60 protein-coding genes and 1 tRNA gene (1 of these 61 running past the window's edge) are annotated in these 54,011 nt (G+C 62.5%); 23 read left to right on the top strand and 38 right to left on the bottom strand.

What is annotated here, in order from left to right:
* Positions 1-158: the final stretch of a nicotinate-nucleotide adenylyltransferase gene (locus tag EV663_RS03900; protein ID WP_132950686.1), read on the top strand. Its footprint begins 439 nt before the window's first position; only the last 158 of its 597 coding nucleotides appear in the window; its start codon lies off the left edge, out of view; the stop codon is at positions 156-158.
* Positions 159-222: 64 nt separating this feature from the next.
* On the top strand, positions 223-1,713 hold the full coding sequence (gene dacB / locus EV663_RS03895) for a D-alanyl-D-alanine carboxypeptidase/D-alanyl-D-alanine endopeptidase (RefSeq protein ID WP_341799028.1): 1,491 nt from the start codon (positions 223-225) through the stop codon (positions 1,711-1,713).
* Positions 1,714-1,715: 2 nt separating this feature from the next.
* On the opposite strand, the gene EV663_RS03890 is transcribed toward dacB, so the two are convergent.
* Positions 1,716-2,084, bottom strand: a complete 369-nt coding sequence (locus tag EV663_RS03890; protein ID WP_132950481.1) for an inorganic diphosphatase — start codon at positions 2,082-2,084, stop codon at positions 1,716-1,718.
* Positions 2,084-2,506 carry a tellurite resistance TerB family protein gene (locus EV663_RS03885; RefSeq protein ID WP_132950480.1) on the bottom strand — a complete coding sequence of 141 codons (423 nt, stop codon included), beginning with the start codon at positions 2,504-2,506 and terminating at the stop codon, positions 2,084-2,086. Before EV663_RS03885 ends, EV663_RS03890 begins: the two co-directional genes overlap by 1 nt.
* 110 nt (positions 2,507-2,616) lie before the next feature.
* Between EV663_RS03885 and EV663_RS03880 the strand changes: the two genes are divergently transcribed.
* Entirely contained in the window at positions 2,617-4,188 is a 1,572-nt protein-coding gene (locus EV663_RS03880; RefSeq protein ID WP_132950479.1) for a lysine--tRNA ligase, read from the top strand.
* Here EV663_RS03880 and EV663_RS03875 read toward each other — a convergent pair.
* Complete coding sequence (locus EV663_RS03875; protein WP_165910122.1) at positions 4,185-5,072, bottom strand: CHAD domain-containing protein; 888 nt, start codon at positions 5,070-5,072, stop codon at positions 4,185-4,187. The two genes, EV663_RS03880 and EV663_RS03875, sit on opposite strands and share 4 nt — an antisense overlap.
* 284 nt (positions 5,073-5,356) lie before the next feature.
* Here EV663_RS03875 and EV663_RS03870 point away from each other — a divergent pair, with 284 nt between their 5' ends.
* Positions 5,357-7,648, top strand: a complete 2,292-nt coding sequence (locus EV663_RS03870; protein WP_132950477.1) for a glycosyl hydrolase family 28-related protein — start codon at positions 5,357-5,359, stop codon at positions 7,646-7,648.
* Positions 7,649-7,709: 61 nt separating this feature from the next.
* Here EV663_RS03870 and EV663_RS03865 read toward each other — a convergent pair whose 3' ends face one another.
* Entirely contained in the window at positions 7,710-8,393 is a 684-nt protein-coding gene (locus EV663_RS03865) for a hypothetical protein (protein ID WP_132950476.1), read from the bottom strand.
* Between the two features lie 153 nt (positions 8,394-8,546).
* Here EV663_RS03865 and parA point away from each other — a divergent pair, with 153 nt between their 5' ends.
* The 3 genes from parA (at position 8,547) to EV663_RS03850 (ending at position 10,049) form a co-directional block, all read left to right on the top strand.
* On the top strand, positions 8,547-9,188 hold the full coding sequence (gene parA / locus EV663_RS03860) for a ParA family partition ATPase (protein WP_132950475.1): 642 nt from the start codon (positions 8,547-8,549) through the stop codon (positions 9,186-9,188).
* A 102-nt stretch (positions 9,189-9,290) separates the two neighbouring features.
* Positions 9,291-9,704, top strand: coding sequence for a universal stress protein (locus EV663_RS03855; protein WP_132950474.1), 414 nt, complete (start codon positions 9,291-9,293; stop codon positions 9,702-9,704).
* Positions 9,705-9,728: 24 nt separating this feature from the next.
* A complete protein-coding gene (locus EV663_RS03850; RefSeq protein ID WP_132950473.1) occupies positions 9,729-10,049 on the top strand; it encodes an antibiotic biosynthesis monooxygenase family protein in 321 nt (106 codons plus the stop codon).
* A 122-nt stretch (positions 10,050-10,171) separates the two neighbouring features.
* Here the strand turns inward: EV663_RS03850 and thyX are convergent, their stop codons facing one another.
* Complete coding sequence (gene thyX, locus EV663_RS03845) at positions 10,172-11,086, bottom strand: FAD-dependent thymidylate synthase (RefSeq protein ID WP_132950472.1); 915 nt, start codon at positions 11,084-11,086, stop codon at positions 10,172-10,174.
* A gap of 190 nt (positions 11,087-11,276) precedes the next feature.
* Here thyX and EV663_RS03840 point away from each other — a divergent pair, with 190 nt between their 5' ends.
* Positions 11,277-11,705: a VOC family protein gene (locus EV663_RS03840; RefSeq protein WP_132950471.1), complete on the top strand. Its 429-nt coding sequence runs from the start codon at positions 11,277-11,279 to the stop codon at positions 11,703-11,705.
* Between the two features lie 77 nt (positions 11,706-11,782).
* Here EV663_RS03840 and EV663_RS03835 read toward each other — a convergent pair whose 3' ends face one another.
* The 3 genes from EV663_RS03835 to EV663_RS03825 form a co-directional block, all read right to left on the bottom strand.
* Positions 11,783-12,280, bottom strand: coding sequence for a MarR family winged helix-turn-helix transcriptional regulator (locus tag EV663_RS03835; RefSeq protein ID WP_132950470.1), 498 nt, complete (start codon positions 12,278-12,280; stop codon positions 11,783-11,785).
* An 83-nt stretch (positions 12,281-12,363) separates the two neighbouring features.
* Positions 12,364-12,627 (bottom strand): FAD assembly factor SdhE, encoded by a 264-nt coding sequence (locus tag EV663_RS03830; protein WP_132950469.1) that lies wholly within the window; start codon positions 12,625-12,627, stop codon positions 12,364-12,366.
* A 2-nt stretch (positions 12,628-12,629) separates the two neighbouring features.
* On the bottom strand, positions 12,630-13,034 hold the full coding sequence (locus tag EV663_RS03825) for a helix-turn-helix domain-containing protein (protein WP_132950468.1): 405 nt from the start codon (positions 13,032-13,034) through the stop codon (positions 12,630-12,632).
* An 88-nt stretch (positions 13,035-13,122) separates the two neighbouring features.
* On the opposite strand from EV663_RS03825, the gene EV663_RS03820 reads away from it, so the two are divergent.
* Positions 13,123-14,325, top strand: coding sequence for a pyridoxal phosphate-dependent aminotransferase (locus EV663_RS03820; RefSeq protein WP_132950467.1), 1,203 nt, complete (start codon positions 13,123-13,125; stop codon positions 14,323-14,325).
* A gap of 14 nt (positions 14,326-14,339) precedes the next feature.
* Complete coding sequence (locus tag EV663_RS03815; protein WP_132950466.1) at positions 14,340-14,771, top strand: hypothetical protein; 432 nt, start codon at positions 14,340-14,342, stop codon at positions 14,769-14,771.
* Here the strand turns inward: EV663_RS03815 and EV663_RS03810 are convergent.
* The 3 genes from EV663_RS03810 to ppk2 all read right to left on the bottom strand — a co-directional run bounded on the left by EV663_RS03810 (position 14,768) and on the right by ppk2 (position 17,800).
* On the bottom strand, positions 14,768-15,337 hold the full coding sequence (locus EV663_RS03810; protein WP_132950465.1) for a hypothetical protein: 570 nt from the start codon (positions 15,335-15,337) through the stop codon (positions 14,768-14,770). The two genes, EV663_RS03815 and EV663_RS03810, sit on opposite strands and share 4 nt — an antisense overlap.
* 37 nt (positions 15,338-15,374) lie before the next feature.
* Complete coding sequence (locus EV663_RS03805) at positions 15,375-16,757, bottom strand: MATE family efflux transporter (protein ID WP_132950464.1); 1,383 nt, start codon at positions 16,755-16,757, stop codon at positions 15,375-15,377.
* Between the two features lie 98 nt (positions 16,758-16,855).
* The gene (gene ppk2, locus EV663_RS03800; RefSeq protein ID WP_132950463.1) at positions 16,856-17,800 is read right to left on the bottom strand and encodes a polyphosphate kinase 2; all 945 of its coding nucleotides are present in this window, start codon (positions 17,798-17,800) and stop codon (positions 16,856-16,858) included.
* A gap of 200 nt (positions 17,801-18,000) precedes the next feature.
* Between ppk2 and parE the strand changes: the two genes are divergently transcribed.
* From parE to EV663_RS03780, 4 genes are all read left to right on the top strand, one after another.
* Positions 18,001-19,965 carry a DNA topoisomerase IV subunit B gene (gene parE / locus EV663_RS03795; protein ID WP_132950462.1) on the top strand — a complete coding sequence of 655 codons (1,965 nt, stop codon included), beginning with the start codon at positions 18,001-18,003 and terminating at the stop codon, positions 19,963-19,965.
* 12 nt (positions 19,966-19,977) lie between these two features.
* Positions 19,978-20,535 carry a hypothetical protein gene (locus tag EV663_RS03790; RefSeq protein ID WP_132950461.1) on the top strand — a complete coding sequence of 186 codons (558 nt, stop codon included), beginning with the start codon at positions 19,978-19,980 and terminating at the stop codon, positions 20,533-20,535.
* A gap of 293 nt (positions 20,536-20,828) precedes the next feature.
* Positions 20,829-21,551: a DUF5765 domain-containing protein gene (locus EV663_RS03785; RefSeq protein ID WP_132950460.1), complete on the top strand. Its 723-nt coding sequence runs from the start codon at positions 20,829-20,831 to the stop codon at positions 21,549-21,551.
* A gap of 47 nt (positions 21,552-21,598) precedes the next feature.
* Positions 21,599-22,555: a phosphotransferase gene (locus EV663_RS03780; RefSeq protein WP_132950459.1), complete on the top strand. Its 957-nt coding sequence runs from the start codon at positions 21,599-21,601 to the stop codon at positions 22,553-22,555.
* A 33-nt stretch (positions 22,556-22,588) separates the two neighbouring features.
* Here the strand turns inward: EV663_RS03780 and EV663_RS03775 are convergent, their stop codons facing one another.
* From EV663_RS03775 to proS, 4 genes are all read right to left on the bottom strand, one after another.
* Positions 22,589-23,266 (bottom strand): ABC transporter ATP-binding protein, encoded by a 678-nt coding sequence (locus EV663_RS03775; RefSeq protein WP_132950458.1) that lies wholly within the window; start codon positions 23,264-23,266, stop codon positions 22,589-22,591.
* A complete protein-coding gene (locus EV663_RS03770; protein WP_165910121.1) occupies positions 23,259-24,551 on the bottom strand; it encodes a lipoprotein-releasing ABC transporter permease subunit in 1,293 nt (430 codons plus the stop codon). Before EV663_RS03770 ends, EV663_RS03775 begins: the two co-directional genes overlap by 8 nt.
* Positions 24,552-24,644: 93 nt before the next feature.
* Positions 24,645-25,040: a VOC family protein gene (locus tag EV663_RS03765; RefSeq protein WP_132950456.1), complete on the bottom strand. Its 396-nt coding sequence runs from the start codon at positions 25,038-25,040 to the stop codon at positions 24,645-24,647.
* Positions 25,041-25,103: 63 nt separating this feature from the next.
* On the bottom strand, positions 25,104-26,495 hold the full coding sequence (gene proS / locus EV663_RS03760; protein ID WP_132950684.1) for a proline--tRNA ligase: 1,392 nt from the start codon (positions 26,493-26,495) through the stop codon (positions 25,104-25,106).
* A gap of 130 nt (positions 26,496-26,625) precedes the next feature.
* On the opposite strand from proS, the gene EV663_RS03755 reads away from it, so the two are divergent.
* The 4 genes from EV663_RS03755 to EV663_RS03740 are packed head-to-tail and all read left to right on the top strand — an operon-like array spanning position 26,626 to position 32,221.
* Positions 26,626-27,726, top strand: coding sequence for an AI-2E family transporter (locus EV663_RS03755; protein ID WP_132950455.1), 1,101 nt, complete (start codon positions 26,626-26,628; stop codon positions 27,724-27,726).
* A 1-nt stretch (position 27,727) separates the two neighbouring features.
* On the top strand, positions 27,728-28,414 hold the full coding sequence (locus EV663_RS03750) for a P-loop NTPase family protein (protein ID WP_132950454.1): 687 nt from the start codon (positions 27,728-27,730) through the stop codon (positions 28,412-28,414).
* A gap of 38 nt (positions 28,415-28,452) precedes the next feature.
* Positions 28,453-30,621, top strand: a complete 2,169-nt coding sequence (locus EV663_RS03745; RefSeq protein WP_132950453.1) for an RNA degradosome polyphosphate kinase — start codon at positions 28,453-28,455, stop codon at positions 30,619-30,621.
* 52 nt (positions 30,622-30,673) lie between these two features.
* On the top strand, positions 30,674-32,221 hold the full coding sequence (locus tag EV663_RS03740) for a Ppx/GppA family phosphatase (protein WP_132950452.1): 1,548 nt from the start codon (positions 30,674-30,676) through the stop codon (positions 32,219-32,221).
* Positions 32,222-32,264: 43 nt separating this feature from the next.
* On the opposite strand, the gene EV663_RS03735 is transcribed toward EV663_RS03740, so the two are convergent.
* The 6 genes from EV663_RS03735 to efp form a co-directional block, all read right to left on the bottom strand.
* Positions 32,265-32,606 (bottom strand): hypothetical protein, encoded by a 342-nt coding sequence (locus EV663_RS03735; RefSeq protein ID WP_132950451.1) that lies wholly within the window; start codon positions 32,604-32,606, stop codon positions 32,265-32,267.
* 36 nt (positions 32,607-32,642) lie between these two features.
* Positions 32,643-33,674: an endonuclease/exonuclease/phosphatase family protein gene (locus EV663_RS03730; protein ID WP_132950450.1), complete on the bottom strand. Its 1,032-nt coding sequence runs from the start codon at positions 33,672-33,674 to the stop codon at positions 32,643-32,645.
* Positions 33,671-34,354: a molecular chaperone DjiA gene (locus tag EV663_RS03725; protein ID WP_132950449.1), complete on the bottom strand. Its 684-nt coding sequence runs from the start codon at positions 34,352-34,354 to the stop codon at positions 33,671-33,673. The genes EV663_RS03730 and EV663_RS03725 overlap by 4 nt, the downstream gene beginning before the upstream one ends.
* Positions 34,355-34,396: 42 nt before the next feature.
* On the bottom strand, positions 34,397-34,885 hold the full coding sequence (locus EV663_RS03720; RefSeq protein ID WP_132950448.1) for a GNAT family N-acetyltransferase: 489 nt from the start codon (positions 34,883-34,885) through the stop codon (positions 34,397-34,399).
* Positions 34,882-35,499 (bottom strand): VOC family protein, encoded by a 618-nt coding sequence (locus EV663_RS03715; RefSeq protein ID WP_132950447.1) that lies wholly within the window; start codon positions 35,497-35,499, stop codon positions 34,882-34,884. Before EV663_RS03715 ends, EV663_RS03720 begins: the two co-directional genes overlap by 4 nt.
* A 129-nt stretch (positions 35,500-35,628) precedes the next feature.
* Positions 35,629-36,192: an elongation factor P gene (gene efp / locus EV663_RS03710; protein ID WP_132950446.1), complete on the bottom strand. Its 564-nt coding sequence runs from the start codon at positions 36,190-36,192 to the stop codon at positions 35,629-35,631.
* 215 nt (positions 36,193-36,407) lie between these two features.
* Here efp and EV663_RS03705 point away from each other — a divergent pair, with 215 nt between their 5' ends.
* A complete protein-coding gene (locus tag EV663_RS03705; RefSeq protein WP_132950445.1) occupies positions 36,408-36,728 on the top strand; it encodes a DUF6280 family protein in 321 nt (106 codons plus the stop codon).
* A gap of 81 nt (positions 36,729-36,809) precedes the next feature.
* Here the strand turns inward: EV663_RS03705 and EV663_RS03700 are convergent, their stop codons facing one another.
* The 3 genes from EV663_RS03700 to EV663_RS03690 all read right to left on the bottom strand — a co-directional run bounded on the left by EV663_RS03700 (position 36,810) and on the right by EV663_RS03690 (position 39,721).
* Complete coding sequence (locus EV663_RS03700) at positions 36,810-37,556, bottom strand: hypothetical protein (RefSeq protein WP_132950444.1); 747 nt, start codon at positions 37,554-37,556, stop codon at positions 36,810-36,812.
* A gap of 69 nt (positions 37,557-37,625) precedes the next feature.
* Positions 37,626-39,008, bottom strand: coding sequence for a TolC family outer membrane protein (locus EV663_RS03695; RefSeq protein ID WP_132950443.1), 1,383 nt, complete (start codon positions 39,006-39,008; stop codon positions 37,626-37,628).
* 59 nt (positions 39,009-39,067) lie between these two features.
* Positions 39,068-39,721, bottom strand: a complete 654-nt coding sequence (locus EV663_RS03690) for a protein-L-isoaspartate O-methyltransferase family protein (RefSeq protein WP_132950442.1) — start codon at positions 39,719-39,721, stop codon at positions 39,068-39,070.
* A gap of 159 nt (positions 39,722-39,880) precedes the next feature.
* On the opposite strand from EV663_RS03690, the gene EV663_RS03685 reads away from it, so the two are divergent.
* Positions 39,881-39,954: transfer RNA gene (locus tag EV663_RS03685), tRNA-Cys, on the top strand.
* A gap of 81 nt (positions 39,955-40,035) precedes the next feature.
* Here the strand turns inward: EV663_RS03685 and EV663_RS03680 are convergent.
* The 9 genes from EV663_RS03680 to EV663_RS03640 form a co-directional block, all read right to left on the bottom strand.
* Positions 40,036-41,034, bottom strand: a complete 999-nt coding sequence (locus EV663_RS03680; protein WP_132950441.1) for a site-specific integrase — start codon at positions 41,032-41,034, stop codon at positions 40,036-40,038.
* Entirely contained in the window at positions 41,028-41,237 is a 210-nt protein-coding gene (locus EV663_RS03675; RefSeq protein WP_132950440.1) for a helix-turn-helix transcriptional regulator, read from the bottom strand. The genes EV663_RS03680 and EV663_RS03675 overlap by 7 nt, the downstream gene beginning before the upstream one ends.
* Positions 41,234-41,641 carry a hypothetical protein gene (locus EV663_RS03670; protein ID WP_132950439.1) on the bottom strand — a complete coding sequence of 136 codons (408 nt, stop codon included), beginning with the start codon at positions 41,639-41,641 and terminating at the stop codon, positions 41,234-41,236. The genes EV663_RS03675 and EV663_RS03670 overlap by 4 nt, the downstream gene beginning before the upstream one ends.
* Entirely contained in the window at positions 41,625-41,954 is a 330-nt protein-coding gene (locus EV663_RS03665) for a DUF2190 family protein (RefSeq protein ID WP_132950438.1), read from the bottom strand. The genes EV663_RS03670 and EV663_RS03665 overlap by 17 nt, the downstream gene beginning before the upstream one ends.
* A complete protein-coding gene (locus tag EV663_RS03660) occupies positions 41,954-42,169 on the bottom strand; it encodes a phage head-tail joining protein (protein WP_132950437.1) in 216 nt (71 codons plus the stop codon). The genes EV663_RS03665 and EV663_RS03660 overlap by 1 nt, the downstream gene beginning before the upstream one ends.
* Positions 42,169-43,917 (bottom strand): prohead protease/major capsid protein fusion protein, encoded by a 1,749-nt coding sequence (locus EV663_RS03655; RefSeq protein ID WP_132950436.1) that lies wholly within the window; start codon positions 43,915-43,917, stop codon positions 42,169-42,171. Before EV663_RS03655 ends, EV663_RS03660 begins: the two co-directional genes overlap by 1 nt.
* A complete protein-coding gene (locus tag EV663_RS03650; RefSeq protein WP_207904396.1) occupies positions 43,907-45,349 on the bottom strand; it encodes a phage portal protein in 1,443 nt (480 codons plus the stop codon). The genes EV663_RS03655 and EV663_RS03650 overlap by 11 nt, the downstream gene beginning before the upstream one ends.
* Positions 45,350-45,454: 105 nt before the next feature.
* The gene (locus EV663_RS03645; RefSeq protein WP_132950435.1) at positions 45,455-45,940 is read right to left on the bottom strand and encodes a MerR family transcriptional regulator; all 486 of its coding nucleotides are present in this window, start codon (positions 45,938-45,940) and stop codon (positions 45,455-45,457) included.
* Between the two features lie 54 nt (positions 45,941-45,994).
* Positions 45,995-46,399: a hypothetical protein gene (locus tag EV663_RS03640; RefSeq protein ID WP_132950434.1), complete on the bottom strand. Its 405-nt coding sequence runs from the start codon at positions 46,397-46,399 to the stop codon at positions 45,995-45,997.
* A 334-nt stretch (positions 46,400-46,733) separates the two neighbouring features.
* On the opposite strand from EV663_RS03640, the gene EV663_RS03630 reads away from it, so the two are divergent.
* The gene (locus tag EV663_RS03630; RefSeq protein ID WP_132950432.1) at positions 46,734-46,919 is read left to right on the top strand and encodes a hypothetical protein; all 186 of its coding nucleotides are present in this window, start codon (positions 46,734-46,736) and stop codon (positions 46,917-46,919) included.
* Here the strand turns inward: EV663_RS03630 and EV663_RS03625 are convergent.
* The 4 genes from EV663_RS03625 to EV663_RS03610 are packed head-to-tail and all read right to left on the bottom strand — an operon-like array spanning position 46,892 to position 50,195.
* Positions 46,892-48,670, bottom strand: coding sequence for a phage terminase large subunit family protein (locus tag EV663_RS03625; protein WP_132950431.1), 1,779 nt, complete (start codon positions 48,668-48,670; stop codon positions 46,892-46,894). The two genes, EV663_RS03630 and EV663_RS03625, sit on opposite strands and share 28 nt — an antisense overlap.
* Complete coding sequence (locus EV663_RS03620; protein WP_132950430.1) at positions 48,660-49,151, bottom strand: DNA packaging protein; 492 nt, start codon at positions 49,149-49,151, stop codon at positions 48,660-48,662. Before EV663_RS03620 ends, EV663_RS03625 begins: the two co-directional genes overlap by 11 nt.
* A 58-nt stretch (positions 49,152-49,209) precedes the next feature.
* Positions 49,210-49,458: a hypothetical protein gene (locus EV663_RS03615; RefSeq protein WP_132950429.1), complete on the bottom strand. Its 249-nt coding sequence runs from the start codon at positions 49,456-49,458 to the stop codon at positions 49,210-49,212.
* Positions 49,455-50,195: a helix-turn-helix domain-containing protein gene (locus tag EV663_RS03610; protein WP_132950428.1), complete on the bottom strand. Its 741-nt coding sequence runs from the start codon at positions 50,193-50,195 to the stop codon at positions 49,455-49,457. The genes EV663_RS03615 and EV663_RS03610 overlap by 4 nt, the downstream gene beginning before the upstream one ends.
* A 295-nt stretch (positions 50,196-50,490) precedes the next feature.
* On the opposite strand from EV663_RS03610, the gene EV663_RS03605 reads away from it, so the two are divergent.
* Both EV663_RS03605 and EV663_RS03600 read left to right on the top strand, forming a co-directional pair.
* Positions 50,491-51,957 (top strand): tyrosine-type recombinase/integrase, encoded by a 1,467-nt coding sequence (locus EV663_RS03605; RefSeq protein ID WP_132950427.1) that lies wholly within the window; start codon positions 50,491-50,493, stop codon positions 51,955-51,957.
* Between the two features lie 80 nt (positions 51,958-52,037).
* Positions 52,038-52,544 (top strand): hypothetical protein, encoded by a 507-nt coding sequence (locus tag EV663_RS03600; RefSeq protein ID WP_132950426.1) that lies wholly within the window; start codon positions 52,038-52,040, stop codon positions 52,542-52,544.
* A gap of 1 nt (position 52,545) precedes the next feature.
* Here the strand turns inward: EV663_RS03600 and EV663_RS03595 are convergent, their stop codons facing one another.
* On the bottom strand, positions 52,546-53,112 hold the full coding sequence (locus EV663_RS03595; RefSeq protein ID WP_132950425.1) for a tyrosine-type recombinase/integrase: 567 nt from the start codon (positions 53,110-53,112) through the stop codon (positions 52,546-52,548).
* Between the last annotated feature and the right edge of the window lie 899 nt (positions 53,113-54,011).

The raw sequence follows: 54,011 nt of genomic DNA, 5'->3' as shown, positions 1-54,011 counted from the left end.
CGCAGCGGTCAAGGGCGGCGATCGCCTATGCCCGCTATCGGCTGAGAGCGGCACAGGCGCGGTGTCTGCCCATGCGACATCCGCCAGCCTGGTGCTTTGTGAACATGCCGATGGTCGATCTTTCCTCGAGCGATATCCGGGCGCGCGGCGGTTGGTGACGGGCCGGCCGGCCGGGGCGTCGTGGGCCTTGCCCGGAAGCGGCGGATTTGGTTCACTCCGGGCATGATGCATCCTGTCTCTCCGTTCAGCCGACGCCTGTTCCTGGGGGCGGTGCTTTCGGTCGCGGCGGGGGGCGCACTGGCCACCCCCCTGGCACGCAGCCCGCGGCCAGCGCCGCGTCCCGCGGGGGCTGGGCGGGCCGCGTCATCAGAGCGGTTGATCGCGCGGGCCGGTCTGAGCGGCAAGCTGTGTTTCGCGGTGGCCGATGCGCGTACCGGGGAAATGCTGGAGGTTCACAATCCGCTGCTGGGGCTGCCGCCGGCCTCTGTCACCAAGGCAGTCACGACGCTTTACGCGCTGGAGACACTGGGCGCGCAGCACCGTTTCGAAACCCGCCTGATCGCCACCGGGCCGCTGAAGGGTCGCACCATCCAGGGCGACCTGGTACTTGTGGGCGGCGGCGATCCGACGCTGGATACCGATATGCTGGGCGATCTGGCGCTGCAAGTGGCGGCTGCCGGGGTCAGCGGTGTAACGGGGCGGTTCCTGTATCATTCCGGTCCCCTGCCCGAGCTTTCGGGTATCGATTCCGAGCAACCGGTGCATGCCGGCTATAACCCGGCGGTCTCGGGACTGAACCTGAATTTCAACCGGGTCCATTTCGAATGGCAGCGCGCGGGCACGGGCTATGCGGTCAGCATGGATGCCCGCGCCATGCGCTATCGCCCCGAGGTCGGGACAGCACGCATCGAGGTCGTCCAGCGCGCGGCACCGGTCTATACCTATCGCGCGAACGGCGGGGTGGATGAATGGACCGTCGCGCAGGGCGCACTGGGCAAGGGGGGACAGCGTTGGTTGCCGGTACGACGCCCCGGGCATTACTGCGCCGACGTGTTCCACACGCTTGCCCGGTTTCACGGCGTGAGCCTTCCCCGCCCTGTCGCGTCCGATCTGCCGGTCCCCGGCTTCGTGCTGGCCCGTCACCAGAGCGACCCGCTCTCCACGATCCTGCGGGACATGTTGAAATACTCGACCAACCTGACGGCCGAGACCGTGGGGTTGAGTGCAACCATGGCGCGGGGCGGCGATCCGGTCAGCCTTGCGGCCTCGGGGCGGTCGATGACCGAATGGCTGACCGAACGGATCGGAACGCACAAGGCACGGTTCGTCGACCATTCAGGTCTAGGCGCGGCCTCGCGCCTGTCACCGGCGGAAATGGTTCGCATCCTGGTCACCGCGGGTCCCGAGGGACCGGTTGCGTCGTTGATGAAAGAGATACCAATGCGCGACGATCAGGGGCGCGTCGTGGCGAACCACGCGGTCAAGGTCCGGGCCAAGACCGGGACGTTGAATTTCGTCTCGACGCTGGCGGGCTATGCGACCGGGCATTCGGGGCGCGAGCTTGTCTTCGCCATCTTCTCAGCAGACGAGGCCCGGCGCGCGGCATTGACCGGGGATGAGCGCGAGCGTCCGCCCGGCGGGCGCGCCTGGCTGGGACGTGCGCGGCGGCTGCAACGCGATCTCGTGGATCGCTGGGGCACGCTCTACGGCTAGGTTCAGACGCCTTCGGGCCGACGGATCAGCACCCCGGCCACCCATTCGGCCTGGTTGTGGAAGGCATCGATGCGGGCCAGTTCATCCGCTGTGCAATCCAGCAACAGCTTGAGTTCGCCATCGCGCTTGGTCAGGTCCAAAGAAGCCAGAACGCCGGTAACCTGCCCCGCGCCCAGACTGCCGCGCCAGACATCGACGCCGTCGCCATCAATCGCGCGAGTGCCCTCCAGATAGCCGTAATCCAGCGGGTAGGTGATCTGGGCAAAGCGTGGATGGGTGCTGCCGCGGGGACGGTCGATCACCAGCCGCGCCCCGGCAACAAAGGCATCGGCAAAGGGCCAGAAACGGTCCGGCAGCCCGGCAGCGATCATCACAGGACCATGTGCCGCGCCCGCGCCGCCCGCTCGATCGCGGCACCTGCCAAGCGGTCGATGTTCAACTCGTAGCGAATTTCCTCGAGCAAGCGCAGCTCTTGTTCACCCGTGCGCCCGTCGGCGGCGGCCACGTCGCAGGCCATGACATAAGCCGTCTCGAACAGCTTGTCGGGCAGCGCCTCGCGCACCAGCCCAAACAACGCGTCCAGCCCATCATATTCCTCGAACAGTTCCAGAACCGTCTGGGCGACCGGGGCGATCCGGTCCACGTCGTAATCTGCAAAGACCGGCAGGTGGTTCACCATGCGTTCGATAGTCACCAGTTCAGAGGTGCGGATCGTCTCGTCCGAGGCCGAGACGGCCACCATGATGGCGACCAGCGCGTCCTGTGCGGTAAGGGGAGCGGTTTCCTGGGTCAATTCGGCCTCCTTGGGGGCTTGTCGCGGTGCAGAATATTGACGTGGAGGCGCACGAGCAATAGGACACGGGCCTTGCCGGGCATGTCGCCCGGCCTCTCTGGAGTGCTGACATGTCCGATCTGCGCGACGCCGCGATGAGTTCCAAGGCCTGGCCCTTCGAGGAGGCTCGGAAACTGCTCAAACGCGTCGAGAAACAGCCGCCTGAAAAGGGCTACGTGCTGTTTGAGACGGGCTATGGGCCATCGGGCCTGCCGCATATCGGCACTTTCGGCGAGGTACTGCGCACCACCATGATCCGCCGGGCTTTCGAGACCATCAGTGACATCCCGACCCGGCTGATCTGTTTTTCCGACGACATGGACGGCATGCGCAAGGTGCCCTCCAACGTGCCCAACCAGGAGATGCTGCACGAGAACCTTCAGCGTCCGCTGACCAGCGTGCCCGACCCCTTCGGCACCCATGAAAGCTTCGGCCATCACAACAACGCCATGCTGCGCCGGTTCCTCGACACCTTCGGGTTCGAGTACGAGTTTCACTCGGCAACGGATTTCTACAAGGCGGGCAGGTTCGACACGGTGCTCTGTCGCGCAACCGAGCGCTATGACGACATCATGGCGGTGATGCTGAAATCGCTGCGCGAGGAACGCCAGCAGACCTATTCGATCTTCCTGCCGATCCACCCCGAAACGGGGCGCGTGCTGTATGTGCCGATGAAGCATGTAGACGCGGCCGCCCACACCGTCACTTTCGACGACGAGGACGGGCGCGAGTGGACGCTGCCGGTCACCGGCGGCAACGTCAAATTGCAGTGGAAACCCGATTTCGGCGCCCGCTGGGCCGCCCTTGATGTCGATTTCGAGATGTACGGCAAGGACCATTCCACCAACACGCCGATCTACGACCGGATTTGCGAAATCCTGGGCGGACGAAAGCCGGAACACTTCACCTACGAACTGTTCCTGGACGAGAACGGCGAAAAGATCTCGAAATCCAAGGGCAACGGGCTGACCATCGACGAATGGCTGACCTATGCCGCCACCGAAAGCCTGTCCTACTTCATGTTCCAGAAGCCCAAGACCGCCAAGCGGCTGTGGTGGGATGTGATTCCCAAGGCGGTGGACGAATACCACCAGCAATTGCGCGCCTTCCCCGACCAGACGCCGGAACAACAATTGGCCAACCCGGTATGGCACATTCATAACGGCACGCCCCCGCAAAGTCACATGGTCGTACCCTTTGCCATGCTGTTGAACCTGGCCTCGGTCGCCGGGGCCGAGGACAAGGCCGGGCTTTGGGGCTTTATCAAGCGCTATGCGCCCGAGGCCTCGCCCGAAACGCATCCCGACCTCGATCAGGCCGCGCAATTCGCGGTGCGGTATTTCCGGGATTTCGTGGCACCACATCGCGAATTCCGCGCCCCGGACGAAAAGGAACGCGCCGCGATGGAGGACCTGCTTGCCCGGCTGAAGGCCTGGACGGGCGGGCCGGACGCCGAAGAATTGCAGAGTCTTGTCTTTGCCGTAGGGCGCGAACATGGGTTCGATAACCTGCGCGACTGGTTCAAGGCGCTTTACGAGGTGATCCTGGGGGCCAGCCAAGGCCCGCGCTTTGGCGGGTTCATCGCGCTTTACGGTGTCGAGGAAACGACCAAGCTGATCGAGGGGGCGCTGGCGCGCGGCTAGGCCGCCCTCCAGCGTTTCCACCAGCGCGACCAGCGCTTGCCCAGCTCTTTCGTGGGGCTGGCAAACAGGCGCAGGCCAAGGCCCTGCGCCTCTTGGTCAAGCAGGCGCTGACGCGTGGCGATGTGATCGCGAAAAGCCGACCAGAGGGCCGGGTCACCCGGCAGGCCATCCGCCGTGGCGATGAAATCGTCCAGCACGGCAAGATCGTGGTGATCGCCCAGAATCTCTGACAGCTCTTTCGCCCGATCGGCGCGCCGATCCATCTTGTTCGGGGCCAACGGTGCCAGCAGGCGCGTGTGATACCAGTGATATTTTACCCGCTTGCGCCAATCGTGTATCGCGCGCTGGTCGGTGGCATCGGCGGCCAGTCGCCGCGCCTTGCGGGCACGGTCAAAGGTCTTTTCCATCCCGGCACGGATCGCACCAAACCCCTTTTCTGTCAGACGCCATCCCCGCGCCCGTGCCCGAAGGTCAAGCAGCGTTTCACGAAAGGCGGCAAGATCGTCCTCGACATGGGCCCTGGCGGCGGCCTCGTCGCGCAGCGCGACGAGGTAGGCACGCACGGGGTCGAACCCCTCGATATCGAGGGCCGCAACCAGCTTGTCATGGGTTTCAACCATGCCCTCGCGGTCACGCAAACCCGACAGGCGCCGGGCGGCATCGCGGATCGTGGCGTTCTCGGTCTCGAAATCGGGAAAGGCGGGACGCACGAGGCGCAACAGCCCGCGCAACCGCTTGGCACGCTTGCGCAACTGGTGGACCTTTTCATGCAGGTTCATCGCAGGATCGTCCATCTCGACGAGCGCGGCATCGATCTCTTCGATCGCGATACGGCGCAGCGCGGACTGCGTGTTCTTGTCGGAATGTTCAAGGCAATAGGCCATCGGGCGATCGTTCTCCACGCTGTCGACCGGAGTATTGTTTAGCGGATACCGGGACATTGTAATCGCCATGCGACAGGTTTTGGAACCGGGATGCACCGGCTGGCCAGGGGGCGCGGCATGTGCCGGGTTAATCCATCATTAGCCCTTTTCTGCTAGCAACTGTCGCGGTCCCCGGCGCGCTCGGCGCGGTGGGGTCTTCTCAGGGAAATGGCTGACAATCGAGCGCCGCACCGGCCCCGGGGCCGTGCGCGGCGATCTCGTGGCGCAGTCGGAAAGGGGTTTGGATGAACAAGGCGATTACCGACGGCCTGGCACTGATGCCACCGTCCTTTGCACAGGGGCTTGACGTCTGGTCACGCGAGGATGGCACGCCGGGCAGCCTGACCTATGCAGGCGCAGCCGATGCCGCACTGGTGCCCGCCGACCAGGATTTCGGCGATTGCCTGGAATTGCAAAAAACCGAGAGCGTGCAAAAACTGCGTCACATGGGTCAAACGCCGATCATTCCGGGCTGTTACCTGCGGGTTACGGCAAGGGTAAAGGCGGTTGCGGGCAACTTGCCTGCGTTGCGCATCGCCGCATGGGCAGGCAACGGCAACGAGGAACATGTCGGCGGGCTGGTCGAGGTCGGCCCCTCTGTCGCATTGTCGGCCTACGGACAGGTCGAAACCGTAACCGCGATCATCGGCACCGGCCGCCGCACGGGCGTGGACATGTCCTGGGGCTTGGTTCCGGTTTATGCCCACCTGGGCCTGGATCTGACCGGCGCCAATGGCGGGATTGTCCGGATCGACGATTTGCTGGTCGAGGATGTGACCGCGATCTTTCTGCGCGACATGATGAACTGGGTCGATGTGCGCGATTATGGCGCCTTGGGCGATGGTACAAGCGATGACAGCGCGGCCTTCGAGGCGGCGGATACCGCGGCGGCAGGGCGCGAGATTCTGATTCCGAAGGGCACATTTCACCTGGGCGAGCATGTCACCTTCGAAAACCCGGTCCGTTTCGAGGGGCAGGTTACGATGCCCGCAGACAAGCGCCTGTCTCTCACACGGAATTTCGATCTGCCCAGCTATATCGCGGCTTTCGGCAATGACCTGGAGGCGTTCAAGCGCGCCGTCGCGGTCCTGTTCAACTCGTCCGACCATGACAGCCTGGACATGGGCGGGCGCCGCGTCGAGGTCACCGCCCCGATCGACATGCAGGCAGCGGTTGCCAACAAGGACACCTTCCAGATCCGGCGCGTGATCCGGAACGGACAATTCTACGCAAAGCCGTCACCGGCTTGGGATGCGACACAGGTCAATTCGCAAGCGACTTATTCGCCCTCTGCGCCGCTGACCCTGTCAGGCGTATCCAACATCGCCAACATCCCCGTCGGCGCGCTGGTCGGGGGGCTGGGCGTGGGCCGCGAGATCTATGTGCGCGCCGTGAACGTGGGGGCGGGGTCCCTGACCCTCAGCCAGCCCCTGTTCGATGCCGCGGGCACGCAGAGCTATACCTTTACCCGGTTCAGATACGTTCTTGATTTCAGTGGATTCGCCGCACTCGACAAGTTCGTCCTCGACGATATCGAGTTCCAGTGCGACGGCAAAGCCAGCGCAATCATGCTGCCCCCCGAGGGGCAGATCTTTCATGTCCGTGACTGTTTCATCACCAAACCGAGAGACCGGGGGATCACCTCGATCGGCAAGGGCTGTTACGGGATGCTTGTCGACCGCTGTCAGTTCATCTCGAACGAGCAGGCCCTCAGGGCACAGGATCGCACGACGATCGCAATCAACGTCAACGATAACGACGTCAAGATCCGCGACAACCGCATAGTACGCTTTGCCCATTTCATGGTACTGCATGGATCGGGACACGTGATCGCGAACAACCACTGGTTCCAGGGCGATACCGAAACCGACGGCACGCGGGTTGCCGGCATCATCCTGACCCAGCCCAACGTCAAGACGACGATCACCGGCAACTATATCGACAACAGTTTCATAGAGTGGACGAACGAGCATGATGCCGCGCCCGATTTCACCTCCGAATACTCTTTCGGCGGGCTGACGGTGTCGGGGAATATCTTTACCGTTAACGACGTGGCCCCATGGTTCCGCTGGTTCGTTGTCAAACCCCATGGCCAGGGGCATTTCATCCACGGGCTCACCTTGTCCGACAACGTGTTCAAGTCGATCAACGGCACCATCGACCGGGTGGATCATGTGGACACGACCCACGCCACGCTGGACATGGCGCTGGCACGCAACATCACCGTCCAGGGTAACGCGTTCAACGCCGTCGACCAGGTGATCGTCAACCCGGCAACGCTGGAATTCGAGATCAACTCGCCGCAAAAAACCTGGACGCTGGATTTCGGCCGCTACCTCCCCTTCGGCGGGCGCGCGCGCAAGGTGATTTCGGTCATGCCCGAAAACGCGATCCGCGATACCGATGGCGCCGTTGTGTCGGCCCTGCCTTACACCAAGGTTGAGCAGGGAACCGGCGGCAAGTCGATTTCGCTTGTCTGGCCCGTCGACAGCAAGGGCCGGGTGGAGGTCACCGCGCGCATGGACAACCCGGTCTGAACGCGAACAGACGCGAACACGCGGGCCATGCAATGAGCATGGCCCGTAGGGCGCCGGCCTGTCAGAATTCCAGCCATGTGCCCAAAACCAGCCCCATGCCATCGTCGTCATGAATCCCGCCCGTCGCCCCGACACGAAGCCATGTGCGGTCCCCCACACGGCGATGCAGGCTGGGGGCAAGGCGAATCTTGGCATCCGCCTGTGCCGGGTCTTCGGCCCACAACTCCAGCGTCAGCAAGGTCCGCCCCGATGGTTTCATGCCCAGCGTGACATCCAGCGCATATTCCTCTGCGGAGGCGGACGGATAGTAATCCGCCGTCGCATCGAGGCTCAGCCAGGCCGCCCCCATCCACGTTTGCCAACCGGTCCCCCAACTCAGCCCGAGCCGCACAAGCCCCGACGCGCCCTGCCCGGCAAGATCGCCTTTTCCCAAGCCACCCGTCCAGGACAGAACGCCCGGCAGCAGGTCCGCCTGCACCCCGTGACGCAGGAAAATCATCGCCTCGACCCCGTCATTACCCCTGCCGCGCCCGGTATCCAGCCCAAGCGTCAGGCGCGGTGTCAGCCCGTATTCAACAAGAAGACCGGTATGTTCGAGGTCATGCTTCGTGTCCCTGTCACGGCCATGCTCGTACGAAAGGGACAATAGCGCACGCCCCTCATCGCGCAGCCACGCCCCGGCATGGGCCGTCGATAGTGGGGCAAACAGGGCGATCACCCCAAGAATTACAAGTGCCAGCCGCATGAACCGAGTCCTTTCGCGGCCAGCTTGGCGGTCAGGTGGTTAATCGCAGGTTAAACTGCTTGCAGGCCAGACCCCGTGATCATGCCCGCGATTGGGGGCTGGGCAATCCGGCCCGTCCGGCCTATGCTGCAGTGCGGCAAAGACAGGTCGGATATGGCGGGAACGATCATCACCATCGCGCAGCAGAAGGGCGGTTCGGGCAAGACCACGCTTGCCGCCAACCTTGCCGTGGCCTACGCACGACAGGGGCTTGGCGTCGCGCTGATCGATACCGACCCGCAGGGCAGTTTGGGGCGGTGGTTCATGGCGCGGCTGGAACGCCACGCGGACAAGCCAGACATGGAATTATCCACCGCCTCGGCCTGGGGCGTAAGCTATGAGACCGAGAAACTGGCCCGTACGCATGACGTGGTACTGGTCGACACGCCCCCCAAGGCCGATAGCGACCTGCGCCCGGCACTCCGGGCGGCCGCGCTGGTGGTGGTGCCGGTGGCGGCCAGCCATGTCGATCTTTGGGCGACAGAGGGCGTTTTGGACCTGGCGCGGCGCGAGGATCGTCCCGCGCTGGTGGTGCTGAACCGGATGCGCGCAGGAACCCGTCTGGGCCAGGAGGTGATGACCGCCGCCGGAGGTCTGTCCGCCGAGCTGGCCTTGCCCCAATTGGCCGGGCGCGTCGCCTATGCCGAGGCATTGGGACAGGGGCGCGGCGTTCAGGAACTGGCCCGCCGCGGGCCCGCGGCAGACGAGATCGCGGCACTGGCACAGGTCGTTCTTGACGCCGCACATGGGGCCTAGCCCGGGGGCATCCCCTGTAACGCGGCGGACTTGCCAAACCCATCTCGGACATTGCCGGTGCCTGCACCACGTGCCATGCTGGCCGAAAGGGAGACGCTGAGCATGTATGAAAATATTCTCGTACCCGTGGCGATCGATCACGGCCCCAGGCTGCGCGACGTTCTGAATATCGCGCGCCGCCTGCGCGCAGAGGGCGGGCAAATCACGGTGCTGACCGTGGTCGAGGCGATACCGTCCTATGTGTCGCAATACCTGCCCGAGGGGCAGGAAGCCGCCACGCGCGAGGCGGTCCGGTCCGACCTTGAGGGCGATTTGCAAGACGCCCCGGATATTCTGATCAGGATCGTGACCGGCCACCCCGGAAACGCGATCGTCGATTTCGCGGCCGCGCATGGGGTGGATTGCATCGTGATGCATTCCCATCGACCCGGCCTTCAGGACTTCTTTCTCGGGTCCACCGCGGCCCGCGTCGTGCGTCACGCGCCCTGCTCGGTCCACGTCGTGCGAGAAAGCTGAACGATCAACAAGGAAGGACAGCCCATGCCTACCATTTCCCGCGACGCCGACTTGCAAACGGTCATCACCACGTTCGAGGTCACGCCGGGCACCTGCCAAGATCTTCTGGATGAGCTTTGCGATGCCTATACGAACTTCATCTCGAAACAGCCCGGATTCATCGGTGCGGGTCTGCACGTGAACGATGCGCAGACAAGGGTGGCAAACTACTCGCAATGGACGAGGCGCGAGGATTTCCAGGCCATGCTGCGATCCGAAGAGATGCGCGGACGCAACAGGCGGCTGGCCGAACTCTGCAAGAGCTTCGAGCCGGTGATGTATGACGTTTTTGGCAGCTTCAACTAGGCGGCACCCACGATCCGGCCGCGAACCCGATCACATCGCGTGACCGCCGCCCTCGGCCTGCCACGAAAAGGCTCACGAGCAGGCAGGCGGCACATCCGGCGGACCAAGGACCAAGGCGCCGCCTAATCCCGAGCTGCGATCACGCCCTCGAATTCGCGCCATTCGCCCGCGGACATGCCCGATGTTTCCTGGGTGACGGTTTCGCCCTTGAGCATCCGCCGGATGCAGTCCATCGCGCTGGCCGACAAGGTCACACCGCCCATCCTGTAATCCTCGAACGCCTTGAACGCGATCGGAACCCAATCGGCGACGATCTCGCAGATCTTTTCGGCATAGACCCTGATTTCATACTGGGCATGCACATCCGCCCGCAGCCTCAAGAAGTGAAACAGGTTGTGCAGGTCCACCTTCCAATACCACTGGGTATAGATATTGGCGGGCAGGTTCATCCGGGCAAGCTCGCGGGCGAGGCCCTTTTGCCCCTCGGTCGACAGCATGGATTCGTAATTGTCATAGGCGCGCATCGCATCGCCCTTGAGAATTTCCAGCACGCGCGCAGCCTCTTCACCTTCCAACAACTCGCCGCGGCCTTGATTGTTGACCGTGGACTGTGCGGCCAGCGCATCGGGGGCGGGGATGTAGAACTCGCGATCGAGGATCGAATAGCGGGCAGAGTATTCGTTGACGTTGGCAGTACGATGACGAATCCACTGGCGCGCGACAAAGACCGGCAACTTGACGTGGAACTTGACCTCGCACATCTCGAACGGGGTCGAATGCCAGTGGCGCATGAGATAGCGGATCAGACCCTCGTCATTCGAAACCGCCTTTGTACCCTTGCCATAGCTGACCCGCGCGGCCTGGCAGATCGCGGCATCGTCGCCCATGTAGTCGATCACGCGCACGAACCCGTGATCCAGAACGCTGTGTGCAGTGTAAAGACGCCTTTCCATCCCCGGTGCGATCGCGCGCAGGGTTTGGCCATGATGGCTGCGCTGCGCCTCGATCTCGGACAGTTGTTCGGCGGTAAGCGTCATCTGGGGCTCCTCTTGGGCGGTATGCGAGTCGGCCGCAACTATATCTATGCACGCGCTCCTGGGAAACCGCGACATGATGTTGATGCGTTGAGGCAATTCGGTGCGATATGGCACCGACGCAAGGGGCTGGCCTGATTATCCCTCGATCCCTAGGTTTTTTGCGCTAGCCTGACGTCAAATGGAGGACATCATGCAAATCCGTTACCTGCACACCATGGTCCGGGTGAAGGACCTTGAGAAATCCATGGCATTCTATGCGCTTCTCGGCCTGACAGAGGTCCGCCGGCGCGAGGATGAAAAAGGCCGCTTCACGCTGGTCTTCATGGCTCCGCCGGGTCAAGAGGAATGCCCGGTCGAACTGACCTACAACTGGGACGGAGACGCGGCCCTGCCCTCTGACAGCCGTCATTTCGGTCATCTCGCCTACGCGGTAGAGGATATCTACGCGATCTGCACCAGGCTGATGCAGGCCGGCGTGACCATCAATCGCCCACCGCGCGATGGCAAGATGGCCTTCGTGCGCAGCCCCGACAACATCTCGGTCGAACTGTTGCAGATGGGCGAACCGCTGGCGCCCGCCGAACCCTGGGCCAGCATGGCCAATACCGGCCATTGGTGAGGCGGGCGGGTCAAGCGGCCATGCGTCGCGGCGAAACAGGCGCCTTTCACGGCGCCCCGTAGATCCCCGCATCGCGCCTAGTAGATATAGCGAATCTGGTCGGACCAGTAACGTTCCATCCGTTTGAGCGCGTGGGTAATCTCGATCAGGCCGCCCGGATCAATCACGCCGCGCCCGTCCAGCCCCTCGGCATGGCGGGCAAACAGCGCGCTGACCAGATCGCGGATCATTCGTCCCTTCTGGGTCAGTCGCACGCGCACCGCGCGGCGGTCGATCTCGCAACGCTGGTGGTGCATATAGCCTTTTTCCACAAGTTTCTTGAGGTTGTAGGACACGTTCGATCCCTGGTAATAGCCGCGGCTTTTCAACTCGCCCGCCGTCACCTCGTTATCGCCTATATTGAACAACAAAAGCGCCTGAACCGCGTTCAATTCCAGCAGGCCCAGCCGCTCGAACTCGTCCTTGATGACATCGAGAAGCAGCCGGTGCAGCCGTTCGACCAGCGACAGGACCTCAAGGTAGTCGTCCATGACGCCGGCCCTGCCCTTGACCGAAAGGGGGGAATGGATACTCATGTCTTGCTCCGCCGTTCGCTGTGCAAGGCAAGCAATACGGACCGAATCGCGAACAAGCAGTTAAGGAGCCCGAGAAAGGCGCGCTATCGTCCCCCTGCCTGCCGCATGGTCAGTTCGGATACGAGCGAGGCGAATTCGTCGGGCGCGGCAACCTGCCCCGTCACCCATTGATAAAGCGCGTGATCGTCCTGTGCCAGCAGGGCCTCGAACCCGTCCAGCGCCGCGCCGTCCATGCCGGCAAGATACGCGTCGGCATAACCGCCCAGGATAAGGTCCATTTCCTTGGTTCCGCGCCGCCAGGCCCGGATGTGCATCCGTTTACGCCGTGCCTCTGCCGATTCGGTCATGCTCAACCGTGCTCCTTCAAGGTATGGCGCAGTTTCTTTTCCAGAACGCCCAGGCGGTCTGACAGCCGCCCCATCTCGGTCTTGACCTGCCGGATTTCGGTCAGGATCGCACGCACATCGCCAGGCAGAACATGGGCCTCGTCGGGGCCATCCAGCCCGTCACCCTGCCCGTTCAACAGCCACATGATCGACACGTTCAGCACGCCGGCCAGCATCTGCAACTTGTTGGCCCGCGGCTCGGCCAGGTCCTCTTCCCAGCCCGCCACGGTCTTGAGCTTGACCCCCATCCGCTTGGCCAGTTCCGACCGCGTCAGCCCCAGCGCTTCACGCGCGCCGGCCACGCGGTCACCAAAGGTGGCGGTGTCTTCGGAATACCAATCCGATCCTGGTTCGGGCTGATCGTTCATCATGGCACCTTTCACGGCAAAGCCGCTTGCAAGGGATATCCCCCGCACCCTATGAGAAAGAAACCCCAGTTTCAAACCGGAGACGACCATGTCCTTTCTGTCTGCGACACTCGCACGCGTGAAACCCTCGCCCACCATCGCGGTGACGACCAAGGCGCGCGAGTTGAAGGCCGCCGGCAAGGACGTGATCGGGCTGGGCGCGGGCGAACCCGATTTCGACACGCCGCAGAACGTCAAGGACGCGGCCAAGGCCGCCATCGACCGGGGCGAGACGAAATACACCGCCGTGGACGGGCTGCCGGAGCTCAAGGCCGCGATCTGCGACAAGTTCAAGCGCGACAACAACCTGTCCTATACCCCCGCCCAGATCAGTGTCGGCTCTGGCGGCAAGCAGACGCTCTACAACGCGCTGATGGCAACGCTGAACCCCGGCGACGAGGTCATCATTCCCGCCCCCTACTGGGTCAGCTATCCCGACATGGTGCTGCTGGCCGGCGGCACGCCCGTGATCGTCGAGGCCGGGATCGAGACCGCCTTCAAGCTGACGCCGCAGGCGCTGGAGGCCGCGATCACGCCCAAGACCAAGTGGTTCATCTTCAACTCCCCCTCGAACCCCACCGGCGCAGGCTATACCCGCGACGAGGTCAAGGCGCTGACCGACGTGCTGATGCGTCATCCCCATGTCTGGGTGATGTCCGACGACATGTATGAAAAGCTGGTCTATGACGATTTCGTCTTTTCCACACCGGCCGAGGTGGAACCAGGCCTTTACGATCGCACGCTGACCTGCAACGGCGTATCAAAGGCCTATGCGATGACCGGCTGGCGGATCGGTTATGCCGCTGGACCCGCCCACCTGATCAAGGCAATGGGGACGTTGCAGTCGCAATCGACCTCGAACCCCAGTTCGATCGCCCAATGGGCCGCGGTCGAGGCTCTGAACGGCCCGCAGGATTTCATCGCGGCCAACAACGCCGTCTTCAAGCGTCGCCGCGACATGGTGGTGGACATGCTGAACGCCGCCCCCGGCATCACCTGCCCGGTACCCGAGGGCGCGTTCTACGTCTATCCCTCGATCGCGGGCTGTATCGGCAAGACCTCGGCAGGCGGGACGAAGATCGAGAATGACGAAGCCTTTGCCACCGCCTTGCTGGAAGAAAAAGGCGTGGCCGTGGTGTTCGGTGCGGCTTTCGGCCTGTCGCCGGCCTTCCGTGTCAGCTATGCGACCTCTGACGAGAACCTGCGCGAGGCCTGCACCCGCATCCAGGAGTTCTGCGCAACCCTGACCTGAGTCGAGCCCGCGACATGTCCAGCGACCTGCCCGATTACTATTTCCGCGTGCGCGAAAACGGGGCGCTGGTCTTTCGCATAGACACCGAGAACCGGCAACGCCGGATCGACATGAACCAGATCGCCACGGTCAATATCCGTAACGGCGAGACCAAGTCGCATGGCGACCATGTCCTGTCGGATGAGGACCGCGCGGTGATCGAGGGATGGATCGCCGACCGCCGCGCGGTTCTTGCCGAACGCGAGATCGACGATATCCTGCGCGCAGTCGATCACTTGAACCTGACCACCCAATGGGTGCAAAGCCGGGCATCGGATCACGATCTGGACGTGGTCACCGACGCGCTATTGCTTGCTATGCACGATCTGCGCAGCACCCTGGTCCGCAAGAAGGCCGAGCGCATCCTGCGCGCCCAGGACCATTCCGAGGATCGACAAGAGGATTAGGGCAGCGCCGAGCCGCGCGCCACGAGCCTGTCACGCTTTTCTGCAATAACGGCCTCACGCGCGCGCCAGTGATAGCGGTCATCCTCGCCAACCGGCGCCCAGAACAACACCCCGCCCTGGCGCCACGGGTCCAGAACGATGCCCCGGTCAAACGGGTCGCCCCGCCGCGTCAGGATCGCGGTGCTATGGTCGATACGGAACGGGTTGTCTGCGTTGGCTATGGCGCGGCGCACCTCAAGGGTCTCGAACCCCTCCTGTTTCAGCCGCCTTTCCATGTCTTCGGCCCAGTGCCAGCAAAGTCCCCTTGGCCGCAGCCCCATATTGACTTTCATGTTGTGAACCAGCGGCGGGTCGGTGATCTGGTAAGACCGCGCCAAGGCGGCCGTCTCGGAATAAGCGACCGCGGCGGCACGCTCGGCCTCGCCGGCATCGACCTCGGGACCGAGCGCGCGGATCGCGGCGGAAAGGCTGTCCACAGCTGCGTGCCCGGACATCTCGGGCGCGGTGGCACAAGCCGCGAGGGCGATAGTGGCAACCAGGGCCAGTGCGCGCAGGAATCCGATCATGGGCGTGTTCGTGTGGAAAATTGTTGTGATCCCGGTGCTACCGGCTTGCAGGCCGATTGTCGAGCGTGCGGCGCCCATGCACCGCCCAGAACCGATACATCATCAGGACACCCGCCAATGCCAGCCCCGCCGCAAGCCCAAGCCAGATACCGACCCCGCCCCAACCCAGGCCAAAGCCCAGCAAATAGGCGACCGGCATGCCCACAAGCCAATAGCTGACGGCCGCCATGATCATCGGCACCCGCGTGTCCTGCACCCCGCGCAAAAGACCTAGTGCCATCACCTGTGCCGCGTCCACCATCTGAAACAGCGCGGCCGCCGCCAAAAGTCCGACGCCCATCGCAACCACAGCCGCACGATCCTGATCGTCCGGGCTTAGGAACAGCCCGATCAGCGGCTCTGGAAATGCAAGGAAGACCACGATCGACACGGCCACCGTCAAACCCGACAGGATCAATGCCGCCACCGCGCCACGGCGCAATCCCACCCGATCCGCCTGTCCCATCGCGCGCCCCGCCCGGATGGTTGCCGCGTTCGACAGCCCAAGATGCACCATGAACACGGCGGAAGTGATCTGCAACGCGATCCCGTGGGCGGCCAGCGCCAGCGTCCCCAGCCACCCCATCATCACGGAAGAGGCGGCAAACAATCCCACCTCGGCAAGATTGGTCAGGCCGATCGGCCAGCCCAGGCGAAAGACCCTGGCAAAGGCTTCCCAGTCGGGGCGCCAGAGCCTGTGAAACAGCGTATGCGCTGGCACCGCCCGCGCGGCATAGGCCACCAGCGCCATCATCGAGGCTAGATTGACCAGGACCGATGCCAGTGCCGCGCCGCGCACGCCCAGTTCCGGCAGGCCCCAGTTGCCAAAGATCAGCGCATAGTTCCCAAGCGCGTTGAGGGCAACCGCCGCCAGCGTCACCCCCAGCACGACGCGCGTGCGCTCCAGTGCGGCGAGATAGCTTTTCAGCACCATCACCAATAGCGCGGGCACCAAGGCCGGTCCGGCAATGGTCAGGTAAACCTGCGCGATCGCGGCCATCTCGGGCGCCTGGCCCAGCCGCAGGAACAGCCATTCCGCCACCACGAAAAGCGGCAGGCACATAAGCCCGAACCCGGTTGAAATCCACAAACCCATCCGCGTGACGCGGCGCACCTGAACCTCGTCGCCCGCGCCGGCCGCCGTCGCCACCATCGGCATCACCGCCCAGGCAAATCCCGACCCCACGAGGAACAGGACGAAAAACAGCGCCCCCCCCAAGACCTCGGCCGCCAGCGCATCGATGTCATACCATCCCAGCATCAGCGCATCGGTCAGCGAAATCGCGAATTGCGCCAGGTGGCTGCCGATCAGCGGCAGGCCAAGGCGCGCGGTGGCGCGCAAATGGGCGGCAAGAGCCGGCTGGGAAACAGGCACTGTCATGGCAACGGCCTAGGCCAGCGCGCAGTCCGCGGCAAGGGCGCGTGATCCGCCCTCCCGCCACGCGACCTGGAGGCCGCCTGGCGGAAGCGCAAGAGGGTTCAGGCCGCCGGGTCTTCGCGACCCTTGCGCAAGTCGGGATGCAGCGAGGTTCCCAGGATGTGATCGGCCTTGTGGATCACATGTTCGGCCTGCCCCACGATCAGGGGGTCCGGCGCACAGGCAATCCGGGTGTCCTTGCCGGGGTAATCCAGGGAATGCAGGAAATGCCGCATGCAGTTGAGGCGCGCACGTTTCTTGTCGTCGGACTTGATGATCGCCCAGGGCGCATCGGCGGTGTCGGTGTAAAAGAACATCGCCTCTTTTGCCTCGGTGTAATCGTCCCACTTGTCGAGGCTGGCCTTGTCGATCGGCGACAGCTTCCAACGCTTCAACGGATCGGTCTCGCGCGCGGTAAAGCGGCGGCGCTGTTCTTCTTGCGTGACCGAGAACCAGTATTTGTATAGCCGGATGCCGGAACGGACGAGCATCCTCTCAAGCTCGGGTGTCTGGCGCATGAATTCGAGGTACTCATTGGGCGTGCAAAACCCCATGACGCGTTCCACGCCGGCGCGGTTATACCAAGAGCGGTCATAGAAAACCATTTCGCCCGAGGTTGGCAACTCTCTGATATAACGCTGGAAAAACCACTGGCCCCGTTCTTCCCACGTGGGCTTGTTCAGGGCTACGACGCGGGCTGAGCGGGGATTCAGATGCTCGGTAAAGCGCTTGATCGTGCCCCCCTTGCCCGCGGCGTCCCGCCCCTCGAACAGGATCACGAATTTCTGCTCGGTCTCCTGCGCCCAAAGCTGAACCTTCAAAAGCTCCGCCTGCAACCTGGCTTTTTGCGTCTCGTAACTGCGACGCGACATCCTTGTATCATAGGGGTATTCGCCAGATTCAAATGCATGAGCTATCCGCGCGGGGGAGGCGTCGGCCTTGCCCGCTCGGCCGGGGGAAACAGGGCCGGGCGCGGCGACGGGCGCCGCGGATTGGATCTCTGTCATGCGGGACTCCTTTTATCATTTTGAACAATTCTAAACATCTGATCCCGGGACCGCCTTGAGGGATGTCAAGAAACGGTCAAAAAACCGCCGGTTCCGCCAAACAAGCCCGAAGGCGACCGTCTCAACAGCTAGCGGCCCATTGCAGGCGCCCCCCAAAACCTGCTCTAATGCGGCAACCAACCCTCTGGATACGAGCAGCCATGCCCGCCGACGATCTTCTCTCTGGCGCCACAGCCGGTGATACCTACGACGCCTCTTCCATCGAGGTGCTGGAGGGGCTGGAACCCGTCCGCAAGCGCCCCGGCATGTATATCGGCGGCACCGACGAACGCGCGCTGCATCACCTCGTGGCCGAGGTGCTGGACAACTCGATGGACGAGGCGGTGGCAGGACATGCCAACCGCATCGAGGTCGAATTGCATACCGATCATTCGGTCACGATCCGCGATAACGGGCGCGGCATCCCGGTTGATCCCCATCCGAAATTCCCCGACAAGTCCGCGCTTGAGGTGATCTTGTGTACCCTGCACGCGGGCGGCAAGTTCTCGGGCAAGGCGTATCAGACCTCGGGGGGCCTGCACGGCGTGGGTGTCAGCGTGGTCAACGCGCTGTCCGATCGCCTGCGGGTCGAGGTGGCGCGCAACCGCGAGCTGTTCGCCCAGGAATTTTCCCGCGGCATCCCCCAGGGCGGTTTGCAGAAACTGGGCAGCACGTCGAACCGGCGCGGCACCACCGTTACCTTTCACGCCGATGAAACGATCTTTGGCAGCCACAGGTTCAAGCCCGCGCGGCTGTTCAAGATGGTCCGTTCAAAGGCCTACCTGTTCTCGGGCGTCGAGATCCGCTGGAAATCGGCGATCGAGGATGGCGACACCCCGCAAGAGGCAACGTTTCACTTTCCCGGCGGGCTTGCCGATTACCTGGCCGAGACCTTGGGCGCGGCGGCCACCTATTCAGACCGCCCCTTTGCCGGGAAGGTCAGTTTCGAGGAAAAATTCGGCCAGCCCGGCAGCGTTGAATGGGCGGTGAACTGGACACCCGCGCGTGACGGTTTCATCAATTCCTACTGCAACACCGTTCCCACGCCCGAGGGCGGCACGCACGAGGCCGGATTTTGGGCCGCGATCCTCAAGGGCATCCGCGCCTATGGCGAGTTAGCCAATAACCGCAAGGCCGCGCAGATCAGCCGCGACGACCTGATGGGCGGGGCTTGCGCGCTGGTCTCGACCTTTATCCGCGAACCCGAATTCGTCGGCCAGACCAAGGATAGGCTTGCCACGACCGAGGCCGCCCGCCTGGTCGAGGGCGCGGTGCGCGACCATTTCGACCACTGGCTTGCCGCCGATCCGAAATCGGCTGGCGCGATCCTGGATTTCCTGGTGCTGAGGGCCGAGGAACGGCTGCGCCGCCGCGCCGAAAAGGAAACCGCGCGCAAATCCGCCACCAAGCGGCTGCGCCTGCCGGGCAAGCTGGTGGATTGTTCGGCCAGCACCCGCGAGGGAACGGAACTGTTCATCGTCGAGGGCGACAGCGCGGGCGGATCGGCCAAGATGGCGCGCGACCGGAAAACCCAGGCCCTTTTGCCCCTGCGCGGCAAGATCCTGAACGTGCTGGGGGCGGCCTCGTCGAAACTGGGCAGCAACGCGGAAATCAGCGACCTGACCCAGGCACTGGGCACCGGCATGGGAACGAAATTCAACATCGAAGACCTGCGCTATGAAAAGGTCATCATCATGACCGATGCCGACGTGGACGGCGCGCATATCGCATCGCTGTTGATGACCTTTTTCTTTACCCAGATGCGCCCGCTGATCGACCACGGCCACCTGTACCTCGCCTGTCCGCCGCTGTTCCGCCTGACGCAGGGGGCGAAACGGGTCTACGCGCTGGACGAGGCCGAGAAAGAGATGTGGCTGGCCAAGGGGCTGGGCGGCAAGGGCAAGATCGACGTGTCGCGGTTCAAGGGCCTGGGCGAGATGGACGCCAAGGACCTGAAGGAAACCACGATGGACCCGGCCAGCCGCAAGCTGATCCGGGTGTCGATCGACGAGGACGAACCGGGCGAAACCGCCGACCTGGTGGAACGGCTGATGGGCAAGAAACCTGAATTGCGGTTCCAGTATATCCAGGAGAATGCGAGGTTTGTGGAGGAGGTGGATGTTTAGGAGACATCTCGAATGGAAATAATCAAGATTGTTATCTCCCTAGTTACACCCATCACAGTGGCTTTCGTAGGCTATTTTCTTAATCAACGACTTAAGAGCATCGATAACGCTCAATGGCAGAGCCGAAAAATCGTTGAAAAGCGGCTGGAACTCTACGATCAGATTGCTCCCGATCTCAACCTAATGCTCTGCTTTTGCACTTGGGTTGGTTACTGGAAAGAAATCTCTCCGAAGCAAATGCTTGAGGCAAAGCGCAGCCTCGACAAGACCGTAAATATCTATAAACATCTTTTAAGTGATGAATTCTATATTCTATACGGTGACTTCATTCATACAATCTTCCAAACGTATACTGGCCATGGGAAAGACGCTCTCATTAAGAGCGAGGTGGCGAACTCTTGGGGCGACCGCACAAAACACGCGAACTACGAATGGGAAGAGGGCTACAATAGGCTTTTTACGGACGTCGATCTTCCGAATAGGCGCGAGGTCTTTGAGAAATATGACCGCACAATGAATGCCCTTCGTGACTGTATCGGAATTGAGAGCCAGAACGGCCAGAGACTGTAGGGTGGGTGCCAACCCACCACCCTGCCAATCACCCGGCCAATGGTGGGTTGTCACTCCCCCTACCCTCCCCCCATCTGCGCCCTACCTCCTGAGGGACACCGACCCGACGGAGCCCCCATGCTGCGCCCGCTTGCCCTTGCCCTGACCCTCGCCACCCCGGCCACGGCCGAGGAAGCATAGCAACCGCAGGGCAGGCACCCCCGCCACCGGTGGGTTACCCCCTGCACTCCCTTCCCCCTTGCCAACCGCCCCCGTCCCCCCGCACACTCGCCCGCAAGGGAAAGGAGACGCGCATGTGCTGGACGGCCGAGGTCTCGATCGGCATGGTGGGGCTTGGCGCCGCCGCGACCATCGTCACCGCGCGGCGGGGCGATCCGCGCGGTGTCTGGGTGACGCTGGGCTATTTCACCCTGATGGAGGCGCTGCAGGCCGCCGGTTACGCCGTGATCGACGATTGCGCCAACCCGGCGAACAGGTCGATCACGCTGCTGTCCTACCTGCACATCGCTTTCCAGCCCTTCTTCATCAACGCGTTCTGCATGGCGATCCTCGCGCGCGAGGTACCCGCCGCCACCCGCCGCGCGGTCTGGGCGGTTTGCGCCGCGGCCTCGGCCGTCATGGTGGCACAACTGATCCCGCTGGACGCCCTGGGAACATGCCGCCCCGGCTCGGTCCTGTGTGGCACGCGGCTATGCACGGTCTCGGGCAACTGGCACCTGGGATGGGAGGTGCCGCTGAACGGCCTCACCGGCTGGGTGCCCCATGTCTGGGACCGCGCGCTGCAATTTCCCAGCTACCTGATCGCGGCCTTCCTGGTGCCTCTGGCCTATGGCGCGTGGCGCTTCGTGCTGTTTCACGCGGCCTTTGGCCCGGTGCTGGCGAACCTGCTGACCGACAACCCCAACGAGATGCCCGCGATCTGGTGCCTGTTCTCCATCGCGCTGCTGCTGGTGGGGCTCAGCCCGGCGATCCGCCGCCCGCTGGGCGGGCACAGGCGGCGGGCACATGCGGGTTGACACAACAACCGCTTGACCGCCTCGCGCGGCAAGCCGAGACTTTGGCCATGGCACGAGAACTCACAGAGCTGGAACAATTTCTCGATGCGGCGGAAACGTTGCGAGAAATCCAGTCGCGCCGAAAGGCAATCGCCCGGTTCGAGGTCAAAAGCGTGCTGACCTCAGGCCCGAACGCAACAGTGTTCGACGGACGCTATGACAACCAGCCCGCGATCCTGAAACTTTTTGGCGGCGACAAGCGCACCGACCAGGCCCGTGCCCAAAAGCGCGAGCTCGAGCGCCTGAGCGCCTTCATGGCTCGGGGGCGTTATCGCGTGGCGCCGCTGATCGACGCATGGCCCGGCGAAGGTATCACTGTCACCGGACGGATCGACGGCGTGCCGATGGACACCATGCTGGCCGCCTGCGCGCCCCATGATCGCGATGCGCTGATCGGGGGGGCCGGGCAATGGCTGGCCCATCTCGTCGCCGCGGCCACCCGCCCCGCGGAATTTGGCGGGCGTTACTGGGTGCGCGTGCGCACCCAGGCGCTGTCGCGCGTGCAGGGCGGCACCGACGGCGAGTTGGCGCAGGCCCTGGCAAACCGGCTGGCCGCACGGCTACCGGCGCTTGTCGGTCAGGAAATCACCCAGGCCCGGTGCCATGGCGATTTTGCTCCGGCCAACCTGATCGTGACCGAGGCCGCGCTTTATGGCATCGACATCCAGAACGATCATTGGCTACCACTGGTCAAGGACGTGGCCCGGTTCCTGGTCTATCTGGAAACCAACCACCCCCGGACATACGGTCCGCGCCTTTTCGGCATGTCCAGGCTTGACCTTCAGGCGCTGACCGCGCCGCTGACACTGTTGACCCCGGTCGACCGCGGACAACTCTTGCCCTTTTTCATCGGCGTCGAACTGGCAGACAAGTTCGCCACCATCGACCGCGGCGCCGAAAAGGCGGAAAACCTGCGCCGCGCGATCGTCGCCTACCTGGACAGCGGGCTTACCGTGATCTTGTGATCGGGCGGAGGCTGCGGAAAAGCCGATGCAAACTCAGACCAGCCGCCCCGCATCCAGGTGCACAACCCGGTCCATACGCGCGGCAAGTTCCAGGTTATGGGTGGCGATCAACGCGGCCAGCCCGGTGCCCCGCACAAGCCCCATCAGCGCGGCAAAAACCGTGTCCGAGGTTAACGGGTCAAGATTTCCGGTCGGCTCATCCGCCAGCAAAAGCCGGGGCGCATTGGCGAGCGCCCGGCAAAAGGCCACACGCTGCTGTTCGCCACCCGACAGCGCGGCAGGCCGGTGATCGGCGCGCGGCGCAATCCCGACGCTATCGAGCAAGGCGCGGGCCCGCGTCTCGGCCGCGGCCGGACGCACGCCCGCCGCCAGTTGCGGCAACACGATATTTTCCAGCGCCGTGAATTCCGGCAAGAGGTGGTGAAACTGGTAGATGAACCCGATATCTGCCCGCCGTGCCATGGTGCGCCTGCGGTCCGAGGCGCCGGTCATATCCTGCCCGCCAATGCGCACCCGGCCCCCATCAGCCATATCCAATAGCCCCGCTATATGGAGCAACGTGGACTTGCCCGCCCCCGAGGGGGCGACCAGCGCGACCACCTCGCCGGGCGAAATGACAAGAGAGGCACCGCGCAGCACCTGCACCTCCGAGGGCAGGCCCTTGTTATAGACCTTTTCGATCCCCTCCAGCGCCAGAACGGGCTCACTCATAGCGCAGGGCCTCCACCGGGTTCATCCGCGCTGCGCGACGTGCGGGAAAGATCGTGACGACAAAGGACAGGCCCAGCGACAGGATCACCGCCGAGGCCACGTCGTGGGCCTGCAACTTGGCCGGCAATTCGTAGATGCCCCGGATCGACGGGTCCCACACGCCGCCGCCCGAAACGTAGTTAACCGCCGAAAAGATCGTGTCGATGTAGATCGCGAACAGGCACCCCAGGATCACACCCGCACCCGTGCCAATCAGGCCAACGGACGCTCCACAGATGAAGAAGACACGCAGAACCGCGCCCTCGGTCAGCCCCATGGTCCGCAGGATGCCAATGTCGCGGCCCTTGTTCTTCACCAGCATGATCAGCCCCGAAACGATGTTCATCGCCGCGATCAGCACGAGGATGGACAGAATGATGAACATCACGTTGTCCTCGATCGTGAGCGCGCGCAGGAACGCCCCCGAGGCGTCGCGCCAGCTCCACAGCAGGGCCCGCTCGCCGGCCGCGCGCAGCAGCTCGAGCGTCATCTCCTCCACCCGGTCGGGGTTTTCGACCATCACTTCGAGTTCATCCGCCACCCCCTCGCGATTGAAAAAGCTCTGCGTCTCGGCAAAAGGCAGGTAGGCGCGGGTGCGGTCGATGTCATAGCGCCCGGCGGTAAAGACATAGACCACCTCGTAGGCGTTCACCCGCGGGCTGGTGCCAAAGGGCGTCTTGACCCCGTCAGGCGAGATCAGCCGGATGCGGTCTCCCACGCCGACCCCCAACTCACGCGCCACGCCGGACCCGATGGCGATGCCTTCGGCAAAACGCGCGATATCGCCCCAGGCCTGTTCGGGATCGGCCACGCGCGGGATCGTGGCCAGGTCCTCGGGGGTAATGCCGTAGACCTCGATGCCGGTATTGCGCCCTTGCCCTGCGGCCATGACCTGCCCGCGCACAAGTGGCGCCACGCGCGTCACACCCGGCACCGCGCGCAGCCTGTCCGCCATGGCGGCGTAATCGGTGATCGCGCGGGTGCTTTGGCCATCCGGTGTCACGTAAACGGTGGAATAGACCGTCACATGAGCATTCGCGCCGAGAATCGTATCGACGAATTCCGCGCGAAAACCCGCGCGCACCGCAAGCGTGGCAATCAGCGCGAAAACCGCCAGCGTGATCCCGACCAGCGAAATCCAGGTCATCACGCTGACACCCCCATCAGCGCGCCGGGCACGCAGATAGCGCCAGGCGATCATCCATTCATAGCGGGCGAAGGGGGCTGTGCGGTTGACCAAGGGCATATCCTGTCGGATCGTTTCGCGGCGGAGACTGGGCGGATAGGCCCGCCGGGTCAAGCCGCAACGCCATCCGCACAGGTTCCGGTGCCCGGCGGTTCAGCCGAACCGGCCGCCGCGCTCGATCACTTCGATCTGGTAGCCGTCGGGATCGGCCACGAAGAAGAACCGCGCCACCCGCTGCCCTGCCGGGGCGAAATCCACGATCTTGCGCGGCGCCAGGCCCTCGGCCTCGAAACGGGCATGTTCGGCCGCCAGGTCGTCGACCGTCACCGCAAGGTGGCCATAGCCGTCGCCCAGGTCGTAGGGCGCCGTACGCCCCTTGTTCACGGTCAGCTCGACCTCGAAGGCGGTTTCGGGATTGCCGAGATAGATCAGCGTGAAATCGGGGAAATCCAGCCGGTCGGCGACCTCCAGCCCGAAGGCGCGGCGGTAGAAATCGACCGAGCGCGCCTCGTCCAGAACACGGATCATGCTGTGAACGGCCTTTGCCATACCTCATTTCCTTTCCTGCGCCAGAGCGGCGCACGATTTTTCGTAGAAAAATCGCCCCCCCCCTTAAAGCCAGGTGTGGAAGCTCGATTTCGCCATCGGCTCCCAATGGGCGGCGGTGTGGTGGGGGGCATAGATCTCGGCAATCTTCGCCACCGCGGCCTCGGGGCTCATTTCCTCGCTGTCGCCGGTGCGGCGGCAGGTCAACTCCACAACCCCGTTTTTCAGGCCGCGCGGGCCCACGGTGATCCGCCAGGGCAGACCGATCAGGTCCATCGTGGCGAATTTCGCGCCCGCGCGTTCCTCGCGGTCGTCGTAAAGGGGTTCCAGCCCCTTTTCGACCAGCGCCTTGTAGAGTCCGGCGCAAGCACCGTCGGCCTCGGCATCGCCCTGTTTCAGGTTCACGATCCCGCAATGGAAGGGCGTCACGCCCTCGGGCCAGATGATGCCGTTTTCATCATGGCTGGCCTCGATGATCGCGCCGACCAGGCGCGAGACGCCGATGCCGTGGCTGCCCATGTGGACGGGCAAACGCTCGCCCTTGTCGTTGGTCACGACCGCGCCCATCGGCTCGGAATACTTTGTTCCGAAATAGAAAATCTGGCCAACTTCGATTGCACGCGAGGATTTGCGCCGCACCTCGGGGACATGGGCAAAGACCGCCTCGTCATGGGTCTCGTCAGTGCGGGCATAGGGTGTGGTCCACTCGCGCACGATCCCGGCGCATTCGGCACGGTCGTCATAGTTCACCACGCGCTCGCCCAGGGTCAGATCGAGAATCGCGCTGTCGTAAAACACTTCGGACTCGCCGGTATCGGCCAGCACGAGGAATTCATGGGTGTCCTCGCCGCCGATCGGCCCGCTATCGGCGCGCATCGGGATCGCCTTCAGCCCCATGCGTTCGTAGGTGCGCAGGTAGCTGACCATGTGCCGGTTATAGGCGTGGATGGCGCTGTCATAGTCGATGTCGAAGTTGTAGCCGTCCTTCATGTAGAACTCGCGCCCCCGCATCACGCCGAAACGCGGGCGGATCTCGTCGCGGAACTTCCACTGGATGTGATAGAGCGTCAGCGGCAGATCCTTGTAGCTGCCGACATGGGCGCGGAAGATATCCGTGATCAACTCTTCGTTGGTGGGACCATAAAGCATGTCTCGACCGTGGCGATCGGTGATGCGCAGCATTTCCTCGCCGTAATCGTCATAGCGCCCCGACTCGCGCCAAAGATCGGCCGATTGCAGCGTCGGCATCAGCATCGGGATATGGCCCGCGCGCACCTGTTCCTCGTGGACGATGGCCTCGATTTTTTTCAATACCTTGAAGCCCATCGGCAGCCAGGAATAGATGCCGGCAGCAGCCTGCTTGATCATGCCGGCGCGCAGCATCAGGCGGTGGCTGGCGATCTGGGCCTCGGCGGGGGTCTCTTTGAGAACGGGCAGGAAATAGCGGGACAGGCGCATATCGGGGTCGTGCCTCAACGGTGGACATTGCGCCCCGTCTATGCCATCGCGCACGGCCAGACAAGCGGCGGGCTTGCGCCGCGCGCACGGCTGGGCGAAGACAAGACATCGCAGCAAAAAGGGGGCCGCCATGGCCTTGCCCGTCCGGGAACAGCTTACCTATTGGGGCGCCGCCATCGCGGTGTTTTTTGTCGTGTTATGGTTGCTGGGCGATGTCATCACGCCATTCCTGCTTGGCGCGGCAATCGCCTATTTCCTTGACCCCGTCGCCGACCGCCTCGAACGACTGGGGGCCAGCCGGATCGTGGCCGTCATCGTCATCATGCTGTCGCTGGTTCTGGTCACGGCGGCCTGCGTGCTGCTGATCGCGCCGATGTTGATCGAACAGGCCACGCAACTGGTGCGCAGCACCCCGGCGATGTTTACCCAGCTTCAGACTTGGCTTACCGGGCAGTTCCCTGCGCTGATGGACACCGATTCCTCGATGTCCAGATCACTGCAAGGTATTGGCGAGGCAGTGCAGGCGCGCGGCGGCGAGTTGCTGAACCGGGTTCTGAGTTCGGCGATGGGCGTGATCAGCGTGCTGTTGCTGTTGTTCATCGTGCCGGTCGTGACCTTTTACCTGCTGCTCGACTGGGACCAGATCGTTGCGCATATGGACGAGATGCTGCCGCGCGACCACGCGCCCACGATCCGCAGCCTGGCCCAAAGCATCGACCGGGCGCTGTCCTCGTTCGTGCGCGGCCAGGGGACGGTCTGCCTGATCATGGCGGTGTTCTATGGCACTACCCTGATGGCGGTGGGGCTGCAATTCGGTCTGGTTGTGGGGCTCTTGTCGGGGCTGCTGGCCTTCATTCCCTTCGTGAGTTCCATTCTTGGCGGGGTCTTTGCCATCGGGCTGGCGATCTTTCAGTTCTGGGGTGCATGGCCGATGATCGCACTGGTGGCGGTTATCTACATTGGCGGCCAGATCCTGGAGGGCAACGTGCTGACGCCCAAGCTGGTCGGCTCGTCGGTAGGACTACACCCGGTCTGGGTGATCTTCGCGCTGTCGGCCTTCGGCGCGGTTTTCGGTTTCGTAGGCTTGCTGGTGGCGGTTCCGGTGGCCGCAGCACTGGGTGTGCTGGCGCGTTTTGCCATCCAGCAATATCTCGACAGTCGTCTTTACAAGGGCCTGACATGGCACCACGTCGACCTGGACAGCAGGAACCGCGGGGGGGACGACGCCTGACATGGCGCATCAACTGACCCTTGATCTGCCCGGGCGTCCCGCGCGGGGGCGATCCGACTTCTTCGTTTCGCCGACGAATGCGCTTGGCGTGGCGCAGATCGATGACTGGCGCGACTGGCCGCAGGGCAAGCTGTTGCTGATCGGGCCAGAGGGCGCGGGCAAGACGCATCTCGCCCATGTCTGGGCAGAGCAGGCCGGCGCGGCGGTGATCGAGGCACAGGCGCTGGCCGGGGCCGAACTGCCCGCACTGGCCGCAACCGGGGCCATCGCGGTCGACGGGGCCGACCGCGTTGCCGGGGTGCGGGCACTGGAAGAAGCCCTGTTTCACCTCCACAATCTGACCCTAGCCGAAGGCGGCGCGTTCTTGATGACCGCGCGAATCCCGGCTGCGGGCTGGCCGCTGATCCTGCCCGATCTGGCCAGCCGGATTCAGGGCACGGCGCTTGCCCAGCTTGCCCCGCCCGACGACACGCTGCTTTCGGCGGTGCTGGTCAAGCTCTTTGCCGACCGTCAGCTTGCGGTGCCGCCCGCGCTTATCCCCTACCTGGTGGAACGGATGGAAAGATCGTTTTCCGCCGCGCAACGGATCGTTGCCATGATCGACCACGAAGCGCTGGCCACCGGGCGCAAACCGGGGGTGAAACTGGCGCGCGAGATTCTGGACAAAGCCCCCCTGGCAGACCGATAACTATTTCAATCATCCTTAGGACAAAGAAAAGCATTGGCATGACACAGGCCGATTTCCTGACCGCCCCCCTGCCCAAACCCATCGAGATTCCCGAGGTCCAGCGCACCGGACCAAAGCGGTTCTACAACCGCGAACTGTCCTGGTTGGGCTTTAACTGGCGGGTTCTGGAACAGGCCTCGAACCCGCGCGTGCCGCTCTTGGAACGGGTGCGTTTCGTGTCGATCTCGGCCACCAACCTGGACGAGTTCTATACCGTGCGCGTGGCGGGCCTGCGGGAACTGGCGAAAAAGGGCAATACCATGCCAGCCGCCGACGGGCTGACGCCGGCCGAACAACTTGTGTTGATCGACCGCGATGCGCGCAAGCTGTTGCAGGCCCAGCAGGCCGCCTGGAACAAGTTGCGGCGCGAGATCGAGGAACAGGGCATCCATATTCTGACCCGTTCTCGACTGACCAAGGCCGACCGCGAAACACTTGCCGATTATTTCCTGCACAAGGTCTTTCCGGTGCTCTCGCCGCTGGCGATCGACCCTGCGCATCCCTTTCCTTTCATTCCCAATACCGGCTTCTGCCTCGCGCTTCAGCTTGAAAGGGTGCGCGATGGCCAGCCCCTGCAAGCGCTCTTGCCGATCCCGCACCAGATCGACCGGTTCATCCCCTTGCCCGCCCGCGAGGGGCAGCACCGGTTTCTCCCGCTGGAGGAATTGCTGTTGATCCACCTTGGATCGCTTTTCCCCGGTTACCGCATGGTCGGCAATTGCAGCTTTCGCGTGCTGCGCGACAGCGATCTGGAGGTCGAGGAAGAGGCCGAGGATCTCGTGCGCGAATTCGAGGTCGCATTGAAACGCCGGCGCCGGGGCGAGGTGGTCCGCATGAAGATGTCCGCCGGCGCCCCCGAGCAATTGCGTAGCGTCATCATGGACGAACTCGACATCACCGAGGAGGAGGTGATCGAGATCCGGGGCCTGATCGGCTTGGCCGACCTGTCGGAACTGGTCCTGGGCGACCGCCGCGACCTGCTGTGGAAAAGCTTTACCCCCCGCGTTCCCGAGAGGGTACAGGATCACGAGGGCGACATGTTCGCCGCGATCCGACAAAAGGACATGCTGCTGCACCATCCCTACGAAACCTTTGACATGGTGGTGCGCTTTGTCGAGCAGGCGGCGCGCGATCCCGATGTCGTCGCGATCAAGCAAACGCTTTACCGCACCTCCAAGGACTCGCCCATCGTCGCGGCGCTGTGCGAGGCGGCCGAGGACGGCAAGTCGGTCACCGCGCTGGTCGAACTCAAGGCGCGCTTTGACGAGGCCGCCAATATCCGCCAGTCGCGCCGACTGGAACGCGCGGGCGCGCATGTGATCTATGGGTTCATCAACTACAAGACCCACGCCAAGATCAGCACGGTCGTCCGGCGCGAGGGCGACAGCCTGGTGACCTATACCCATTACGGCACCGGCAACTATCACCCGATCACCGCGCGCATCTATACAGACCTGTCGCTGTTCACCTGCGATCCCGCGCTGGGGCGGGACGCGACAAAGGTATTCAACTATGTCGGTGGCTATGCCGAGCCCGAGGGGATGGAAAACCTCGCCATCTCGCCGCTGACACTGAAATCTACCCTGATCGAGCGTATCGCCCAGGAGGCCGAACATGCGCTCCAGGGCCGTCCGGCGCATATCTGGGGCAAGATGAATTCGCTGATCGAGGCGGACGTGATCGATGCGCTTTACGCGGCGTCGAATGCGGGGGTGAAAATCGATCTCGTGGTGCGCGGGATCTGCGGGCTGAGGCCGGGCATCAAGGGATTGTCCGAGAATATCCGCGTGAAATCCATCATAGGCCGGTTCCTGGAACACTCGCGCATCGTGTGTTTCGGCAATGGGCACGGCCTGCCTTCGCCGCAAGCGCGGGTCTACATCTCGTCGGCGGACTGGATGGGTCGCAACCTGAACCGCCGGGTGGAAACGCTGGTCGAATGCATCAACCCCACGGTCAAGGCGCAGATCGTCGACCAGATCATGGCCGCCAACCTCGCCGACGAGGCCCAAAGCTGGGTGATGCAGCCCGACGGCCATTTCCTGCGCTCCTCCGCCGGGAAGGACGCGTTCAACTGCCATCGGTTCTTCATGGAAAATCCCTCGCTTTCGGGCCGAGGCACTGCCGGGGCGGGGGATGTACCCAAACTCGCCAAGCCCAGAGATTGACGGGCCGATGCCGGGTTTGGCAGACTCGCAGGGCACCAAGGGGGAACGTGCAATGGATGGCAGCGCCGAGGACAGGCCCGACACCTGGGACCCGTTCGACCGGCCACTTTTCGGGGGCCCCGAGGCGCGGGCGCTGGCGCGCGTGGGCGTCGTCGATATCGGGTCGAACTCGGTCCGACTGGTGGTCTTTGACGGCGCGGCGCGCAGCCCGGCCTATTTCTTCAACGAAAAGGTGATGTGCGGCCTGGGCGCGGGCCTGGGCGAAACGGGGCGGCTGTCGGCAGAGGGCCGCGTGCGCGCATTGGGGGCGCTCAAGCGGTTTGCATTGCTGGCCGAGGGCATGGGGGCCGCCCCCCTGACCGTGGTTGCCACCGCCGCGATGCGCGACGCCGAGGACGGGCCAGAGTTCCGCGCGCAAATCCAGCGCGAAACCGGACTGAAGCCCTGGGTCATCGACGGCACCGAAGAGGCGCGGCTGTCGGCGCAGGGCGTTCTGCTTGGCTGGCCGGGGGCCGAGGGCGTGGTCTGCGACATCGGCGGCTCGTCAATGGAGCTGGCCGAACTACGCGGCGGCATGGTCGGCGCGCGGGGCACCTCGCCGCTGGGGCCGCTGAAACTGCGCGATGTGCCAGCAGACAAGAAAGGGCTGAGCGGCTATATCGTCGAAGAAATCGAAAAGCTGGTCGCGTTGATGCCCCCAGCCCCCGAACGGCTGTACCTTGTTGGCGGATCGTGGCGGGCGATCGCGCGGCTGGACATGGAGCGGCAGGGTTACCCGCTGACGGTGCTGCACGAATACCGCATGACGCGGAAATCTCTTTTGACGACGCTGGAATGGATCGGGGCGAACAACCCCGACGAGTTGCGCGCGCGCACCGGCATCTCGTCGGATCGGATGGCGCTGGTTCCCTATGCCGGCGAGGTTCTGCGCCAACTCGTGAGCGTTCTCAAACCCGGGGAAATCGCGGTCTCAAGTTATGGCATCCGCGAGGGCCTGCTTTACGAACAGATGCCGGCCGAACTGCGCGCCCGTGACCCCCTGATCGAGGCCTGCCGCTTTGCCGAGGCCGCTTCGGCCCGGCTGCCCGGGTTCGGCAAACGGCTTTACAATTTCGTGCTGCCGATCTTCGGTGACGCGGCCCCGGCCAAGCGGCGCCTCATCAAGGCCGCCTGCCTGTTGCATGATACCGCCTGGCGCGCGCATCCCGATTACCGCCACGAGGTCTGTTTTGACAGCGCAACCCGTGCCAATCTCGGTGGGCTGGAACATTGGGAACGCGTTTATATGGGCGTGGCGCTGCTGCACCGCTACAAGAACAGCCGCACATGCAGCCGGTTCGAGCCGCTATTAGACCTGTTGACCCCGCAGCAATTGCGCGAGGCCGAAATGTTGGGCAAGGCGATGCGCTTTGGCGCGATGTTCTCGACGCAGGCGCCGGACAGCGTGGCCGAACTGCGCCATTACCCCAAGAAGAAACGGCTGGAATTGGTGTTGTCGCCCGGCGCCGAACCGCTATTTGGCGAGGTGGCGCAGGCGCGCTTTGCCTCGTTGGCAAAATCCATGGGGGTCGATACCGCGATGCGCGTCAGGCGAGGATAAGGCGACAGATTGCCCGCACGCCATCTCACGGCCAGCGTTCGGCTCAGATCTCGATCTCAGCTTGCGGATCGGCAGGGGGCGCGACCTCTTCGTCCGGCGTTTTACGGCGCAGGATGATATCGCCGTTGGGCAGTTTCTCTGGCGGATGATAGGCGTCAATGTCATCGATCAGCTCCATCAGCCGGGTCATAGCGGGCTGCATCCGGTCGGCCAGATCCTTCAACTGCGGCTCGATCTCGTCGCCAAGCCCCTTGAACAGCAGGCGCATCCCCTCGCCGAGCAGGTCCAGCCCCTCGCGCATGTCGGCGCCCTCGTCGGCCTGTTGGGCGGCGGCGGGGGTGAACGCGACAAGCGCGGCAATCATCAGGGCGGCAATTCGTGTCATGACCCTGATATAGGAACGCCCACGCCGCGGGAAAAGCTATAGCGCGATATCCAGTGTCACCGGAAAGTGATCCGAGGCGGTCAACAACGCCTCGCGCAGTTCGGGCACCCGGTAAAGCGCAGGATCGTCGAAAGGATGCCAGATACGCCAGCGAGGCGATAGCGCATGCAGGTCGGGCGAAACCATGATGTAATCCAGAAGCGCCGACAGATAGCGCGCCTCCGCGGCGATGAAGAACCGCGCGGTGGCGGGCTGGGCGGCCAAGACCCCCTGCAAGGCGCGGCGGACGTGGGGATCGAACAGGCGACGCTCGGGCGGTTCGTCCACCCCCAGAACGATCTCGACGCCCGAACGGCCGAACAGCTTTTCATATTCGTCCAGACCCGGACCGTCGTTGAAATCACCCAGTACGACAAGGCTGTCGCCGGCGGCCAGGTGTGTCTCGACCCGCTGGCGCAGCCAGATGCATTGCGCCAGTTGCTTGCGACGGTTCTCGATCGACAACCGCATTACCTCGTCCGGGGTCGATGCCCCGTGCGGCGCCTTCGATTTCACATGCACACCGATCATGCGAAACTGCCGCCCACCCGCCGTTTTCGCCGCCAGTTCAAGCGGCGGCTTGGAAAAGCGGATCAGGTCCGGGGCGGCATCAACGTTCACATCCCAGCGGAACACCCCGTCGAAACGCGGCGCGTCAAACGACCCTTTCTTGCCTGTCGGATCACCCTTTGGCGCATGCTGCACAGATAGCCGGTCGGGATCGTAAAGCAGCGCGATTTCCTGCTGCGTGTCATTGGGAAAGCCCACAACGGCCCGGCGTGCGCGCAAACCGATGGTGCGGGCAAAGGTTTCGAGCGCGGATACCGTTTCACGACGGCCATTGTGATCGGGCGCCTCGACGATCAAGATGGCATCGGCATCCAGGGCCGTAAACACGATCCCCAGCGCGGCAAGCTGATCGGATCGCCGGATATCCTGTCGACCCGACCATCCCCTATCGTCCAGAAGGTTGCCCTCGTCATCGAACAGGTTGTTGAACCATTCGACATTGTAGGTGGCAATCCTCATGCGGCGCGCTCTGCCACGATCCGCTCCCAGGCGGTATTGACCGCGACCAGGCGTTTCTCGGCCAGTTTTACCGCCTCTTGGGGCACACCACGCGCCTGCATCCGGTCGGGATGGGATGCACGCACCTCAGCGCGCCAGATCTTGCGGATCTTGTCCAGGTCATCCTCGGGCGCAACCCCGAGCACCGTGTAGGGATCGGGCGCCGCGTCGGGAACGAAACGCGCCCTCAGGGTGACGAATTGCCGATCACCAAGCCCGAAAATCTGTGCCACCCGATTGAGAAAGGCATCCTCGGCCGGATGGTAGGCCCCGTCCGCCATGGCGATGAAGAACAGCCCCTCCATCAGGTCGCAAATCGCCTCGCGGTCTTTTCGGAACATCCGCGCGATCCGGGCGGCATAGTCCTCGAACCCGGCGACGTCCTGGCGGGCGAGGTTGAACACGCGCGCTGCGTTCGCCTCTTCGGCGGGGGGGATCGTGAACACCTCGCGAAAGGCCGCGACCTCGTCGCGGGTCACCTGCCCATCCGCCTTGGCCATCTTGGCCCCAAGTGCGATCACCGCGATGGTGAATGCCACGCTGCGCTCTGGCGGCGTGCGCAGCCGATCGAACACCAACGCAAGGCTTTCCCCTTGCGCCAGTGCGGAAACGGCATCGGCTATGCGTGACCATAACGACATGGGCATACCCTACCCCCGCGGACGGAGAAAGTCAGGCCGGGCTCAGAGGAATTTCTGCATCAGAACGAGGTCAAGCCAACGACCTGCCTTATGACCGACCTCTGGCAGACGCGCGATTTCAACGTAACCCATTGCGGCGTGAAAGGCGATACCATCAGGATTGGCCGAACTCACACCGGCCAGGATCGAATGCGCCCCCCCGGCGCTGGCGTGATCTTCCACCGCGCCCAACAGCATGCGCCCCAGGCCTCTGCCACGGACCGACGGGGCCAGGAGGATCGTATGCTCCATCGTGCGGGCATAACCGACACCGCCACGAAACTGGCTGTAGGTCGCAAAGCCCAGAACCCGATCCGCCTGCGCCACCACGAAAAAGCCCAGACCCTCCGCCTGCCGCCCGGCGATCATCGCGGCCACCTCACAGGGCGTCTTTTCCGTCGCGTTGAAGGTGACCAGCGTATCGCGGATGTAATGACCCCAGATCGCCGCGATAACGTCGGCATCTGTCACGTTGGCCGATCTGACGGTCATTCCAGCACGCGCCGGCCGGCCGGAGTATCGATCAGCGCCCGGATCGCAATCTCGTTGCCCGGATGCACCGCCACCAGCGGATCGTCCAACAGCCCCGTCAACGCGCGCCGCAAGTCGTCGGCGCGGGGGTGGTAAAGCTCCAACCCCGCCAGCCGGCACCCGGTCTCGGGCAGCATCGGCGCGGGGTGCAAACTGCCCTGCCATGCGATCAGCGCCGGGAAAAGACCATCAAAGGGCAGCCTGCCATCGGCAGGTACGGCCATCTGCCAGCGCAGATCCCCCCGCGCAAGCGATACCGGCCTGCCGGCGCCTCTTGGCGCCCGGGCCAGCGCGCCCTGCAGATCGTCGCAGCGCGCCACCCAGTTCGTCAACCGCGGGAGCCCCGCGAAATTGTCCAGATCGAACCAGCGGGGATGACCAGGCGGGGGCGCGTCCGGGTCTATGGCGATGACCTCGAGATACAAGCCGGGCGCCAGCGCCATAAGGCGGTTATGCGTTCCCATCGCGGCATGGCGCCCTCCGGCGGCCAGCCTGACGCCCAGCCGCTCCTCGATCGCCGCAACGCCTGCCTCTAGCGTTACGGCCGACACCGCAAGGTGATCCAGTCTCAGCATCTTTTCCCCGGCCCGACCAATGGCTATGGCGCGCAGGAAAACCGCAAAGCCGGGGATTTGCAATGCCCCGAAACGACAAGGGCGGCCCCTGCGGGCCGCCCCCATGTCATGCAAACGTCCACATGGATGTCAGGCGCGCTCGGCGTATTCCATCGTTTCGGTATTGACCACGATATCCTCGTCGGGGCCGACGAAAGGCGGCACCATCACCCGAACCCCGTTGTCAAGCAATGCGGGCTTGAAGCTGTTGGCGGCGGTCTGCCCCTTCACCACGGGCTCTGTTTCGACAATCTTGCAGACCACCTTTTGCGGCAGGGTCGCGTTCAGAGCCTCGGATTCGTAATATTCGACGACGACGGTCATGCCGTCTTGCAGGAACGGACGCCGCTCGCCCAGGATGTCTGCGGGCAGTTCAATCTGTTCATAGGTCTCCATGTCCATGAACACGAGCTTCCCATCGGTTTCATAGAGAAACTGCTGATCCTTCTGCTCCAGCCGCACACGCTCTACCTTGTCGGCACTGCGGAAGCGCTCGTTGAGCTTGGAACCGTTGCGCAGGTTACGCATTTCCACCTGGGCAAACGCACCGCCCTTGCCCGGCTTCACATGGTCTACTTTCACGGCGGCCCAAAGCCCGCCATTATGCTCCAGCACATTGCCGGGCCGGATTTCGTTTCCGTTGATCTTGGGCATGGTAAAACCCTTGACAATAGGTTGATCGGGACGTTGCGGTCCCTATATATCGTTGGTCGAGGGCTGGCAAGGCAACCAGATAGGGTGGTGTCGCGCAGCGAGGTATGCAAAAAATGCATATGTGGTATTCCAAATGGGAAATACCGAATCGCAATAAAACCGTCATATTCGCCCGCACGCCCAAAACGCAAGAGCAAGAATAAAAGGACGACGAGATGGCCGATTTCGTTGATGGCACCGCTTTCAACCACGAACAAGGTAACCGCGCGCGCAAGTTGTTTGCCGCCGTGGTTCTCGCGGCGCTGGACGACGCCATTGCCGATGACAAGAAATACGGTAATGGTCCCGAACAGATTGCCCGCTGGGCCCGCTCGCGCGATGGCCGCGAGGTGCTGTCCTGTGCCGGCATCGACCCGAACGAACGCGTGGTGCAGGGGCTGATGGAATTCGTCGCCCGCGGCGTGCGGACCTCGGTGGCGTTGTCACGCGAGGAAAGCGAGCGTCGGCAGTTGCAGGATCGCGCCGAAGCCGCCTGATCCACGAGATATCTTGCCAGAGCAAGGCGCGCCTGACAGGGCGCGCTTTTGTTTTTCGTCGCCTGCCGTTTGCGGGCGTGGCTACTCGAAATCCCGTACCGACAGCGCGCGGTTGATTTCTCGGCGAACCAGTTTGCGAACGTTTCGGGTGATGCGTTCCCCCAACGCCCCCTGAAGCTCTTGGCGCACGATATCGCTGACCAGGTCGCGCAGCATTTCCTCGTCAAGGATGGCTGTGTCGTCCTCCATGTCGTCAAAGATCGACTGGGTCTCTGCACAGTCCTCGGCAGGGGCGCCCTCGTCATCCCGGCCGGGCATCGCCGTGCCATCCGACATCGCGCCCCCCAACGTCCAGCGATAGGGCTGTTCATCCTCCGCCTCGCTGCCGTCAGGTTCCCAATCCTCGTCGCAAAAGGAAACCGCGGCCTCAAGCTCTGCAATGCGGTCCTCAAGAGAGAAGACCGGCACATCCTCCGCCATATCCACGGCGGCGGTGGCGTCCCCATCGAGACCGAGCGGCGCGGCCTCATGGCCGGGCGGCATCGTTTCGGGTGCCGGAGTTTCCGCCGCCTGCGCCAATTCCAGCCGCAACGGAGACTCGCCCCCGACCGCGGCCGCGTCCTGCACGCGGTCGTCTGGTCGCGGGCCTGTGTCAACGGGATCGGGGCGCGCCTCGGCGCCCGGATCAACCCGCAAGGCAGGCGTCAGAACCAACCGGTTCGCCGAACCTGCAAGAGGCCTGGACAGGGCCTCTGCCTCTTCGGTGACAAGCCGTCGGATCGACGAAAGGACATCCTCTATGTCGCGGGGTTTTGCAGTCTCGGACATTCACACTCCCCACATCCCCCATGGCACAAACAGTAGCACTGTGGCCGAAGTCACACAACACCTGGCCCCTTATTGCTGACCAATGCTTTCCAGAACCTTGTCAAGCTTGCGCCCCTGCACACTTTTCGCGGGCGCGTTGCGAACGGCATTGTAATAGACCAGCGGATCATAAGTCGGAATGCCCAGCCCCAGATGCTCGACCGTTAAAAGGCCCATCGAGGACAGAACCGCGTAAATCGCGACATACTGGTTGGCCTCTGCGGTCACCCGGCTAGTGCGGGCATCAAGCAGTTCCTGTTCGGCATCCAGCACGTCAAGCGTCGTGCGCGCACCAAGCCGCGCCTCTTCGCGGGTGCCTTCATAGGCCAATTGCGCTGCACGGATCTGACGGTTGATGGCGTTGATCTGGGCGCGGGCGACGGCAAGGCTTGACCATGAATTGCCGACCTGCTCTTCGATCAGCCGCACGGTCTGCAACAGGCCCGCCCGGGCGCTTTCCGAATTCGCGCGCGCCTGGCGCTCGGCGGCATAAAGCCCCCCACCGCGATACAGCGTCTGGTTCAGCGACAGGCCAACCGAACTGGACTTCACACCGTTATCCTGTGCCGACAGGCCCGCACTGGCCGATAGCGTGGGGCCCCGCGCGGACCTGGCGCGGGCGACGTTCAACTCTGCCGCGGTCACGTTATGCTGGGCCTGGATAATGTTGGGGTGGGTCTGGACCGCGACGCTTTTTGCCTCGTCCACGCTTTCGGGCAGAGCGGGCAGACCAGGAATGCCGCTGATTGCCTTGGGATAGTGCCCGATGGCGACCTTGTATGCCTCGCGGGCCACAGCAAGATCGCCCTGCGCGGCAACCAGGTTGGATCGCGACGCAGCCAAGCGCGATTCCGCGAGCGACACATCGGTACGCGTCACCTCGCCCACCTCGAAACGATCCTGTGCAGCGCGCAACTGTTCGGTGATCAGACGCACGTTGTTCTCAGCCAACGACACGTTCTGCAGCGCGGCAAAGACATCCATGTAAGCCTGCACCGCCGAGAGCAGAACATTCTGCTCGACCCCGATCAGCGCTGCGCGGGTGGCCATGACGGCCTCTTTCGCGGCATCGACGGCCAAGCGGTTGTTGCCCCCGTCGTAAAGGGTCAGGCTGGCCGTCAGGTCGGCCGAAGCGCTGCTGGAATGGGTGGTGCCCGCCGAGGAAATCGGGGCGTTCGCATCTGTCTGGCTGGCATTGATCGCGAACTGGATGATCGGACGCAGCGCGGCCACCGACTGCGCGACATCCTCATCTGCAGCACGCAAAAGCGCCCGGTTCTGCTCCAGCAAATAAGAATTCTTGTATGCCGCGATCAACGCATCGGTCAGCGTTTCCGCGCGTGCCATCGTGCCACCGGCCAGCATCACCGCCACGGCGGCGGCGCCGGAAAGCCTTTTTACGAACCTGCTCATGTCTTCTCGCCTCGACTGCGCCGCTGGCCTGTCTGCGGCGTCATGGGTTTTTGCTTGTTTCAGAACTCGAATTCAGGGATGCGGGCAAAGCCTGGCAAGACAGGGGCCCCAGCGTTGAAAAGAAAGCGCCAGCTTAACGCGCCCCCGACCTTGTGGCCGAGCCGCGCAGCCCCCAACGCGCCCTCGGATGACAGCGCGACGATGCGCCCGCCCTCCTTGAGTTGGTCGCATATGGCATCGGGCAGGATGTCGATGGCCCCCTCGACCACGATCGCGTCATAGGGCCCGTGGCGCGGCGCACCCTCGGCCAATGCGGCATGTTCCACCGCGACATTGTCCACGCCCTGTTCGGACAGCGTGGCCAATGCCTCGCGCGCCATGGCGCCGTCCTCCTCGACGGCGACGACCGCATCGGCCATGCGCGCCATGACGGCGGCCGAATAGCCCAGCCCGCACCCCAGGTCGAGCACGAGGTCACCCGGCCCGAGATCGAGCGCCTCAAGCATCTTTGAGAATGTCCGCGGATCGAGGATCGTGCGGTCCTTGGCCAGCGCGAGATTCTCGCCGATATAGGCCGCCTCGCGCAGGGCGGCGGGCACGTAGACCTCTCGCGGGACGGCAAGCATCGCCTCGATGATCGGCAATCGGGTAACATCGGAAGGGCGAACCTGGGTGTCGACCATCAACAGGCGTCGCGCGTCGAAATCGGGCATTTAGCTGAACTCTCCGGTTCGAGACGGATACCAGAGTGATGCCACAGAAGCACCCCCTCGGCAACCGCCACGGGATCTGCGACCCACCGCTATGGCAGAATTGGAACATCTCAGCCCTTGCGGCCCCCCGCCCCTTGGGCTATGACGCAGACCGGCTTCGGCGAGTTGGCGGAGTGGTTACGCAGCGGATTGCAAATCCGTGTACACCGGTTCGATTCCGGTACTCGCCTCCAATACTTTCAGACACTTAGCGTCACCTGCCCCGCTTGGGGTATCAAACAGGGTATCACGTTCGCGTTCTGCTCTTGTTCTGTTCACTTGCGCTTCTCCCGCGCTTGGCGGGCGCGCATGACCTGTCTTGCTTCGCCCGCATACTTCTCAATCATCGCTTTTGTGGCGTGTCCGCTATAGGCGGCGATTTCATCGTCTGTGCAGCCCTGCCACGCCAATTCCTGCACTCCCCGATACCGAAGCGCGTGAAGATCATAGGCTTCCAGCCCAAGGCGACGGCGTTCCCTCAACATGACTTGCGACATGTACCGATAGCCCATCGGGTTGCCGTCCAGCTTGCTCAGGATCGGCTTCCCGGCAATGGGGATGACGCCCAAAGCCGCCTTGGCGGTGTCCAGTGCGGATTTCAGTTCTGCCGTGCATGGAAGCACCAGCGGCTTGTCCGTCTTGTTCTGCCGAAGGGTCAGGGAATCGCCGTCATAGTCGCCCCACCGAAACCCTACCCAATCACCGGGGCGCTGGACGCTTCCCACACCAATCTCGAAAATCAGGCGTGGCAGATCACTTGCTTCTGCGCGGAATTTGTCCACTGCCCAATCGGGCCACGGCAAATGCTCTTTCTTGCGGTGCTGCGGGGTCTTCAGTGCCCGAACACCCTTTGCCGGGTTGTTGGCAATCCATCCCAAATCAATGGCGTGTTCACACAGAATCACCAACATCTGCGGGATGTAGTTTGCGAACCGCGTTCGATGGGAATTTGCTTTCTGTGCCGCGATCACATCCGAGCGGGTGAGCGATTTCACATCGCGGGGGCCAATCTTTTCGCGCAGGTATAGCATGACCTTGTCATAGTCTTGGCGCGTTCGGGGTTTCAGGCCCAGCCACCGGTCAGAAGTCCGGTAGTCCTCAATCAGCGCATTCCAAGACGTTTTGGCCTGCATCCGTTTGCCGGTCAGGATTTCCCAATATTCCCGGTCAAAGTCTTCCGTGCCCTCCTGCGCGTGGATGCGATACAAGCGGCCTTTCAGGCGGACATAAATCCGCCCGGCGGGATGACGCCAAAGGTACTTCTTCTTCACCATTGCACATCCCCCATACCCTCCACCGCGTCACCCTTCGCAATGCGGCGCAAATCATCGACAGGCCAGCGCACAAGGCCCGGAGCAATTTCCCGGCCTTTCGGCAGGTGTCCTGCGTCGACCAGCGCCCGAAACTCTGTCACGCCCACGTCAAGAAGCCGCGCGGCGGTGCGCTCATTGGCCAGTATGGGGGTAACCGCCGTCATTTCTTCCGAAGGGCTGCGCGGGCGATTTCAAGGCTTACCGGGTGATACAATCTGCGATCCCCGTTGCTCAAAATACAGCGCCGCCACCCACTCAATGGATTGATCGGCTTCCCCATAAGTCGGTGCCATTCTTCCATTGGCTCACCGACCAGACGGGCCAGAATTCTTTCATCCGTTGGCAATGTGCCAAGCGGGTTTTGATGCTGCGCGATACAGAACAAATCGAAGGCAATTGCGCGAACATCCTTGTCAGCCAGCAGCCTGAATTCCGAAGAAAGCCACCATTCGCAGCGCCAGACCATGGCCCGATTGACCGCTGGACGGGTGTCCACCGGAATCGGGTATTCCATGTCTTCGCTGCGAATAGCCTGCATCGTCACATCCGCCTTACGCAGCCGTTCCATTCAGGCGGACGCGAACCGTGGTCGCGGCATCATCTGCGGCTTCGGTCGCCGCGCCAATCAGCTTGTTGCCGGTTGCGGTCGTGGTCACATTGGCGGTGTCAGCCTTCCAGTAGACCTTCGCCCCTGCGGCGATGGCACCTGCGGTTTTCGGCAGTTCGAACACCCCCACCACAGCGGCTTCAAAGGGGTCACCGGCGGGCGCGGCGCTTGCGGCCACCCCGAACAGAGCATTCATGACAACGCCCTGCCCGGAGGCAACCGGGTCGGGGCTGGTGAAGGTGAGCGTGTCACCGGTTTGGACAAAATTGCGCATCAGGTCAGTCCTTTCGTGGTCTGCGGATAGATGGTGCGCGGGCGCGGCCCGCGTGTGAGTTTCGAGATTTCCGCCTCAATCGCTGCAAGCGCCGAAGCCATTTGCATGTCCGATTTGTAGGTGACGGTTTCGCCGTCGATCATGACGGTCATGATCCCCTTGAAGCGCGCGCGCCGGAGTCTATCCCGGCACGCGGTGAGTTCTTCCAGCGTCATCACGCGGCCGGAATTTGTTGGGCGGGACGCCAGTCCAGCCACCCCGCACCGAAGTCGAGGAATGCCCGGAATTTCATCCCAAGCGTGTCCCACGCCTCCGTCCGCTGGATCTGGACGCCCTGCGCGGCGGACAGGTAGGCATATTGCATCGCCGCCAGTCGGGCCGGGTCCGCGAAGACGTACCAGAAGTCATCCGGCAGGCGGGGTTCCACCAGAAGCGACAGCTTGCCGCCGAAGGGGTTCACGTCATCGGCCTTGTTCGGCTGGATGGACGCCAGAACCTTTTCGGCTTCGGTTTCCAGCGCCGCCGATACCAGAAGGTATCGCGGTGCCACCGCGATGATGGTTTTCCCGTCCATCCCCTTGCGGGTCCGCATCGTTTTGCGGGTCTCGGTCAGGGCGGTCACCGAAGGGGCACCGGCGGTGCCGACATTGCCCCGGCTGGCGTCGAAGACAGGGGTTCCGTCCGACATTGCCGGGTTGCCGGTCAGCAGCTTCACCAGTTCATCCGCCTCGGTCTGCGCGGCGGCTTCGCCAAGGGCGGCGGTCATGTCGCCCAACATCCCAAGGTCATCGTTGATAAGCAGTTCGCGGGTGACGGTCAGGCCACGGGCGAAGGTTTTCAGGCGCATGGACTCGCCGTTTTCTGCGCGGCTGGTGGCCTTGATTTCCCCGTCTTCGGACAGCGGTTCCAGCCGCCCCATGTCGCCCAAGCGGATGGCGTTGCTTTCCTTGAAGTTCGGAAGCGTCCGCTGGCGGCAGAGCGTCTTCAGGGGGCTTTCCGCTGCCTTGTAGGTATCCAGCGCCACCTTGTTCGCGGCGTTCGACACCACCAGCGGGAAGTCGCTGGACGTGTGCGCCGCCCGCGTGAACACTTCATCGGCGGACATACCGCGTGTCGAAACACCTTCGCGGGCGAGGCTTTCAACCGCCATGTCGCGCAGGCTCATGTTCACATATTGCCGCGCATCGTCGGGCAGTTCGCCACCGGCCATGCGGTAGGCCACCGCGTCCGTCTGGCGGCGCGTGATGACCGCCGGGTCATCATTGGCCGGGGCATGGCTGCGGATGATCGGCGCGCTACGCTGGCGGTTTTGCTGCGCATCGAAGATTTCGGCCTTGGCGCGGGTCAGGTCCGCACCGGCGTCAATCAGGTCATCGGCAATCTGCGGCTCAAGGCCAGCAGACCGGACCAGCGACCGAATTTCGGTGCGGCGGGTCTTTTCGGCGTCATCCGCCGGGGTGGTTTCAATCACATCATCAGCCATACCGGCCTCCTTTTTGTGTCGCAGGGTTGCCGCCGGATCGGCGGGGTTCGAAGTCAGGGTGACTTCCGTCAGTGCCCATTCTGCGGGGCGTCGGGTGCGGGTTCCCCCGCTTTGGTTTTCGGTCCAGCGCTTGACGCGGTATCCGATGGACACGCCGCTAATAGTGCCGTCCGCAATCCTTTGCAGGACCGGGGTCACGTCATCGGCGGCGCTCAATTTCAGCTTGGCAATCAGCTTGTCGCCTTCCACCCGCACCGCTTCCACGGTGCCCATGGTGTCGCGGATGCTGGCGGTGCGGTGACTGTCCAAAACGCGAAGGCTCGCGGCATTGGTCAGGTCCAGCGTTGTGAAGTCCAACACCTCGGCAAAGGTGCCCCGCGCATCGCGCTTCATTAAGGGTGCGGTGGTGGCAATAACCGCCTCCACGGTGCGGGCTTCGGGGTCGAAGCTGGCCGGGGCCATGGTGGCGTCAAGCGGCATCGGTGCCCTCCTTCGGATTCGTGGGTTGCGTTGTCGGGGTGGCGAAGGTCAGGCCCAATTCGGCTTCGCGGGCGCGATCCGCTTGGATTTCTTCGTCAATATCGTCCGCGTTCCACCCCAGTTCATTGATGGCGTTGGTGCGGCTGGTCAAACCAAGGGCCAGCGCCTTTTCGGTCGCTTCCAAGTCCTTAGCCGGGTCCACCTGTTGCGGGCGCGGCATGATCCAGTCGCACGGGGTGTCGGCGGGGGCGTCGATGCGGCCCGCAAGGATTTCCAGCGCCAGCCAGCGCCGCCAGACAGGGCGCAAGACTTGGGGAACAAGGGTGTTGTGCTGCACTTGGTCGATGCGCGCCCGGAAGGGAATCAATCCCGCCCGGAGGCTGGAATAGTTCGCGTTGGTCAGGTCACCCGAAAGCAGGAATTCCGGCACCCCAAGCGCAGCGGCAAGTTCCTGCAACGTCATGCGCAGCAAGGCGGGTGCGTCTTTGATCTGGTCCGGGGCGCTGAATTTCACGTCAGTTCCCAAGGGCAAACGGACAAGGCCACCCGGCTCCCAAGTTGGTTCCGCGAATAGTTCTTCGTCGCCGCCAATGTCTGACGTGTCAGTAATGAAGCCCGCCTGCATTGCGGACATTTTCGCACCGACAAGCGTGGCGTCTTTCCACTGGTTCAACTCGTTCGCCGTCACAACCGCCGGTGCGACCCAAGACAGGCCGCGCACCTGCCCCGGCGCGATCGGATGAAAGACGTGCAGAACATGCGCCGCCTCCACCCGGACGGCGGGGGAATGGTCAGCGAAGACAGAATGGGGCCGTTCGGGGAATATCCAGTAGGCCACCCGCCGCCCGCTGGCGTCGAATTCCACCCCTTGTACAATCTGGCGACCATCGCGCAGGATTTCGGTCTTTGCCGGGTCCAGATGATCCGGCGGGATGACTTGGATTTGCAGCCCGTCCGCCGTGTTGTGCATCACGGCCAGACCTTCGCCATACACCACCATGTCGCGGGCGATCTGGGCCAAAAGCCCACCAAAGTCGGTTCGCCCCGCGTGGTCTGCGGTCTCGCAAAAGCGATCAAACGCATAGTGTAGCTGGCGGCGCAGTTCCCGTTCGACACCACGCACATTCGGGCGCTGCCCGGTGCCCACAAGGGCGGTGACAAGGTTTGCAACCGCGTTGGCGATGTAAGGATTGTTGACGGCTTGGTATGCCGCCCGACTGCCGACAAGCGACAGGCCCGCAGATACTTCGGAATTGATCGGGCCGAAGGTGCCCAATCCACCGCCGCGCCGCCCGCCGGTTGCGGCGTCTAGGCTGCGGCGATGATTGCCGCCCGTGCCACCCTGCGCCATGTGGGACGCGGCAGGGAAGTGGAAGGCACGGGCGGCGGTTCCGATGATGCGCGACAAGGAGACACCTTTAAGACTGCGCATCACCGGATTCCTTTATGTTCCAAGAAAATATAGGCAGCGGGGGCGCGCTTGGTGGACCACGCCCCCGCCTTACCGATGGTCATGGCACCCAAGCCGACCATCGGATCACGATTCCAACCAGAATTCGTCAATACGGGCTTCAATTTCCGTAAGGTCGAAAATCAGTGAATAGTCGAATTCAGGGTTTCCAAGGTGCGAAGCCAAGTCACGTTCCCGAACCGCATTCGCAATGAAATGCGGATCAGTCACGATTTGAATGCCTTCGCCCTTCTTGGTGCCCGGCCCGCCCCTCGGGGTGGGCGGGATGATTTCACCAGCCCGCGACGAAGAAATGACCAGAAAAGACTTCTCACCCGTGAACAAGAACAGGTGCTTCATCGCTTGCGCAATTTGCTTCGAGGCGGCTTCGACAGAAACACCTGAATTGGAAAGATATCCGAGCATCGCAATGCGCGCCGCGTCCGCTTTGGTGCATTCCCGCGCGGCTCCGGGTTTGGTCTCATTGTCAAACACCAGAAGGCCCCGGTGCCCCCACTGTTCTACCCGCCCTTTGGGCAGGTCCAGTTCTTTACAGATTGCAGACAAGCGCATCGCGTCCCCCTAAACCTTTTATTTCGTATAAAAGGTTTCCACCTCTTATGTCAACTACGTGGTTTTGGCGTCGGTGAGATTGACCAGCCGCATGGCATCGGCCTTGATCCGGTCAACTGCGTCATCGTCCAGCGCCCCCGGCGTGGCGAGAACCACCAGAACCTTGACCGCAAGGTCGCGGGGGCCGGTGACAGGCGCGGCGATCATCGCCTCTTGAAGCGTGTCAGCGCGGTCATAGAGTGGCCCAAGTATCCGGTTTTCATCGACTTTTGTCAGCTTATCCGCCGGATGTAGGATCAGCGTTTCTTCAATATCGTTCAGCGCGGACAGCCATTCCACATAGGTTTTTTCAAGCGTGGTCTGCCCTTCGCCGCCGGGTGCGGCTTGCGTAGCAACCGAAGCAATAGTTAACGGGCTTGCGGTCAGAGCGGCCAAGGTGGCGCGGCGGGTGATAGTCATGGGAAACTCCGTTGTCTAATTTCAAGTCATGTGATAGCTTTCCTATCATGCCACCTAGGTTAGATCAATATGCTATCACCTGATAAAATAAATATCACCGCAGAACAGCTAAGGGCCGGACGGGCATTGGTTCGATGGTCCGCGCAAGATTTGGCGGACAGGGCAGGTGTCGGGGTGGCAACGGTCAGGCGTTGCGAAGCAGAGACAGGCTTCGTCAGCGCGACCCAAGCGAACAAGAGTGCGATGCGGTCTGCACTTGAAGCCGCCGGTGTGGTCTTCATCGAAGAGAACGGCGGCGGCGCTGGCGTACGCCTTTCACGGCCCAATAGCCCCAATGATTGAAGCCCTGTTCTGGATAACATGCGCCGCCGGTGCATTCTTCGGCTTCGCCATTCTTTGGGGCGTGGTGGAGATGATGATCGGCACCGGCACCAGCCGCCAGAAGCGCGACCCTACCTTAAACGCCTTCCAGCAGCCTTTGCGCCGGGATGACTATCCCGAAAGGAATTTCGACCGATAGACATTCTTCGGCTTGGGCCGGTCCTGAATGCCCCCGGCGCGCAACTGCGATTCCCGTTCTTCGAAGTTGACGTGAACCACTTGCCGCGCGGCGATGGCATAGACCACACAATCCAGCGCCTCGGCCCGCCGTCCCGGCACCCGCTCAAACCGGCGCTGCGGCTGGCCCCGCACATACCGCGTTACTGCCCTTTCACTGGCAAGCTGTTCATACCAGACCGGCGGCAGATCACCGGAAAATCGGATAGACCCAGCCCGCGACAGCCGCGCCATGATGGCGGTTTTGATCCCGTCCACCCCGACCAGCCAAAGGCGTGCGCCCCTCGTATTGCGCCCCCGTGACGGCTCGATGAAGGGCCGGGTTCCTGAAACCCCCTTGATAGCCATGATGCGGCGGCGCTGGCGAGGGGCACAGAAGGCTTTGACGGCTTCCATGGTCGCACCGTCGCCCGCGTCGATTGCGGCGGCTTCCACGCCCAGAGAACCGCCAAGCGGATGCTTCCACTTAGTCTTTAACAGGTCATCCAGTTCGGCCCACGTCTCGTGGTGGTCCCATTGTCCCCAGATGACCCTATGCCCGAGGATGAAGGCGGTTTCGTCCTTGGCGTAGCCGATAAGGGTGCATTCAAGCCGGTCATGTTGGGTGTCGATCCCGGCGGCGATGGTCAGAACGTCTTCGGGCAAGTCGTCCAGCCCGAAGGGTTCATTGCGGCCCGCCAGTTCGCTATCGTCCAGTTCATCCCCCGCGCCGGTCCAGCCTTGCCCAAGGATGGTGTTGACGAAGGTCTGCAACGTGGTCGGGTCTTTCTTCGCAGAAAGGAATTCGCGGACCAGCTGCGGCCAAGATGCGTTGGCGTGAAGCGATACCAGGGCGTTCAACTGGAATCCCGCATGGCCCTGCACCTCGGGCCGGGTCGCGCGCCATTGCCCCTGTGCCACCATCTTCGGCTTGTGGCGTTCCGCTATCTCGGCGGCGCAATGGGGGCACTGCCAGCGGGCGGTTTCCGGCTTGCCTTCATCCCATCGGATGGCATCCCACAGGATTTCGGCAAATGCCCCGCATTCCGGGCAAGGCACTTCATAAATCCGGGCGTCCGAATCCGCGAAGGCGCGCAACACGTTGCTGGTTTCCTCGTGAACCGGGGTGCTGCCCATGACAATCTTGCGGTCAGGGAAGGACAGCGTTCGCTTTTCGGCAAGCTGGATCGGTGAACCTTCGGACGTGGGGTCCATGGCGTCCACTTCGTCCATGAACAGAACCCGGACGTTGTGGCTTCGCAGGTTGCGGGGTGCTTTCGCCGCGACCAGCGTCAGCGAACCGCCCGGAAAGCGCCGCGCCAGAAGGGTGTTCCGTTCGTCCCGGTCGCGGTCATAGGTCAGTGCCTTTGCGACCATTGGCGAAGCGGCGAAAATCGGTTCCACGTCCGAAACCATGTAGCGGCGGCAATCGGCTTCGGCGGGAAGGACACAGAGAATTGCCGCCGGTTCGTTGGCGACAAAGGACGCCACCGCCGATGTCAAAAGCGTTGTGAAGCCCACCCGTACCGGCTTGACCAGCGTCACCCGTTCAATGGCCGGATCACCGATGGCGTCCGCGATTTCCCGCTGGAAGGGCCAAAGCTGGACCGGCCCCGGCTGCGCACTGACGCCTTCGGGCAGAACCACTTCGGATTCGATCCACTCGGACAGCCGAAGACGCGGCGGCGGGATTAGGGCGCGCAGGGCGTTGGAAAGAACCTGTTCAATTTCCATTGCCAACCTCCGTCAGCGTGGCGCGCAAGGCCCGGTCCATCGCGTCTATGGCCTGCGGATCAATGTCGGGAAGTTCGGACCGCAGGCGGGACGGCACGGCCATGATACGGGCGCGAAGCTGGCGAAGTGCTTCCGCCCAAGTGCGTTCGACTTCGGAAGCTTCCACCAGTTCGCCGCGCAGCTTCGCGTTCTTGATGGCCTGCGCGTCCGCCTGTTCCTTGGCAAGCCGCGCCCGTTCGCTGGTGAGGTTCGCCGCCTGATCCCCCGTGCCCCAGCCTGCGGCCATGCCGCGAAGGTGCTGGACATAGGCGCGGGTTGTGGCGGTCAGGTCGTAAGTGTCGTGTGACAGGTGAACCGCAATCCCGCGTTTCTTCAGGTCGGTTAGGGCTGCGGGTGAGATGTCGAAAAGCGCGCAAAGGTCCTTGCCACCAACGGTGTGCAGCGGCTCTTCGCCAAACGACAATTCCGACAAAATCTTCATGATTTTCACCCCTTAGCAATTTTTGCAGCGGCTGAACCCTCGGGCTGTTTCGCACCCGCTAGAGGTTTTCTTGGGAGGGACCCTTCCAGCAGAACAGGGCACACAAAAGCGCGACGACTTGCGGCGCAGGGTCTTTGAAAAGGGTTCGCCAGAAGGTTCGCGTTGTTGCGATGGCCTGCGCCCCGGTGAAGATCACGTGCGCCACGGCGGTGATGTCCGAATGAACGGGATGCAGACGTTTTTTCAGGAAAAATGCCCAGAAAAAAGCCGCCTTTTTTTTGTGGGGGTTCTTTTCGGCGGGCGTCACTGCGCAGCATAGCGAAGCCCTTCCGGTTCTATCATGGCAGAGAAATAGGCCCGTGCTTCGTCGGCCTGCTCCATGTCGGTCGGCGGTCGCCGCCATGGCAGGGCGAAGAATTCGCTGCCCTTCTTCGAACCTTGCCGCTTGATTGGGAATTCCGACAGTGCCGGGAAGCCTTCTGCCTTGAGCCAGCGCCCCCACTCGCCAAGCGCGGCGTGGTCGGTAGCAGGCACCACGGCTGGACCTGTCCAAGCGTTGCCGGTGAATTGATGATGGCGGAAGCGGTCGGGGTTCGCGCCTTCTTTGTTCAGAGTTTGTTTATCCTTATTATAGGAAAGTGCATCGGTGCCCCCTTTTCCGTGCACGGGTGCCCCCTTTTCTTTTGTTAAAGGTGCATCGGTGCCCCCTTTTGCCCGGTGCATGTCTGCCCCCTTTTTCGTGCTGGAAATGGCGATAACCTTGCCCGGTGACAGCAGGGTGTACTCGGTCTTGTTGCCTCGCCCGCGCCCTTCGGTACGCGCCAGCCACCCGCCGTCTGTCAGGTCGCGGATGGCGCGTTTCACCGTGTCCACGGTCTGGCATGTGGCGTCCGCCAGCGTCTTCACTCCGGGGTCAAGCCGTCCGGTTTCATCGTTGCAGAATTCGATTGCCAAGGCCGATGCGACCACCTTTGCGCGGGGCAAAAGGTCTGATCTGTTCACAGCTTTCAGCCATTCGAAGCGGTTAAGTGTCTGGCCCGTCATAGCGCCGCCAGACTGCCCAAGGGACGAATTGGCCGGGTATCAGGTTCGCTATTGGTTTGCGCTTTGTCCTGATACCTTTTAGCGGCTAAGGAGTTGTTTTGGCGTGGAAAGAAGCGGGATTGCAAATCCGTGAAGACCGGTTCGATTCCGGTACCCGCCTCCAAATAAACCCCTGAAATCAAAAGAAAAACCACCCGCCGCAGACCAGCTGTGTACGCTCTCACAAATCATACACAGATTGATTTTGAGTTCGCAGGCGCTATAGTCTGTGTACCAACCGTGGGGCACAGGTGCAGTGGGCGCAGACGTCGAAACCATCGTCATCAACGAACGAGTGCGACTGGACAAGCGCAAGGACAGTCCGCGCTGGCAGGCTCGTGTGAAGCTCGCGTCTGGCGAATGGCATCGCTTCTCAACCAAGACCAGCGATCTGGACGAAGCCAAAGACGTGGCGCTGAAGTTCTACTATGCCGCTGACGAGCGCCTGAAAAACAATCTGCCCCAGAACACCCGCAAGTTTAGGCAGGTCGCCGAATATGCTTGCGAACGCATGCGCAACGAGATGGCAGCTGGCGGCGGCAAGGTCGTGTTCAACGACTACATCACGGCCATTAACCGCTACCTGATCCCGTTCTTTGGCAAATGGGAAGTAGTCAACATCGATGTGGCCGCTTTGCAAAAGTTCGATACTTGGCGCACCGAGCAGATGGGGCGCAAAGCCTCACACAGCACCATCAATACGCACAATTCCGCGCTGAACAGGGTCCTGGACGAAGCAGAACTGCGCGGTTGGATCACCAGCTCAATCCGCCCTACCCTGCTCAACAAAGGCGTGAAACCCAAGAGCCGTGGAACGTTTTCGCCTGAGGAATACAAGAAGATCTACACTGACCTGCGCACTTATCACGAAAAGACTTATCATCCCATTGCCCGTGAAACTCGTGAAGTGTTGCGCAACTACGTGCTTTTCTTGGCCAACACAGGCGTGCGTCATGGCACTGAAGCGCTCAACCTGAAATGGCGCAACATCGGCTGGTTCACCAAAGAAGGGGAGCGTTACATGGCGGTCTACCCATCAGGCAAGACTGGCGTACGCGAGGCCGTTGTCAGAGACCGCACGGTTCGATTTCTGGATCGCCAGCGTGAGATGAACTCAGCCTTGGCCGACATGACCTTGGAAGAAGTCATCGACGCCAAGATCGACGACTACGTGTTCAAGGTGCGCAGCGGCACAAAAGTCGATTACTACAACTTGGTCCGCCATTTCCGCCGCTACCTGACAGAAAACAACATGGAACGCGGTCCAGATGGCAAGCAACGCACCCTGTACAGCTTCCGCCACTTCTATGCCACGCAGGGCTTGGTTCGCGGAATGACATCTGACCTGCTCAGCAGCCAGATGGGCAACAGCCCAGAAGTCATCAGCCGCTTCTATTCGAAACTGTCGCCGCGCATGAACGCTGAGCTGCTGTCGGGTCGCGCATTCGTTCAGAACACCTCGGACGACGCACCTGCAAAGCCGCCAGAAGTAGCAGAAGCAGTCATTGTCGCCCCAGTGCCTGTGTCGGAGCTTCCCACAGCCGCAGCCAAGGCCTTTGAGCTGTTCGACGCTGGCAAGATTGGTGAAGCAGCTCTGCTCGCCGCTCTGGGCGTGTCGCGCACAGGGTACGTGGCAACGGAGGCCATAACGGTCAGGGCGCTGGCGTCCATTGAGGCAGGCAGGCTCAGCGAGGATGGATTGATCAAGGTCTTGGGAAACTGACTTGGAATGTCCGAGCGTCAACGATACTTTCAGGCAAGTAAACAACAACTGCAGGACAAGCGGTGCGTATAGGAAATTTTTTGGAAACTAGCCTCAGCGTCCAGCATTTTTGGCCTATGGTCTCAGCAGCCTCGGCTGCCCTGACCGTATTGGCGGTTTTTCTACTTCCCGTTATCAATACCTATATTCGCAAGAAAAGCGTTCTCCAAATAATTCAAAATGAATTATCTGAAACAGCACGTCAAATGGAGGGCATTTGTCGGGCTTGGGAAGCGCGGAAAAATATAACTGACGGCTCAACTGGATACAATGAGGTCATGGTCATGGAGGCCATCGCCAAGAGGATTTCCTGTGAATGCTGGGATAGATTTAGGTTTGAACTTGACCCTGACGCCTATCAATGTCTCAAGCCGTTTTTCATCGCAGCGAAAGACACAATCGATCCAAGAGCAAGCCTAGCAAGCAACGATCCAGAGAAAATTGATCCATTTACTCTAGCGCAAATGCGGGCCACTTACGCCACTGATTTTTTGGCACAATTGAAAAAGACTGCTCCAAAGTGTAAATATTTACGCCTTCCAAGATAATTCACAATAATTCTACCGCCGCTGCCATCTGATCCGAGTTGACGTCGATGTAGCGTTGCGTGACCTGAATGCTGCTGTGTCCTGCCAGCGCCGCCAACACACGCACCCCCACGCCCTTGTTGGCCAAGCGCGTGATGTAAGTGCGCCTACCTGAATGGCTTGATGCGTCCTTGAGCCCCACAGCACGGTAGATGTCCTGAAACAGCTGGCACATGGTGGTTGGGCTGAAATGCCCGCCCTTCTGGCTGGCAAACAAAGGAGCCTGCGCATCGGATATGTTGATGGTCAGTGCGTAGTCGGCCAGTGCACGGCGCAGTCGCTGATTGACGTACACAGTGCGCGTGCGACCGCCCTTGCTCTGGATCGCTCTAAGCACGAATTGCTCGCGCACATTGCCCGCCGCGTCCATGACATCGCCCACGCACAGCGACGCGATCTCCTTGGCCCTGAGCCCTGCATAAAAGCTGACCAACACAATGGTTTCGTCACGCATGGCATGGCGGCGACTGCGGCAGTATTGCAGCACACGACGCAGCTGGGCTTCGTTGAGTGTTTGCGCCTGCTTCATGGGCGACCTCCGTGCAACGCAGTCCAGCGCACATGCCGACCGCAGCTCTGTTTGGCATTGGTCAGCGCATGTGGTCTGCCCCCAGGGGGTGCGCAACGAGCCGAGCTGTCGATATCCACCGCCACGAAGCTGCCACGTGGCCCGCGCACTGCGCGATTGCCTGTCCAGTAGGTGCAGGTGGCGCAAATCCGATACTGAGCTGATGTCGTCGTTGTCGTCATGCTAAAACCTAATGTTTTCATGTACTTGACGATAAACTATTAGGTCTGGACCAGTCGATCCGAAAAGGCTTCATCAGATCATCAATGATTTCAATGACATCGGCAAAAACCTAAGGAAATACGACTTACCTTAGGTTTTGGCCTCTGTCGTGCTGGCCATGATGATGCTGCCACCTGAGTGCTGCGCCATGAGTGTCATCAAGCCAGAGCCCTGCCAGCCGCATCATGTGTTTCAACTGTTTGCTGGATTATGAGCTGGCCTTCGGCACAGCTGCCTTTCGCCTGTTGCTCTGTCGCTGCCGCTCAGTCGCAACCGGCTTCAAGTCTAAGGTCTTCGACAGGATATTTCAGCGTCAACTGATTTGAATAATCTGCGAGTGGTCAATTGGGGAGCTCATCCAGATTGTGAAGTCATACCAAGGCTATCCGCAGCCTTGATATGACGAACATCTCATCCGAGTTGCTTCCCGCCTGTCATAAGCGCAACCTTTTGCAAGGAAGCCGGGGTTACCCTGTCGGCTTTACACGCCACCTTTTCGGCAACGCACCCAATGCGCCCAAAGCTATGACTGACCTTGGACACGAGCTATGCGTGAAACTGGGTGACGGGGTTTGAGAGGGTGGCGTATCGTGGCGGGTGCTGAAGCCTGCCAGAACTTCCAAGAGGAACGATACGCC

This window comes from Rhodovulum bhavnagarense (assembly GCF_004343505.1).
In the GTDB taxonomy this organism is placed as follows: Bacteria; Pseudomonadota; Alphaproteobacteria; order Rhodobacterales; family Rhodobacteraceae; genus Rhodovulum; species Rhodovulum bhavnagarense.
This window is presented reverse-complemented; position numbering and strand designations above follow the sequence as displayed.

What these genes read in the sequence shown, in the direction of transcription:
- dacB (WP_341799028.1), top strand. Translation starts at nt 223, where the DNA reads ATGATGCATCCTGTCTCTCCGTTCAGCCGACGCCTGTTCCTGGGGGCG.
- EV663_RS03890 (WP_132950481.1), bottom strand. Translation starts at nt 2,084, where the DNA reads ATGATCGCTGCCGGGCTGCCGGACCGTTTCTGGCCCTTTGCCGATGCC.
- EV663_RS03880 (WP_132950479.1), top strand. Translation starts at nt 2,617, where the DNA reads ATGTCCGATCTGCGCGACGCCGCGATGAGTTCCAAGGCCTGGCCCTTC.
- EV663_RS03875 (WP_165910122.1), bottom strand. Translation starts at nt 5,072, where the DNA reads ATGGCCTATTGCCTTGAACATTCCGACAAGAACACGCAGTCCGCGCTG.
- EV663_RS03870 (WP_132950477.1), top strand. Translation starts at nt 5,357, where the DNA reads ATGAACAAGGCGATTACCGACGGCCTGGCACTGATGCCACCGTCCTTT.
- EV663_RS03865 (WP_132950476.1), bottom strand. Translation starts at nt 8,393, where the DNA reads ATGCGGCTGGCACTTGTAATTCTTGGGGTGATCGCCCTGTTTGCCCCA.
- parA (WP_132950475.1), top strand. Translation starts at nt 8,547, where the DNA reads ATGGCGGGAACGATCATCACCATCGCGCAGCAGAAGGGCGGTTCGGGC.
- EV663_RS03855 (WP_132950474.1), top strand. Translation starts at nt 9,291, where the DNA reads ATGTATGAAAATATTCTCGTACCCGTGGCGATCGATCACGGCCCCAGG.
- EV663_RS03850 (WP_132950473.1), top strand. Translation starts at nt 9,729, where the DNA reads ATGCCTACCATTTCCCGCGACGCCGACTTGCAAACGGTCATCACCACG.
- thyX (WP_132950472.1), bottom strand. Translation starts at nt 11,086, where the DNA reads ATGACGCTTACCGCCGAACAACTGTCCGAGATCGAGGCGCAGCGCAGC.
- EV663_RS03840 (WP_132950471.1), top strand. Translation starts at nt 11,277, where the DNA reads ATGCAAATCCGTTACCTGCACACCATGGTCCGGGTGAAGGACCTTGAG.
- EV663_RS03835 (WP_132950470.1), bottom strand. Translation starts at nt 12,280, where the DNA reads ATGAGTATCCATTCCCCCCTTTCGGTCAAGGGCAGGGCCGGCGTCATG.
- EV663_RS03830 (WP_132950469.1), bottom strand. Translation starts at nt 12,627, where the DNA reads ATGACCGAATCGGCAGAGGCACGGCGTAAACGGATGCACATCCGGGCC.
- EV663_RS03825 (WP_132950468.1), bottom strand. Translation starts at nt 13,034, where the DNA reads ATGAACGATCAGCCCGAACCAGGATCGGATTGGTATTCCGAAGACACC.
- EV663_RS03820 (WP_132950467.1), top strand. Translation starts at nt 13,123, where the DNA reads ATGTCCTTTCTGTCTGCGACACTCGCACGCGTGAAACCCTCGCCCACC.
- EV663_RS03815 (WP_132950466.1), top strand. Translation starts at nt 14,340, where the DNA reads ATGTCCAGCGACCTGCCCGATTACTATTTCCGCGTGCGCGAAAACGGG.
- EV663_RS03810 (WP_132950465.1), bottom strand. Translation starts at nt 15,337, where the DNA reads ATGATCGGATTCCTGCGCGCACTGGCCCTGGTTGCCACTATCGCCCTC.
- EV663_RS03805 (WP_132950464.1), bottom strand. Translation starts at nt 16,757, where the DNA reads ATGACAGTGCCTGTTTCCCAGCCGGCTCTTGCCGCCCATTTGCGCGCC.
- ppk2 (WP_132950463.1), bottom strand. Translation starts at nt 17,800, where the DNA reads ATGACAGAGATCCAATCCGCGGCGCCCGTCGCCGCGCCCGGCCCTGTT.
- parE (WP_132950462.1), top strand. Translation starts at nt 18,001, where the DNA reads ATGCCCGCCGACGATCTTCTCTCTGGCGCCACAGCCGGTGATACCTAC.
- EV663_RS03790 (WP_132950461.1), top strand. Translation starts at nt 19,978, where the DNA reads ATGGAAATAATCAAGATTGTTATCTCCCTAGTTACACCCATCACAGTG.
- EV663_RS03785 (WP_132950460.1), top strand. Translation starts at nt 20,829, where the DNA reads ATGTGCTGGACGGCCGAGGTCTCGATCGGCATGGTGGGGCTTGGCGCC.
- EV663_RS03780 (WP_132950459.1), top strand. Translation starts at nt 21,599, where the DNA reads ATGGCACGAGAACTCACAGAGCTGGAACAATTTCTCGATGCGGCGGAA.
- EV663_RS03775 (WP_132950458.1), bottom strand. Translation starts at nt 23,266, where the DNA reads ATGAGTGAGCCCGTTCTGGCGCTGGAGGGGATCGAAAAGGTCTATAAC.
- EV663_RS03770 (WP_165910121.1), bottom strand. Translation starts at nt 24,551, where the DNA reads ATGCCCTTGGTCAACCGCACAGCCCCCTTCGCCCGCTATGAATGGATG.
- EV663_RS03765 (WP_132950456.1), bottom strand. Translation starts at nt 25,040, where the DNA reads ATGGCAAAGGCCGTTCACAGCATGATCCGTGTTCTGGACGAGGCGCGC.
- proS (WP_132950684.1), bottom strand. Translation starts at nt 26,495, where the DNA reads ATGCGCCTGTCCCGCTATTTCCTGCCCGTTCTCAAAGAGACCCCCGCC.
- EV663_RS03755 (WP_132950455.1), top strand. Translation starts at nt 26,626, where the DNA reads ATGGCCTTGCCCGTCCGGGAACAGCTTACCTATTGGGGCGCCGCCATC.
- EV663_RS03750 (WP_132950454.1), top strand. Translation starts at nt 27,728, where the DNA reads ATGGCGCATCAACTGACCCTTGATCTGCCCGGGCGTCCCGCGCGGGGG.
- EV663_RS03745 (WP_132950453.1), top strand. Translation starts at nt 28,453, where the DNA reads ATGACACAGGCCGATTTCCTGACCGCCCCCCTGCCCAAACCCATCGAG.
- EV663_RS03740 (WP_132950452.1), top strand. Translation starts at nt 30,674, where the DNA reads ATGGATGGCAGCGCCGAGGACAGGCCCGACACCTGGGACCCGTTCGAC.
- EV663_RS03735 (WP_132950451.1), bottom strand. Translation starts at nt 32,606, where the DNA reads ATGACACGAATTGCCGCCCTGATGATTGCCGCGCTTGTCGCGTTCACC.
- EV663_RS03730 (WP_132950450.1), bottom strand. Translation starts at nt 33,674, where the DNA reads ATGAGGATTGCCACCTACAATGTCGAATGGTTCAACAACCTGTTCGAT.
- EV663_RS03725 (WP_132950449.1), bottom strand. Translation starts at nt 34,354, where the DNA reads ATGTCGTTATGGTCACGCATAGCCGATGCCGTTTCCGCACTGGCGCAA.
- EV663_RS03720 (WP_132950448.1), bottom strand. Translation starts at nt 34,885, where the DNA reads ATGACCGTCAGATCGGCCAACGTGACAGATGCCGACGTTATCGCGGCG.
- EV663_RS03715 (WP_132950447.1), bottom strand. Translation starts at nt 35,499, where the DNA reads ATGCTGAGACTGGATCACCTTGCGGTGTCGGCCGTAACGCTAGAGGCA.
- efp (WP_132950446.1), bottom strand. Translation starts at nt 36,192, where the DNA reads ATGCCCAAGATCAACGGAAACGAAATCCGGCCCGGCAATGTGCTGGAG.
- EV663_RS03705 (WP_132950445.1), top strand. Translation starts at nt 36,408, where the DNA reads ATGGCCGATTTCGTTGATGGCACCGCTTTCAACCACGAACAAGGTAAC.
- EV663_RS03700 (WP_132950444.1), bottom strand. Translation starts at nt 37,556, where the DNA reads ATGTCCGAGACTGCAAAACCCCGCGACATAGAGGATGTCCTTTCGTCG.
- EV663_RS03695 (WP_132950443.1), bottom strand. Translation starts at nt 39,008, where the DNA reads ATGAGCAGGTTCGTAAAAAGGCTTTCCGGCGCCGCCGCCGTGGCGGTG.
- EV663_RS03690 (WP_132950442.1), bottom strand. Translation starts at nt 39,721, where the DNA reads ATGCCCGATTTCGACGCGCGACGCCTGTTGATGGTCGACACCCAGGTT.
- EV663_RS03680 (WP_132950441.1), bottom strand. Translation starts at nt 41,034, where the DNA reads ATGGTGAAGAAGAAGTACCTTTGGCGTCATCCCGCCGGGCGGATTTAT.
- EV663_RS03675 (WP_132950440.1), bottom strand. Translation starts at nt 41,237, where the DNA reads ATGACGGCGGTTACCCCCATACTGGCCAATGAGCGCACCGCCGCGCGG.
- EV663_RS03670 (WP_132950439.1), bottom strand. Translation starts at nt 41,641, where the DNA reads ATGGAACGGCTGCGTAAGGCGGATGTGACGATGCAGGCTATTCGCAGC.
- EV663_RS03665 (WP_132950438.1), bottom strand. Translation starts at nt 41,954, where the DNA reads ATGCGCAATTTTGTCCAAACCGGTGACACGCTCACCTTCACCAGCCCC.
- EV663_RS03660 (WP_132950437.1), bottom strand. Translation starts at nt 42,169, where the DNA reads ATGACGCTGGAAGAACTCACCGCGTGCCGGGATAGACTCCGGCGCGCG.
- EV663_RS03655 (WP_132950436.1), bottom strand. Translation starts at nt 43,917, where the DNA reads ATGCCGCTTGACGCCACCATGGCCCCGGCCAGCTTCGACCCCGAAGCC.
- EV663_RS03650 (WP_207904396.1), bottom strand. Translation starts at nt 45,349, where the DNA reads ATGCGCAGTCTTAAAGGTGTCTCCTTGTCGCGCATCATCGGAACCGCC.
- EV663_RS03645 (WP_132950435.1), bottom strand. Translation starts at nt 45,940, where the DNA reads ATGCGCTTGTCTGCAATCTGTAAAGAACTGGACCTGCCCAAAGGGCGG.
- EV663_RS03640 (WP_132950434.1), bottom strand. Translation starts at nt 46,399, where the DNA reads ATGACTATCACCCGCCGCGCCACCTTGGCCGCTCTGACCGCAAGCCCG.
- EV663_RS03630 (WP_132950432.1), top strand. Translation starts at nt 46,734, where the DNA reads ATGATTGAAGCCCTGTTCTGGATAACATGCGCCGCCGGTGCATTCTTC.
- EV663_RS03625 (WP_132950431.1), bottom strand. Translation starts at nt 48,670, where the DNA reads ATGGAAATTGAACAGGTTCTTTCCAACGCCCTGCGCGCCCTAATCCCG.
- EV663_RS03620 (WP_132950430.1), bottom strand. Translation starts at nt 49,151, where the DNA reads ATGAAGATTTTGTCGGAATTGTCGTTTGGCGAAGAGCCGCTGCACACC.
- EV663_RS03610 (WP_132950428.1), bottom strand. Translation starts at nt 50,195, where the DNA reads ATGACGGGCCAGACACTTAACCGCTTCGAATGGCTGAAAGCTGTGAAC.
- EV663_RS03595 (WP_132950425.1), bottom strand. Translation starts at nt 53,112, where the DNA reads ATGAAGCAGGCGCAAACACTCAACGAAGCCCAGCTGCGTCGTGTGCTG.